This window comes from Pseudomonas endophytica (assembly GCF_001411475.1).
Lineage (GTDB): Bacteria > Pseudomonadota > Gammaproteobacteria > Pseudomonadales > Pseudomonadaceae > Aquipseudomonas > Aquipseudomonas endophytica.
Genome location: NZ_LLWH01000135.1, coordinates 1 through 47,567 on the forward strand (window position 1 = coordinate 1; position 47,567 = coordinate 47,567).

Sequence of the window (47,567 nt, forward strand, 5' to 3'; positions counted from 1 at the left end):
TACCGTGTTTAAGGCCCGAAAAAGTGCAGAAGCACGTACGCTGCTCGCCGCGCACCACGCCTTGACCATGGAGACCTGTACGCCATGAACTTTATCCAAGTACGTAATGTGAGCCACGGTTACACCGCCGGCGGTTTTTTCAGCAAACGGCATAAAGTGCAGGTTTTAAAGGGATTGGACCTCGACCTGCAAGCCGGTCAAAGCCTTGGCCTACTGGGCAGCAGCGGCAGCGGTAAAAGCACCCTCGCCCGCTTGCTGATGGGTCTGGAAACACCCGACCAAGGCAGCATCGAGTTTGAAGGTCAACCGTTGCAGGGCTTGAACCCGCTTTTTTTGCAGCGGGTACAAATGGTTTTTCAAGACGCCATCAGCGCCTTTAACCCCCTACGCAGCATCGGCTGGAGCATTGCCGAGCCACTGCGCCACCTGTCAGAGATGAGCAGCGACTCGATCAAAGCCCGAGTTGAGCAACTGTTGCAGCAGGTCAAACTCTCGCCCGGCGACATCGAAAAATTGCCCGCGCAACTCAGTGGCGGGCAACTGCAACGCGCCGGTATTGCCCGCGCGTTAGCGGTTAATCCGCAGATGATCATCCTCGACGAGGCCCTGTCCAACCTTGACCGGGTGTTGCAGGTACAAATCTTGGATTTACTGGCCGAGGTACGACGCGAGTCCGGCACCGGTTTTCTGCTAATCACCCATGATCTGAGCCTTGTAAGGCGTTTTTGCCAGCGCGTGGTGGTACTCGCTGAAGGCAAACTGGTCGAAGACCGAGCGGTTACCCCACTCTTACGCTTTGCTCATCCGGCGGCACTCACGCTGCAAGACGCGGTGTTACCCGCAATGCCCAAAAATCGGCAGGAACAAGGGGCGGCTTAGGGAAGACCCAAGGATGCAAATGTGAAATATTTGTAAACAGCAATGATTGCTATTAACCTAGGTGTAAAACTTTGTAACCAAGCCTTGGTTACGCCGTTCTTCATCTGGAGTATTTGCAGATCATGCGCACTATGTTCACCGTACCAACGTCAGCCCTGACGTTGGTTGCTTTGGGAATTTTTAACCACACGTACGCCGCCGAGAACACCCTCGATCTGCCTGCTACTGCCGTTAACGCGGCTGAATCAGAAGGCGGTAGTACCGAGGGTTATCAATCCAAACCCAGCGCCACTACCACACGCTTGAACCTCACCGCCCAACAAACCCCGCAAGGCATCACCAGCATCAAGCGCGAACAACTGGATGACTTCAAACTCAACAGCATTCGCAATGTGCTGGACAGCACCCCCGGTGTGAACGTGCAGAAAATAGAAACCGATCGCACCTACTTCACCGCACGCGGTTTTGACATCACTAATTTTCAGTACGACGGCATGGGCTTGCCGCTCAACGGTGGCACGTTGGTGGGTGATATCGACATGGCGCCTTACGAGCAGGTGGACATTCTGCACGGAGCCAACGGTTTGATGTCGGGCACCGGCAACCCTTCTGCTACGGTCAACTTCATCCGCAAACGCCCCACCTATGACCCTCAAGCCAACGTCAGCCTCAGTGGCGGCTCGTGGGACAAACGCCGGGTTGACCTCGACGTTTCCGGCCCTCTGAGTGAGTCGGGCAACGTGCGTGGACGCCTGATCTACGCCAACGAGACGGGCAATTCGTACCTAGACCGTTACTCGCGCGAAAAGAACATTTTCAGTGGCATGCTGGCCTTTGATCTGAGTGACAGTGACACGTTGACGGTGGGCTATGAAGACCAAAAGTCCAATGCCAACGGCGCCAGTTGGGGCGCATTGCCATTGACCGATGCCAACGGCAAGGCCATTCACTATCACAGTAAAAGCTCGAATATCGCGCAGCCTTGGGTGTATTGGGATGTGCACACCACCCGCACCTTCGCTGAGTGGGAACACCGCTTCCAAAATGACTGGACCTCGACGCTGACCCTGACCGCGATGGAGCACCGCGAAGACACCAACATGTTTTACATCTACGGTGACAGCGGGTCACCCACCGGCTATACCGGCGTGGCGTCTAAATACAAGGGCAAGATCCGCGAGCTGGATGGCGACTTGTCTTTCAGCGGCCCGTTCAACTTAGGCGGACGCGAGCATCAACTGACCGTTGGCGCTAACGTGGCGCGCTCAAAAACTCAAGAAGCCTCGCGGTTTGGCAGCGCGTCGTACTACACCCCGGTGGAGCTGCAAGATGCGTTGAACGGTTCGATACCCCGCCCTATTTATGACCTCGCTCCCGTTGACTCGACCTCGAACTTCACCGATCGCCAGAAAAGTATCTACGCTGGGGCGCGCTTTAACCTGACCGACGATCTGCACCTGATTACCGGGGCACGCATGCTCAGCGCCGACAGCGACGGCGAAAACTACGGCACAGGCCGCGACGTCAGCATTCACGGCAAGGTCACCCCGTACGCGGGTTTGGTTTACGACCTGACTGAGCAATACTCGCTGTATGCCAGCTACACCAAGATCTTCAGCCCGCAGTACTACTTAAACTCCCAAGGCAAGGTCATCGACCCGCTGGAAGGCAAGAGCTATGAAATGGGGATCAAAGGTCACCTGCTGGACAACACACTGGACGTCTCGGCGGCGGTCTTCCACACCAAGCAAGACAACGTGGCCACCTACGCGGGCTATGACGCGGCTTTGGGCGGGGACTTGTATGACGGCGAGTCATACAAAAGCAGCGGGGTTGAACTGCAAGCAACTGGCGAGCTAGCGCCGGGCCTGCAAGTCAGCGGCGGTTACACCTACGTGTACATCACCGATGCGGATAACGATCGCGGACGCACGTTCATCCCGCGCAATGCGCTGACCTCGTCCGTGACCTATAAACTGCCGTCGGCGCCAAAGGTTAAGGTTGGTGGCACGCTTAAATGGCAGAGCAAGATCGAAAACGATACCACCCCTGCCGCCAGCCAAGACGCATATGCCTTGGTGGGCCTGATGGCCAGCTACCAGATCGACAGTCACTGGAGCACCCAGTTGAACCTCGACAACCTGACCAATGAGAAGTACCTGCAAAGCGTGCGCTACGGTCAAAGCAACTTCGGCGACCCACGCAATGTGACGGCGTCTGTTAGCTGGAAGTTCTAACCACGGCTTGCGGGTTTGCCTAAGTTGGCAAGCCCGCTGCTACGCGAGACGACGGCTCAGGCTTTCGCTGCGTTGGGCACCATTCGGAACGCCACACCCAAGCGGTTGTAGGCGTTCATCAGACCGATGGCATAGGTCAATTCGGCCAACTCCTTGTCATTAAACTCAGCGCTGACAGCGTCATAGTCGGCTTGCGGAACCCCGGTTTGTGCCACCAGGGAGACACTCTCAGCCCATGCCAGTGCTGCCTGTTCGCGGGGTGTAAACAGCGCTGGTGCTTCTTGCCACACCGGAACCAACACCAAAGCCTCCACGCTCATGCCCTGTTTCAACAGATCCCGCGAATGCAGGTCAATGCAGTAAGCGCAGCCATTGATTTGCGACACACGCAAATACACCAGATCGATCAGCGACTTTGCCAGATCGCTGTTTTGCAGTGCCGCATGCACAGCTGCGAACGCTTTATAGGCTTCAGGGGATGCCTTGGAATAGTCGATACGGTTACTCATGACCAGCCTTGTTTTGAGGGTTTGAATGGCGGCATAGTGCTATTTCTTGGCCCTATTACAAAGGGCCATGATTTATCCTTTTGACTAGGCCATAACCCGTGTCTAACCCTGCAGGGAACACCCTACGTATCGCTACGGTGCGTTTATCTGCGCTTGATCCCACGTCTGGCGAGCCACTTTACCGACAGCTGTATTGGCGTATTCGTAAAGCGATTAACGCCGGTCTGCTTAAACCGGGCGATCGCGTTCCGGCGGCTCGCGCCTTGGCCAAAGAGCTGGGGCTGGCCCGTGGAACGATCGACAGCGCTTACTCATTGTTGATCTCAGAAGGCTATTTGCAGGCCAGCGGCCAAGCTGGAACCCGCGTGGCGCTCGGCCTCTCTGGCAAAACGACTTCACCTCCCGCCTGCGCCATGACCCAGACGGCTCCGTTAGTGGCGATTCGCCAACATTCAGCGGTGCTGCCTTTTCAAATGGGTGTGCCCGCATTGGATGTTTTCCCGAGAAAGGTCTGGGCGCAAATCAGCGCGCGTTGCGCACGCAGCACACAACCGCAACACATGGCCCACCCCTCGGTGTATGGCTTGCAAGCACTGCGCTCAGCCATTGCAACGTATCTGCAAGTTGCTCGCGGCATCAGTTGCTCGCCCGCCCAAGTCTTTGTGACAGGAGGCTATCGCGAGACGCTGGCGCTGATCGCTCAAGCCTTGCTTGCGCCCGGTGATCAGGTGCTGGTTGAAGACCCCTGCTATCCACCGACGCGAAGACTGCTGGAACATCTGCACATATCACCGATTGGCGTTGCGGTCGACCCAGACGGCCTGTGTGTTTCGCGAGCCATTGAGGCGGGACACAACGCACGCGCCGCCATCGTCACCCCCGCCCACCAAAGCCCGCTGTGTGTCTCACTGTCGTTGCCGCGTCGATTGGCGTTGCTGGAATGGGCCGAGCGACAACACGCGTGGATCGTAGAAGACGATTACGACGGCGAATATCGCTATGTCAGCCGCCCGCTCCCCGCACTCAAGAGCCTAGACCGCGAGGGCCGCGTGCTCTACAGCGGAACCTTCAGCAAAGTGCTGTTCCCCGGCATGCGACTTGCCTATTTGGTCGTCCCCGCCACACAGGTAGAGCGCTTCGAGCAGACGTGCCACACCTTTCAGGGTGGGTGCCCAGAATTGAATCAGGCCATCGTCGCAACGTTTATGGTCGAAGGCCATTTCGCACGTCATATCCAGCGCATGCGCAAGCTGTACAGCGAGCGTAGAACCATGGCGGTGAGTGGGCTTAAAAGCGTGCTAGGTGAGCGGGTTCGGATTGATGCTAACCCAGGCGGAATGCACCTAATCTTGCGCCTCGATGTGCATCAGTCCGATCGCGCTATGGTGCAGCGTATGCGCCAAGCGGGTTTGTTTGCCGAGGCGTTGAGCGAGTGGCAACAACGGGAAGAAAAACCCTCGGGTTTGCTCTTAGGCTTTGCCAACATCGACTCAGTAGCCACCGCTCAGGCGCTAGGCAGGCGCATTCTGGCGTTAATGTGAGAGGCGTGAAGCGGGGCTGCGATATCGAACCTCTCGGCCCTTAGCAGCCCCCGCTACTCATCCGTCACTACGACGAATGCTCCATGCCTTCAGAGCGCACACCCGGCAAGGTCAAGATCGTCTTTAACATGTCGAACGATTCATAGCGCGTGGTCTTTTTGAACTCGACGACGATGTTTTCTACCGAAACGTCCGGGCCTTCATAAATAATCACTTGCTTGACGCGGTCTGCCCGCTCGCCCAAGAGCTTGTCCAGCACCTCGCGTGTTACCACACCGGTTGGCGCAACTAGCCTGATGACATGGGTTTTCAAATAACTGCGGTACTTTCTTTCTAGCGGCGTCACTGTCATCAGAATGAACAAAATCAATACCGTGGCGGCGCCAGCAAGCCCGTAGAGCCCGCCGCCCACCGTCATGCCAATGGCGGCGACAACCCACAAACTGGATGCCGTGGTCAGCCCTTTAATCACGTCGCCGCGCATCATGATCGAGCCGGCACCTAGAAACCCAATACCGCTGACGATTTGCGCAGCAATACGAGAGGGGTCCAAGCGAGTCCCCGGCTGGGTCAGTGCCTGTTCAAAACCATAGGCCGACACGATCATGAACAAACAAGACCCCGCGGCAACCATCATATGAGTGCGTAAACCCGCCGTCCAAAACAGGTGCTCTCGCTGAAAACCGATCAAGCTGCCAAAAAACGCAGCCAACAGTAAACGTACACACATTTCCCACTCAGAAATCATGAAGAATCCTTAAACACCATGTGACAGATGCCGTCAGAAGCACTCGGCTAATTATTTTTTAACAGCTGAAATAGCGTTCAAGGCAATGGCGGCAAACCGTAGGCTTGCAAATCAAACGCTGGCAATTGACGAATAATCTGGTCTGCGTGGGTGTACTTGCTGTCGGGCATGGCCGCATCGGGCACCGCAATCGCTGTCATATTGGCGGCCTTTGCAGCGGTTACGCCAAAGGGCGAGTCTTCAAATACCAGACAGTCTTGCGGAGCAACCCCCAAGCGGCGCGCAGCAGTTAAGAAGATATCGGGGGCGGGCTTGGCTGCGCCCACTTCAGGGTCATCGGCCGTGACGATGGTATCGAACAGGGCAAACCAGTGGCGGTGTAAAGTCGTTTTGTGGTCAAAGCCACTGCTGGACGAACTGGTGCCCACTGCAATCGGAATATTGTGCGCTTTCAAATGTCGCACCAGCGCTTGCGCCCCTGGCATGGCCTGGGCTTTAGAAAAATGCTCCGCCATCAGCGGCTCGCGTTCTTGCAGAAACGCTTGCCAGGTAATGGGTAAATCCAGTGCCTTGACAATGTACTCGGCCAAATCTTGAGCGCCGCGCCCAATGATGTGCTGCTTGATGCCCCAGTCATACGTACGACCATAACGTTCGACGACGATCTGCGTGACTTCGGAATAAATACCTTCGGTATCGAGTAACAACCCGTCCATGTCAAAAATCACGGCCTTGATTGGGCTAACAGCATTACACGGTGTATTCATCACGTCAGATCCAAGGTGGAAGGCAAAAAGATGCTGGCACCTTAACTGCCCGCCTCGTCTAAATGCCAGTGAGCGAGTTAAAAGGATCGCCGGTATCTGCATGACGAGCCAGTTACGCGCTGGCACATTGAGTTACACATATGTGAGAATGATAGGAATTCCTATTAGCATCTTCCTCACCAACGGCTCAGCATGTCATTTCTTCCTACCGCTTACGCACCCACTTTGAATGAAGTGGTCCACGATCTGCTGGCCAGTTATTCCGAGCTGCGACGCTACTTGTGCAGCCGTTTAGGCAACCCTGATGATGCGGCAGATATCGCTCAGTCGAGCTTTGCGCAAGCCTATGCGTACGCATTGAACAGCACGGTGGCGAACCCGAGGGCGCTGTTATTCAAGGCGGCTCGTAATGCTTGCATTGATCAATACCGTCGTCACAGTTGTGAAGTCGCGGCGTTGGATGACTGGATGAGCCGGCTTGATGTCCTTAGCCCGACCGTGGAAGAGATCGTGATTGCCCGCGAGCAATTGCAGCAGTTGATCGAGCGCATTGAGCGCATGCCGCGCCTGCGCCGCGAGGTGTTTGTGCGGGTACGGCTGGAGGGTTACAGCCACCGGCAAGTGTGCGCCGAACTTGGGTTGTCGGCTAAGTCAGTGGAGCTGCACATTGCCCGAGCGGTGTTTGACCTGTCTGAACTGAGCGTGGCGTGCCGTCATGTCTGAACCGCTCTCTGCGCGCAAGGTGCAACAGGCACTGACGTACTTGGCCAAGCTTAATAGCGATGATCCATCGCGGGTCGAACAGGCTCGCGAGCAACTGGCGCGCTGGCGTAATCAAAGTCGCGAGCATGAAAGCGCTTGGCTGGAGGCCGAGCGGCGCTGGCAGATGATCCATCGCTTAACCCCGCAGTTGCGTGGCACCGTGCAATCACACCCGGTCAACCTAAGCCGCCGCCGTTTGTTGCGCCAAGGCACCGGGTTATTAGCGGTGATTGGCGCTTCGGGCTGGTTAAGTTGGCTGTGGCGCGAGACAGCTCCTTACGAACAATCGCTGTTGACTGAGCACGCCGAACCGGCCCGCCCTGTCACCCTGCCCGATGGCAGCCAGTTGCTGCTAGCTGCCGAGTCCAATGTGCACGTGACCTTCAGTCATGCTCAGCGTGAGGTGATGCTGCTGCATGGCAACGTGTACTTCGACGTGGCCCACGAAATGCTGCGTCGTTTTGTAATCAACACCCGGCTGGGTCAGGTCACGGTGCTAGGCACTGCGTTCAGTGTCAGTGATCGCGGCGGCTGCATTCAGGTGGCGGTAGCCCGTGGTCGAGTCCAAGTGCAAGGGCTTAGTGGAGAAGCAAAAATCCTCACGGCGGGCCAACACGTGAGCATCAACATGCGAGGCGAGGTCACCGCTTTCAACCCACATCGTCAAGTGAGCCCGGATATTGAAAACTGGCGAAACGGTTGGTGGTCGTACACCGATGCGCCGCTCTCAGAGGTACTCGCCGAGTACAACGCCTACGCGATACGGCCGGTGGAGATCAGCTCAGAAGCGGCAAGTTTGCGGCTGACTGGCAGCTTTCCTAGTGATCGACCAGACATGCTGCTGCATGCCCTGCCCCGGATCTTGCCGGTGCAACTGGTAAGTAAAGCCGGTGAAACTTACGTGCAATTACGTTGAAAAAGTTTGAGGGGTAAACGCGTCGAGGTCCGTCTTCATCCATAACCACACTCGAGTCAGGACTGACCATGTCGCATTACGCCTCACCTTATCGCGCCCCGCTGAGCCGCTTGGCGCTGGCTTGCTCTTTGCTATTAGGGGCCGGCAGCGCGCTCGCAGACAACACTACCCCGCTGAACTTGAACCTACCTTCGCAACCGCTTGAATCGGCGGTTCATACCCTGGCCCGTGAAGGAGGCGTTGCTATTGCGGCTGATAGCCAACTATTAGTCGGGCGCAGTACTCAGCCGCTGTCAGGCCAATACACCTTGCAGCAAGCGCTGCATCTTCTGTTAGCTAACACCGGGCTGGTGGCCCAGGAAGAAAACGGTGTGATCGTACTGCGCCAAGACAGCAGCGACGGCGCTCTGAATCTGGGGGAAACGCGAGTTACGGGTGCAGGTCTGGGCGCGAGTGATTTGCCTGAGGCTTACAGTGGCGATCAAGTGGCGACCGGGGCGCGTTTGGGGTTGCTCGGTGACACAAACATTATGGATACGCCGTTCAACATCACCGCCTATACCGCGCAAGCCATCGAAAACCAGCAGAGCGGCACCGTCGGAGCAGTACTGCGCAATGACCCCTCAGTGCGTTTCAGCACCGGTGAAGGCCATGCCTATGAGAACTTCATGATCCGTGGCTACTCGCTTGACTCCTCCGAACTCGCGCTTAACGGCCTGTACGGCATGGCACCTGATGGCCACGTGCCTACCGAGTTTTTGGATCGAGTTGAAGTCCTCAAGGGGCCTGGTGCTCTATTGTCGGGCATGGCCCCCAGTGGCGGAGTGGGCGGCGTGATTAATCTGGTGCCCAAACGCGCGCTAGAAGCACCCTTGACCCGCCTGACCACCAGCTATGTGTCGGACGGCTATTTTGCCGAGCATCTGGATTTTAGTCGGCGCTTGGGCGATGAACAACGCTTCGGCATTCGCTTCAATGGCGTGTATGGCGATGGCGATACCGGGGTCGACAATCAATCCAAAGAACGCACACTGGCCTCGCTAGCCGTGGACTATCGTGGCGATGGATGGAAGCTTGCACTAGACGCCTACGAGACTCACGAGCGCGCCATCAATGGCAGCCCGATGATGGTCGGTTTCAGCGACATTGGCCATGTGCTTAAGGCGCCTAAGGCCGATACCAACATCCTTGAAGGCATCACCGCCAAGCAGATCAGCAAGGCGGTTATCGTGCGCGGCGAGTATGAACTCAATGACGACTGGACCACATTCGCCAGCGTTGGCAGCTCCAAAAGTCGCTACAAGGGTTTCCTCAACGGTACGCGTCTGCGGGTTAACAATGACAAGGGCGACGCCACCGGCGAAACCTATAACCAGGCCGGTTATACCGACAGCACCGCTTATGAAGCAGGTGTTCGTGGACGCGTGAGCACTGGACCGGTGGACCACCAACTGGTGTTCTCCGCCAGCCTCTTGCACCAGAACATTGGCCGAGCGCCGACCGTCACCGGCGCGCGCTACCCGAGCAACATTTATCACCCGGGCAAGCCGATTATTGCCGGGAGTACGGGATCGAGCGTTAAAACCGGCGACAACACGCTCTCCAGCTTCGCGATTGCTGACACCTTGGCGTTCGCCGATGACAAAGTTTTGCTGACCCTCGGCGCTCGCTCGCAACGCGTCCGTCAGCAGATGAGTTCGCCCAAGTCTTATGACGAACACGCCATCACCCCAGCTGTTGGACTGGTGGTTAAACCCTGGGATGCACCCGTGTCGTTGTATGCCAACTATATCGAGGGGCTGACTCAAGGCAGTACGGTGGGTGATGTCACTGCAGCCAACTACGGCGACCAGTTCGCGCCCTACAAGGCCAAACAATTAGAAGCAGGCGTGAAATGGGACATGGGCACGTTTACTCATACATTAAGTGCCTTCCAAATTGAGAAGCCCAGCCTGATTCTCGACAAAGCCAGCAACCTGTACAGCGACGACGGCAAACAACGTAACCGCGGCGTGGAATGGAACATGTTCGGCTCGGTCATTCCTTCTGTGCGGCTACTGGGCGGGGTTACGTACACCCACGCGGAGTTGACCCGTACCGCTAACGGCGCCCTCGACGGCAATACAGCACGCGGCGTACCCAAATGGTCTGCCAACTTGGGTGCCGAGTGGGACACACCGTGGATAGAGGGTCTGACCCTAAACACACTGGTCATCCACAGCAGCTCGCAATACCTCAACGACGCCAACACGCTGAAGATCCCGCAGTGGACGCGTTACGACCTAGGCGCTCGCTACAGTACGCGCATCTTGAGCAAAGACGTGGTGCTGCGCGCTAGCCTAGAAAACGTTGAAAACCGCTCTTACTGGGCTGGTGTGTTCAACGATGGTTTTGCCACGGTGAGCGAGCCGCGAACCCTAAAACTCTCAACCAGTATCGACTTCTGAGGTCAGCATGAGCCGTTTTAATCGCTTGAGCCTTGGCTGCTTTTTTAGCGCCGTGGCCTGCGCGTCAGCCGTGGCAATCGAGCCACTGAGCCAAGGTCAGAGTGTGCGCGCCAACATTGATCAGGCGCAGCCACCCCGTTGGCGGATAACACTCAATGCAGGGGATTTGATCCAAGGCAAGGTCGTGGGTGATGTCAGCCTGCGCCTACTCAACGCACAGGCTCAACCTCTGCGTTTGTTGGTCGATGGTGCGGATCTGCCTCGTGACTTTATGTTTGTCGCCGCTCAAGACGGGCAGTACCTATTGCGCGCAGAGCCGCTGGCAAGCCGCCCTCAAGCTGAGTTCACACTGACCTTGAACCAGGTCTTGCCACTGAGCCAACAACACCCTTCGCCGCCGCCACTGCTTAGCCCAACACTGCGTCACTTGGCTGAGCAACTGGAACAGGGCGGTTCCTCACAAGCATTCTGGAAAGACCGAGAGCAACAAGGAACGCCGCTGGTCGAAGCCGTAAATGACAGCCCTAACGAGCGGTTAGTCACGTTTTTGTGGCGCGGTGCTCAGCGCAATGTGCGCTTGTTTGGCGCACCTTCTGGCGGCCATGATCTGTTGCAGCGCTTGGCCGAGAGTGACGTTTGGTACGCCAGCTACCGTGTGCCATCCAGCGCCCGTCTCAGCTATCAATTAGCCCCAGATGTGCCAGAAGCTGGGGATCGTCGGACCCTACTGGCGACGGCTCAGCGCGACCCACTTAATCCACACCGCTTTGGTAACCACAATTATGAGCCCAGCGTGACCCGCTCAATCATGGAGTTACCCGATGCTGCGCCTCAGCCGTGGTCGCGCAAGCGCGTGGACGTAGCGCTCGGCACGTTACAACGTGCGTCCCTGACCAGTAGCATTTTAGGCAACACCCGCGACGTATATGTCTACCGACCTGCGGGCTGGCAGAACACGGGCAACGACCGTGGCTTGCTGGTGCTGTTCGATGCTCACGCCTACACACGCCAAGTGCCCACACCGGCCATTCTGGATAACTTAATTGCCGATGGCCTCATCCCACCCACCGCGGCCTTGATCATAGCCAACCCAAGTGACGAAACCCGGCCCGTTGAGCTGCCTCCCAACCCGGAGTTCGCCCGTTTCATGGCTGAAGAATTGATGCCGTGGGCCGAACAACAAGGCTTGAGTGCCGAGGCCAAGCATACGGTTGTGGCGGGTTCCAGTTATGGCGGTTTGGCGTCAGCCTGGCTTGGGCTTAAACACCCAGAGCTGTTTGGCAATGTGCTGAGCTTATCCGGTTCGTATTGGTGGAGCCCGGCTGGCACTGAAGATCAGTGGCTCACTCGTCAATACGTCACTAGCCCTCGCCTGCCCTTGCGCTTCTACCTGCAAGCTGGGTTATTTGAAGGCAAGCCCGGCGCCTCCAGCGCTGGGATTTTGGACAGCAACCGGCAGTTGCGCAACGTCTTGCAGGCTAAAGGCTACTCGGTAGATCACGTCGAATACGCCAGTGGTCACGACTACCTGCAATGGCGCGGCTCACTGGCGTGTGGCTTGATCAGCCTGCTCGGCATTAGCTCGGATACGCCCAAAGCGTGCGTACCGATCGCGCTATAACCCTGCTGAGCAGACGGATGCACTAGCACTTCGCAGGTATCCGCCTGCACCACCGCTGAGCTATTAATCCGCTGAAGCTAAAGGATCCAACACTGCACCGACTCAAGGGTTCGACAGTTCATCGGGAGACGCTCTTATTACCTGTATTGCCCACCGGGCGCCTCTGCGAAAAGTGAATAAAAGCGCATACAATTGCCATCACCTTCGCATACAAGACAGTCCGGTCAATTCATGGCGCTCGACCCTTTCACTTTATTGACCCTGACCATTGCGCTAGCCGCGGCTGCCGCACTCTATCTGGCTATCGAATGGCGAAGCATCCGTGAGCCTTCACTAATGTATTGGAGCGCAGGCTTTGCAACCATTGCCGTGGGCTCAACCCTAGCGCTGTTGCGCAGTAAGGGGATGCTGTTTATCGGTATCTGGTTCGCCAATGGCTTACTGGTGGTAGCCCATTGGCTGTTTCTGCTTGGGGTTGCACGCTTTACCCAGACGCAATTGTCACGACGTTGGTATCTGGTCTTTGTTGTTTGGACGTTACTGTTGGTCATTCCGCATGACCCGTCATGGTCCAGGATTACCCTGCTGATTAACTCGCTATTAGTTGCCTCTTTATCGCTCAAGGCCAGCGGGCTGCTACGCCCGCACGGTAGCTCATTGAGCGTGGGGGCCGTGCAGTTGCGCTATGTGCTGCTAATCCACGGGCTGTTCTATTGCGTCAAGTCAGTCTTCGCGGTGCTACCGGGTGAGTTGATTGACCTTGCCGCGTTTCAAGGCCAGATCATTCAGATCTCGCTGGTTGAAGGGGCCATGGCAATTATGCTGATTGCATTGTCGATGACCGGAACTGAACGCTACCGACGCGAACAACAAATCGCACGTCTCGCCGCTCGCGACCCACTGACCGCCCTGTACAACCGTCGCGCCCTCGAAATGCGAGCGCCGCCCTTATTGAACAGTGTTTCGGCCGCTCAACCTGGCGCCTTACTGTTGATCGACATTGATAACTTCAAGCTGATTAACGATCTATTTGGGCACACGGCGGGCGATCGACTGCTGGTCACTCTAAGCGAAATGATTCGTGGGGTACTGCCCAAAGATGCGTTGGCTGCCCGGCTGGGAGGTGATGAATTCGTAATTCTGTTACGCAATGCCTCTAGCGAACGAATTGAGGCGCTGGCAAGCGCTCTGCGCGACCCGTTTTACCTCGCCACCTCACAAACATTCGTCACGCCACAAGCGGTAACCCTGAGCATCGGCGCCGAGCTGTTCGACCAGCGACCCGCCAGCCTAAGCCAGCTAATTGAGTTAGGCGACGCTGCGCTCTACGCGTCCAAGCGCGGAGGCCGTAACAGCTTGAAGTTGGTAGATCGGACGATCGCCAATCACTGATTTGGCGCTTTTACAGTGCCGCACTTCTCACCTGGAAGTCTTAGCACATGAACGCCCCCTTGCTCGGCAGTTGTGTGTGCGGCGCTGTTAACTACCGAAAGGCATCAGCAGCCATTCAGTGTCGCCTGTGGGCGCTCGCCCGCGAAGAAAAACGGTCGTAAGCGCACGCCCACGCTGTTACCCAAAAACGCAGCCACTAGCCACACCCACCCGTGCAGGCTGCCCGAAGCGATGCCACTGAAGTACGCACCAATGTTGCAGCCGTAGGCCAGTCGCGAGCCATAGCCGAGCAGTAAACCGCCAATCACGGCCGCCAACAGGGAGCGCCCGGGGATTTTAAGGCTTGGCGCAAATCGCCCGGCCAAGCCCGCAGCCAAGAGCGCACCGAGAATAATGCCCACGTCCATGACACTGGTGATGTCTTCCCAGACCGGTGCAGCTAGCGCTTTGGCATTACTGGGCACTTGCCAGAAACCCCAACCGCTGACGTCTACGCCCAGCCCGCTGATGACCTTGGCGCCCCAGAGGGCGAACGCCGAAGTAATGCCCCATGGGCGTCCGGCCAAGGCCAGCGTGGCGTAGTTGAGTAAGGCTAGGCCAATCGCTCCCCAAATCAATGGCCATGGCCCGCGAAGAAAGCGCCGCAGCCCGTGATGTTCAGTGCTCACGCCTTCTTCTAGCTGTCCATGACGGGCTTTTTCTAGGCGCACAGTGACCGCCGCAATGACCCCGAAAATGACTAGGTTTACGAGTAACGCAGGCACGACGCCGAAGCTTTTGACGATGGAAGTTGCCGGAAACGAAGGCAACGCAAACCACCAGTCGACATGCTGAGTGGCGATGACTGAGCCACTGATAAAGAACAACAACGTCACCAGCATTCGTGCGTTGCCTCCGCCCACGGTGAATAACGTCCCCGATGCGCAGCCGCCGCCTAATTGCATGCCGATGCCGAAAATAAACGCGCCGAACACCACAGAAATGCCCACCGGGGCAACTAGCCCGACCACTGGCTGACCGAACAGCGTGCCTGACCCTAAGGCCGGGAAAAACAGCAACACCGCCACTGCCAACATGACCATTTGCGCGCGCAGGCCAGCACCGCGTCGATCATTGATAAACACCCGCCAAGCCGAAGTAAAACCAAAGGCTGCGTGGTACAGCGTCACCCCTAAGGCGGCGCCCACGGCGAGCAATAACACTTGGCGAGTACCCACGGTGTTGTGCAGAAACACAGCGCCTTGCAACAACAAGATGCAAGCTATCAGGGGCGCATAGCTTTTGCGCTCTGGTGTCATAGATAGGGAACGGCTCATTAAGAATCTCAGTACGTTAGACGTGAAGAAGTGCGAAGGCGATCAGTATAAACCCCGAAGCTGTTTATGCAGCGTTGTGGATTTAGAGGCCTATAACGGCGTGCAATAAGAACCTCAGAACACAAAATAGACAGAAATCTCCCTAACTATCTTCTGGGCCATTCGTTTGAAGCACTAGACCACTTCAAAACTGACAAGGAGTCAGCTGCAATGCGTGCCCCCCTCACCCGTTCCATGACATTAGCTTTAGGCCTCATCAGCAGTTCGCATTTATTAGCAGACACTGAGGCCCTAGATGATGCTGAAACGAAACAGCCCGACATGGAACTCGCCAGCACCCGCATCAACGCCCAAGGGCTGGGTTCGACAACCGAAGACACCGGCTCGTATACCACCGGTTCGACCAGCACCGCGACCAAACTCAACTTGAGCATCCGCGAAACCCCGCAGTCGATTTCGGTGGTCACTCGCCAAGAGATGGATGACTTTGACCTCAATACCCTCACCGAAGCCATGCGCCACACCACAGGCATTGTGGTGCAGCACAGTGACTCGGATCGGGTCAGCTACTCGTCACGCGGCTATACCATCAATAACTTTCAAATTGACGGGATGCTTAACACCTTCAGTTTCATGAAGTCTGACGCTGACACCATCATCTACGACCGCATTGAGGTGGTGCGCGGTGCGACCGGCTTAACCACCGGCGCAGGCGACCCATCGGGCACTATCAACATGATCCGCAAGCGCCCAACCCACGAGCTTGCCGCCAAGGCTGGGGTCAGCGGCGGCAGCTATGACGACTATTACAGCTATGTCGATGTGGGCGGGCCGCTGGGCTTTGACGGCCGTTTACGCGGCCGTACCGTGCTGGCCTATCGCGACAGCAAATCGTTTCGCGATACTTACGCGCTCAAGCGGGAAGTGGCTTACGGTATTTTGGAAGCCGACCTCACCGACCACACTACCGTGGCCGTCGGTTATGACTATCAGGACAAGCAAGTGCGCGGCTCCTCTTGGGGCACAACGCCTTATTGGACGGGGACGGGTGACAAGGCCAATCTAGGACGTTCGACCAATTGGGCTACGTCTTGGAGTTCTTGGCCGTTAAAGGACAAAACCGCCTTTGCCACTCTCGATCAGCTGTTAGTCGATGACTGGCGCCTGAAGGCCGCTTATACCCACCGCACCAGTGAATCCGATGGCAAGGTGTATTACGCCGGTGGAGGCTTCCCGAATGCCGATGGGAGTGGCATGTCGGCCTTTAGCAGCCACTTTGCCGGCGACGAAAGCATGACTGCACTCGACATCAACGTCTCGGGCACTTACGCCCTGCTCGGACGTGATCACGAATTAATGGTCGGTTATGGTGAGGCCAAGTACGACAGCACTTCGCCCTTGTCGATTGACTTAAACCCTGACGACTACGGCACTATTGCCAACTGGAATGACTTGAGCGGGATTCCTAAATACCGCGACCTCGACACCGGCTTGGACAGCAGCCACAGCACCATCAAGCAAAAGTCCGGGTATCTGGCCACCCGCTTCAATCTGACAGATGAATGGCACGCTGTGCTCGGCACCCGCTATGGCAGCTGGAAAAGCACCAACACCAGCCGCGATTTCGATGACAGCGCAGCGGGAGGCATTAGCTACCAAAAGGTCACGCAAACCCACAACGACATGCTCACACCTTATGCGGGCTTGCTGTATGACTTTACTGAAGAGCTAACGGCCTACGTGAGCTACACCGACATCTTCAAGCCTTCTACCAACAAAGATGCTAGCGGCTCCTACCTCAAGCCAGTGGTCGGCAGTGTTTATGAAGTAGGGCTTAAAGGCAGTTTTCTGGAAGAACGCTTGAACTTGTCGAGCGCCGTGTTCTGGAGTAAGCAGGACAACGTGCCGGAAATCGACGACTCTGTGCCTCGCGGCCCTAATGGCGAGGAATATTACAAATCTGGCGGCAAGGGCAACAAAATCAAAGGCTTTGAAGTTGAGCTGGCCGGTGAGGTTATGCGCGGCTGGAACATGATGGCGGGCTATACCTACACCCACTCGCTAAACGCCGATGGTAAGCGCATTAACACCACAGCACCTTTGAACCTGGTCAAGGCGTCGACAAGCTACACACTGCCGGGTGAATGGCGAACGTTGACAGTAGGTGCGGCCGTCAATTGGCAGAGCGACATTTACCGCGTCAGCAATCGACCTAGCGGAGCTACAAACCAGAACGGGTATCCGATCACCTTCAAGGAAAACATCACCCAGAAGTCCTACACCCTTGTCGACCTGATGGCACGTTACGAATTTAACCCTCATGTCAAAGCGACTCTAAACGTCAAAAACGTGCTGGATCAGAAGTACTACGAAAACGTTGGCTTTTATAACGGCGTGTTCTGGGGCGAACCAAGAACCGTAAGCTTGGGCCTTGAATGGACGTTGTAAAGGGTATCTCAGGCGTCTCAACGAGGGGCCTTGAGACGCCCTAATACCGCCGTGCAAATGAACACAGGCGGCGACTTTTTTGATGCCGGGCTCGCCCGGAAAATCTAAAGATCGTCGCCGCTCCTCACCAATTCACGCGTTATGAAGCGTTAGCACCGGGTTAGTTCTCTTTGATCTGCGCCCACAACTGTGCCACTTCCTCAGCATTGCTCGCCTTGATTCGGGCCAAGTTAACGGGATACTCGACCCCTGGGTTCTCGACCCAGCGCGTGGCGGTAAATTGGCCGTTACTGGCCCGCAAAATGTAGCCCGTGTCATGGCACTGCTCGGAAGCCAAAAACAGAACGCCAGGAGTGATCCATTCAGGTTTGAGGTTTTCCGGTTCTTCGGTCACACCCCACATCCGGGTTTTGGCCACGGGTGAAACGGCGTTCACCCCTATCCCGTCGGCCATACCTTCCATGCTCAACGCGTTCATGATGCCCAGTTGCGCCATTTTGCCTGCCGCATACGCCACCAACCCCGGTTGGGCATATTGCTGATACATGGCCCGATCCGAGGAGGTTAATACCACTCGTGCCGCTGTCGATTGCTGCAGGTAGGTCCAAGCGTGTTTGCACAGCCACACGGGGGCATAGACACTCACATCCAGCGCACGCTCGATAAAGCTTGAGTCGGCTTCTTCAATCCGTTGGTAACCGACCCACCCCGCGTTGTGAATCACAATGTCCAGTTGCCCAAAGGCTTGGACAGCCGCCGCCACTAATTGCTGACATGCTTGCTCGCTGGCAAGATCAGCATGATGACCCATGGCGCTATAACCTTGGAATTGAAGGCTGCGCGCGGCTTCATGCGCAACCGAGCTGTCTGCGCCCTCACCCAGGTTGTTCGCCCCAATATCGCTGATCAGCACATTGGCTCCCAGCCTTGCCAGCTCGCGGGCGTAGCTCAAGCCTAGGCCTCGGCCTGCGCCCGTTACAATTGCGGTTTTGCCTGCAAAGTTCACTGGTATCTCCTCTTGTTGGTCGCCCTCACCTTAACAATCCGCAGATCATGTGTTTAATACCGTTTACACGCGCAATTGATACCCTGTGGCTATCAGACCACTGTCACTCACACGGCTCAGTTCAAAGGAAGGAGGCAGCAACATGATCGAGACGCGACTGCTTAGGCAGTTCATCGCCGTTGCTGAGGAGCTGAACTACCACAAGGCGGCGACTCGCCTGCACATGGCTCAACCTCCTCTGAGCCAAGCGATTAACCGACTGGAAGACAAATTGGGTTTCAGCCTGCTCACGCGCAGCCGCCGTGAAGTCAAACTGACACCTGCCGGCAGCGCTTTTCTGGAAGCGGCCTACAACACGCTCAAAACACTAGACTCGGGTGTTGAGCATGCGCGCCAAGTGTCCCAGGGCAGTGCTGGCAAACTCACTATCACCACCCTCTCCATCGCCTACTACACGCCGTTGCTCAATACCCTGCGACAGTTGCGCGAGGCGCTTCCCAAGGTCCAACTCAGCCTTAAGGAAATGCCCTCAGCCCAGCAGGTCCAAGCCATCATGTCGGCGCAGGCGGACCTCGCCTTTATGCGTAAACCGCCCGCTGATACGCCTAACATGGTGTTGCGATTGCTGCTTGAAGAGGCAATCGTCATGGCCTTACCCATGGATCACCCCAGAGCGCAGACAGAACATATCGACCTGCGGGACTTTGCCGGGGAAGACTTTGTGTTCACTCCCCACGCGCTGGGCAGCGGTTATCACCAACAACTCATTGCCTTATGCGAAGCGGCTGGTTTTTACCCCAACGTGGTGCAGGAAGCAGCGCAATTGCATACCGTAATCGGCCTAGTCGGATGCGGTTTCGGTGTGGCGCTGGTGCCGGCGTCGATTGCCAGTTCGTTTATGCAAGACAAGGTGGTGTTTCGCCACCTGTTGCCTGTGACGGAGTCGGGCAACCCCGCCATTGGCCTCTATGTAGGCTGGAACTCCCACAACGACTCTCCGCTGATACCGCGCTTTATATCGATGCTGGACATTCATCTTCGGCCTGAGCACTGACCCGCTCAGGCGTTAGACGAAAGTACCGATGAGCCCTGCGGCTCAACTGCTGCCTGCTCGCGGTAGCTCGCTGGGCTGAAGACCCGAGTCAGTATCAGCATCGACACTACCCCAACAATCAACACCCACCAAGCACTGATAAAGCTGCCCGTCATCTCACGCAGCCAGCCTGTCAGCCAGGGAGAGATGGCGTTAATCAAAAAGCCGATGCCTTGCACAAACGCTGCCAACTGCCCGGCAGCGCGCGGTTCTCGGCAATGGTCGAGGGTCAAAATCAAGCTCAATGCAAAACAAGCACCCAGCCCGAAGCCAATCAAAGCGACCCAGACATGCGGCGCCTCCAGAGGCCACATCACCAACCCTAAAAAACCAAGCGCTTGGGCTGTGAGACTGACGGCCAACAAGGGGCGCCGGTCGGTGCCTCGTTGCGCCAAGGCAGGCATGACCAACGCGGCCACGACCTGAAAGATCGTCATAAACGCCAGCAGCGAACCACTTTGCGTGGCGCTCCAGTCCATTTGTAAGTAATAGGCAGGCAGCCAAGCCACCATGCTCATGTAGCCGCAGTTCACCAGCCCAAAGTACAACGCCAATAGCCACGCCCTGCGGTTGCGCCATGGATGAGCAGACACGCCGTGAGTGCGCGGCGTAAACCCGGCGAAAGGTAACAGCCACCACATCAGCAGCGCCGCCAGCGCTGGCAACAACCAAACCCCGAGCCCGGCCTGCCAATGGCTAAAGTGCCCGGCCACCACTGGGCTGAGTAAAGCAGCCAGACCACCACCGCCCATCAGCGAGGCTGAATAAACGCCCAGCGCCAATGCCACCTGTTGCTTGAACTGACGCTTGATCAACGCAGGAACCAGCGCCTGAATCAACGCCACACCTGCACCACCCAATAAAGCAGTGATCAGTAACACCTCAGCCTGCTGCCCCATCAGGCGCCACAAACACGCCCCGAGAATCATCAGTAAGCCCATGGCCACGCCCCGCCGCTCACCCAAGCGAGCCTCAATGCGGACACCGAGCAAGGCCACGAGGCCCATGCAAATCACCGGTAGGCTGGTCAGCCAAGCGCTGCTTTGAAAACTCATGCCAGTATCGCCACGAATCTCCATCAGCAGTGGGCTGATAGAACTCAAAATCGGCCGTAAATTAAGCCCCAAGGCGATGATCAACGCCCAACTGGCCAGGCTGCGCAAACGGGTTCTAGCAGGCTGCATGACGTGCCTGCCAGTCACCGTAGATCTCAGCCATCGCTGGCTGTGGCAGATGCCGTACATTAAGCGTCTGTTTGTCTAGGGGCAGCGCCAGTTGCTGGTAGACCGCAGCCGTAGACAAGCCAAAGCGCTCACCCACTTCATTCGCCGCGCCATACACCGCTCCCGAGACACCACACAAGTGCATCGCTGCTAAACACATAGGGCACGGCTGGCCACTGGCATAGATCACGCATCCTTCTAGCCGCGCGCCCAACTGTTGGCTGGCTCTGCGAATGGTCAGCAGCTCGGCATGATCTGTCGGGTCTTGACTGAGATGGATTTCATTGACTGCCTCGGCAACAACTTGGCCGTCTTTGACCAAAATTGCGCCAAACGGACGACCACCAGCGGCTACGTTTTCACCCGCCAGTTCGACTGCGCGTTGCAGAAATTGTTGATCGATATGCATGAAAAATCCCCCAGGGTTATTTACTTAGCGCCAGCGTCACTGAGCAATTTGACGACGGCGGTCTGGCCATGCTTTTTCGCTTGGTACAAAGGGCTACGGCCCTCGCTGTCCGGCAGGTTCAGGTCTGCGCCAGCTTTAATAAGCTGAGTGACAATCTGCTGATGAGCCGGACCACCATCGGACAGCACAATGGCTTCCATCAAGCAGGTCCAGCCCAGTCGATTGACGTGGTCCAGGTCAACACCGGCGTCGATTAACAGGCGTACCGTTTCCACATGGCCGCGCTCACACGCCGGGATCAACGCGGTGCCCCCATAGCGGTTGGTGCTCTTGAGGTCTGCACCATGGGCCAACGTCAGCTTAAGAATGTCGTTGTAGCCGCTGGCGCCAGCCAACAAATAAGCGCTGTCTTGCATCTGGTTTTTCTGGTTAACGTCGGCACCAGCATCTATCAGTGCCCGTGCGATCTCAACGTTGTTGCGATGGGTTGCCAACAGCAACGCACTGCTACCTTCTGCTGCTTGTGCGTTGAGGTCTGCGCCCTCGGTGATCAACTGCTGCACTTTAGTCAGCTCGCCATCACGTACCGCGTTAAAAAGATTTTGTTCGCTTGCCATTACTCCTCCCATCATTAACAGCCCGACCGCTAAAAGGCCGGATTTAAACGTCAGGCGACTCATGGTCATGTCTCTCTGCGCATTCAATGAAGGTCGAGTATGGCCATTTGAGCAGGTATTCTGAAATTAAATATAATCATGCTATCCAGTGGCTATATGAATGGTTATGCCTATGTTCGATCCCGTGTTGTTACGCAGCTTTATCGCCGTAGTGGACTGCGCCAATTTCACCCGCGCAGCCCAACGGCTGCATTTGACTCAGTCTACGGTCAGTCAGCAGATCCGCCGTTTGGAAGACAGCCTAGGCTGTAAGTTGCTCGACCGCGACCAGCGCCAGATCGTGGCTACCGCTGAGGGCGAGCGGCTGCTGGCGTACGCACGGCGCATTCTGACGCTCCATGAAGAAGCCCGAGAGGTCTTGTTTAACCAGCAAAGTGAAGGGGTATTGCGCTTAGGCGTGCCTGAAGATTTTGCCGCCGAACGCATGATGCCGATGCTGTCGCGTTTTGGGCTAGAGCATCCACGAGTGCGGCTAGAAGTGACTAGCGGCTTGGGCCCAGAGCTGTCGCGGCTCTTTCGCCGGGGGGAGTTTGACCTATTGCTGGTTAAGCAAATGGGCCAAAACGATGATTGCCTGGCGTGCTGGCCTGAACCCTTGTGCTGGGTAGACAGCCGCTCGCAGCCTGCATTGGGTCGAGATCCGTTGCCTCTGGTGGCCTTTCCAGTCGGTGGTTTATACCGCAATGAAATGCTTCATCACTTGGAGATGGGCGGTTGGCAATGGCGTATCAGTTATTCAAGTGCGAGCCTGGCCAGTGTTTGTTCGGCTGTGGCGGCCGGTTTGGGTGTCAGCTTGTTACCGTTGCGCGTTGTGGCCGCAGAGCATCAGGTGCTTGACGCCAGTAGCGGGCTACCGGATATCCAAGGCGTGTATTTAGCACTCTACGCGCAAAGTGAGCTGAGCCACGTGGGCAAGTTGCTGCAAAATCAACTGCTCAGCCTGTGCGAAGCCCTTGCCTAGACTGACAATGAACCGCAGGCAGCACTCAGTGTTCAAGTGCTGTCTGCACAGCAACAGCTGCAGTCTTTGATGCACGCCATCACTTGGCCGCTGCGCACTCTGGCTGCGGCACATTGCACATCACACGACCATCGCGAACCGTAACGCTCAGCTCTCCCCGCCAAAACTCGGCGAGAAAAATATCTTCTGCTCTGAGCCCTAAGTCGTTGATTTCCCGTTCCAGCCATTCGGGGTCATGCCCAATAGACGTCAACTGATCGAGCCGGGGTTCGCTGTTATACATGACAATTACCGACGGCATGTCGCGTTCATCACAGATCACCGTCAGCTCACCCCCCGGCTCAATTTGCGCGTAATAAACCTGCTGAAAAGAACACGCGCCCTGGGCGTGTAACTGTGAGGCGACGCGTAATATGTCGATCTTGTGTTTATTATTGACAAGGTTCTCAATGATAAACCTCCCATCCTTAATAATCGGAATAGGGCTACCAATCGTAAAACCACGCAAGAGCTGAATATGTTTAGTAGCGGTATTAAGCACATAGATCAACAACACCCCAATGAGCAAGACCAGCAAGTACTGCTTAAAGGGAATCGTATCGCTATAAATAACACCCCCGATAATCCCACCCAATATAAAATTGCCGATCAAATCAATCGCCGTCATCTGTGACAGCTGTGTTCGGCCGGACAAGTACAGGTGAGTTGCAATAATCACAAACCCGGCCACAAACTTCGCCAATACCCACGCGTAATACTCCATATCACTCCCTCTTCATGCCCTATCCATACGCCTACTTACCTAAATGCCTAACAGCAATACCCCCCGAACAGACAGGATCTGCGTACATCGGATAGCAGATCGCCGCCGATACGGATCAGCGTAGCAGGTTTAAAACCAGAGGGAGAACAGAAGAGTAGAGCCGTCTTTACGCCAACAACACAGTGCTCAGCAAACCAAAAGATCGTCCATCTTGGCCACGTTAATACCCTTGAGATTGCTGAGCGTTCTGACACACAGTGAGTTGCTCATTAATATTGCCGTACAGCGTGCGAGTCTCTAATGACTGCACCGTTTGAGTCTCGGCATAATCTATTTGAATTGCATCAAGTTTGGCTTTGCTGACAGTCATTTGTACAATGCAGCGGTTCACGTTATCCGACATTAAAAGCTGCGTATAAGACGTTTCAATGGGTGCAATACTTCGCGCCGCAACAAGCTGTTTAATAGCGTCGATCTTTTCTTGTGCCACGGTATTCTTATCAGCCTCGCAGCCCGTCAGTACTAACACCATGACAACACCTACAACAGAATGCTTGATCACTTTTAGACCCCTGACGCTATTAAGGGAACCGATCTTCATCATGTGTACCGCTTATCAGGACATCCTCGTTAACCGCCGTAGCCTCTGTGACCGCACATGGATCGCACCGACAACGGACATCGAGGAATGCGTCCTCAGGTTTAATGCCTCAACATAAAGCACTTGGATGACACTATTAATGCGTGAAGCGTGTGACTTATCTATCGAAGCCTCTGTACGCAAAGACCCCGCCTAAGCGCAGAGCCTTTGAGTCAAATGCAAATACTGCGCCATGGCACCGCCAATCTGAAACCCGGCGGCTATTACGCAACGTTTTAAATCAGCTTTCAACCACTGCGCTTGGGGCCTCAGCAGCTTCAGTTGCCAACTTCACACGATCAGCTTTGCTGATGTAAGTGGACTTTTTTTTCGGTGCCAATTTGGCACTGGCCTTCTTTGCATGGGCTTTGAGTAGCTGTTGTATTTTTTTACGGCGATTCATCTTCGGACACTCAGTTTGTAAGCATTTGAATCATATCAGTTTGAAGCCGCAAGCCGGTTAAAGGCTCGTTGTGTGCCGCTAACCGGGTGAGCCAAATCTACTCTTGGTGTGTCCAAACCGCCAGTTCATAGCCATCAGGATCGACAAAGTGAAAGCGCCGTCCTCCGGGAAACGAAAACGTTTCACGGCTGATCACAGCGCCTAAGTCTTTGAGACCTTTTTGGGTCACCTCAAGCTCATCCGCATAGATAATGACCAGAGGGCCGCCGGGTTGTACGGGCTCTCCAGTCGTGAAGCCACCCGTCAAACGGCCGTCCGTGAACTCTGTGTAGGCAGGGCCGTAATCAACAAATGTCCAGCCAAATGCACTCCCATAGAAGGCTTTGCTGCGTTCAATATTGCTCACATTAAACTCAAGATTGTCGATCTGCCGGTCTTTACGACTTGCGCTCATAAAACTCCCTCACTGTCATTTGAAATGACTACCAATGTGCCGTGTCTGAACCCAGTTCATGTGCCGGTAAGGTCCACTGCGCCTCACAACCCTTGATTCGGATTGGCCAAGCAAGACGTCGTGCCTCGCCCCACGCAGTGTGCTCCAGAGCGGATGCTGTATCAGCCTGCGCCTCAACCGCGAATACGGGGCAACGGCCCTGCAAACCAGAGTCCAGCAATAACTGCGCCGTGCGCGCCAATGACAGCCGGGCGTGTAGCGCGGTACTGGAATGCCAGCGCTCGGTGATGCCGACAATGGCGGCGGCAGCCATTAGATAACCGGTTGCGTGGTCCAGCGCTTGAACCGCAAGCGGCACAGGCTGCTGCGCATGCGCTTGCTGCATCCCGGTGTGCGCAATACCGCTGCTCATCTGCACCAAGCTGTCAAAGCCGCGCCGATTACGCCAAGGCCCCGTCCAACCATAAGCATTGAGGCTGATATCAATTAAGTGCGGATTGATTTGCTGCCTGACTGCACTGCCCAAACCCAGGTTTTGCAGAGCATCGGCGCGGTACCCATGGACAATGACATCGGCTGAAGCCAGCAACTGCTTGAACGTTTGCAGAGCAGCCGGATCACGCAAGTTCATGCGCACTAGACGCTTACCCAGTGTGACTTCTGGCACAACACCGGGCTCGTTCCAGTCTGGCGAGTCGATACGCAGCACCTGTGCGCCATAGGCCGCCAGACAACGTGTGGCAATAGGCCCGGCCAATACTCGGGTCAAATCCAGCACCTTGATCCCGGCAAGCGGACGAGCTGGATCAACGGCGTGGGGCGAGACGTTGACGCTCGCTCGTCTGTCTATATGGATCAACGGCTCGTCAGCGACAGCACGCCCTTGCGGATGCTGCGACCACTGTTCTGGCGAGCGCATCTGTGCGGCGCACCCTGCGGCCTCTACGATTGTAGATTCAAGCGCGAGCTTGTCCCACAGGGCAACAGCCTTCGCCATGCTGGGTTTATCAGCGTGCGCCCCCAAAATACGTTCGGCGGCTAAACGATGATGAGGCGCATTGGTGTGCAAACGGATCCAGCCATCCTTAGTCCTGTAGTCGCCAGCTACAGCATCCCAAAGACTCGGCACCTGCCAGCCTGATGGGCGTAAAGAGCTGCTGAACCAGAACGAGGCCAATCGACGGTCAACCTCTACGGTTTCGATTGACTTGCCGCTGCTCAACGCCCGCAGCTTGGCGATTGATAACGCTACGGCGGCCATTGAAGCGCTGGCCAGTTCAGTCACACGATAAGCCGAGGGTAATGCGCCTTCAGTGGTCAGCGTGACCCGCTGACACTCATCGACATCACCGCCAAGAGCGGTCCATACAGCATGAAATATCGCGGGCTGGGTCATGGGCTCTGCACTCACGTTACGTTGGAGTCAGCGACTATAAGCGGGTCAAGATTAAGATCAACCTTGATCTGAATTAAACGCCATGGGCCAAGCGCGTCGATGGCCCTCTGTGAGAAAATCGCCATTTTTGCGCAGCGCGTGCGTTAGATGATGAGTCTTGAGTACCGCATGAGCTGCTGATAAGGAACGGCCGTTGAACCCACACACATTATCCCTGCGCCTAGAGCGCGTGGCAGCACAGGTGCCTGCCGGAGCGCGGCTGGCGGATATTGGCTCAGACCATGCCTATTTGCCGGTGGCGCTCATGCGCCGTGATGCGATCTCGACGGCAGTGGCAGGCGAAGTCGCCTTGACGCCCTTTCACGCCGCGCAGCGCACGGTGCGCGATAACCAACTGCAATCGCAGATTAGCGTCCGCCAGGCGAATGGCCTGGCAGCCATTAACGCCAGTGACAAGATCACGGCTATCAGTCTGTGCGGGATGGGTGGCGAAACCATTCGCGACATTCTTGACCGTGGTCAAGCACACCTGAGCGGTCAAGAGCGTTTGATCTTGCAGCCCAATGGCGGCGAACAACCCCTGCGTCAATGGCTGATGGAAAACCATTACCGCATCCTCTTTGAAGAGGTCCTGCGCGAGAACCGCTTCTTCTACGAAATCATCGTTGCCGAGCGTACCGGACCCGTCACCTACAGCGCCGAAGAGCTGTACTTCGGCCCGTTGCTATTACAGAGCCGCAGCCCCATGTTCTTGGCCAAATGGCAACGTTTGCTCAGGGAGCGACAAAAAACCTTGAGCCAACTGACCGGAGCACGACAGGCCGTGCCCGAGCAAAAAGTCCAAGACGTCGCTCGACAAATACGCTTGATCACCGAGCTGCTGGCTTAAGGACTCGTCATTTCTTCAGTCCAGATCAGAAGCCTGGTGGCGTTCCGGAACTTGGCTGGCCTCATCGCCCCACGTCCGGTTAACCCTTAACCCACGAATCACGGCCGGGCGATTAGCAATGTCTTCAGCCCAACGTTGCACATGGGTGTATTCGTGGGCTGACAGAAACTCAGCGGCCGAGTACACCGTGTTGCGCACCACTTGCCCGTACCAAGACCAGATCGCGATGTCGGCGATGGTGTAGGTGTCACCGGCCAAATAAGCGCTTTGCGCTAAACGGCGGTCCAGTACATCCAGCTGCCGTTTAGCTTCCATGGTGAAGCGGTTGATCGGGTACTCAAGCTTTTGCGGCGCGTACACATAGAAATGCCCGAAACCGCCGCCCAAAAAGGGTGCCGCGCCCATCTGCCAGAACAGCCAGTTAAGGGTTTCGGTGCGCCCCGCCCGATCGGTCGGGAGTAAAGCCCCGAATTTTTCGGCGAGATACAGCAGGATTGAGCCCGACTCAAACACCCGGATAGCCGGCTCTTCACTGCGGTCCAGTAGCGCTGGAATCTTGGAATTGGGGTTGATATCAACAAAACCACTGGAAAACTGATCCCCTTCGCCGATACGAATCAGCCAAGCATCGTACTCAGCGCCGGTGTGCCCCAGCGCCAGCAACTCTTCCAGCATGATGGTGACCTTCACCCCATTGGGCGTGGCCAGCGAATACAGCTGCAAGGGTTGCTTGCCGACCGGCAGTTCTTTGGCATGGGTAGGCCCAGCTACAGGGCGATTGATACTTGCAAAATGGCCGCCAGAAGGCGCGTCGTTTGTCCAGACTTTAGGCGGAACGTAGGCTGAGTTGCTCAAGAGACGGACCTCATCGGTTGTGTATTGAGATAACCAGAACCCAGATGAACGTTGGGCTCGTTGCCCACAGCACACCACAGTCAGGCACTGAATGCCACCCTGCTCCCATAGACCAACCCTGATTAATGCGTTGCCTACTGCAAAGCGCTCACTCGATTGATGGACGAGCATTAGGGTCTGCAATCAAGCTCTTTTCTAAGCGAATGTCGCCTTCTGGCAAACGCTCCACCGGCGTCCAGCCGAGCGCCCGATAGAAGCCATAGGCGCGACTGGCTTCAGCGGTTTCCAGCCATATCGTTGGGTAACGTTCAAATAGAAACGTCTGCGCCTTGTCCATCAGTTGACGCCCCAGCCCGCGCCCTTCGTATTCGGGTAATACGAAGGCGGCAAAGACACACCCCTCTTGCAGATCCGCCATCGAAAAACCTGCGCGAACACCCTCGACTTCGGCGATCCAAATACAAGGCGCTTGTGCAATCGCTTCACGTATAGCATCGGGGGTGATACCCATTCCAGTGAGTTGCTCGCGTGACAGGTGGTTTTCTTTAACACGGGTTCGAATATCAAAAATGCTGTCGATATCATCGAACTGGGCGACTCTTAGGCTTATTTGCATCACGTCTCTCTCCTTTTTTAAACGTCTATGATCCACTCGGCCTAACATGGCTAACTCAAGTGCCGGCGTCATTTACCTACAGCAATCGCCTCGATGGATCTGTGTAGCGTTCTCTTCTTGCCGTTCATTTCCAGGAGAAAACATGCTCACTTCCAACTCGACTTACTCTTCTACCGAGGCTCAGCAATTGCTGAGTTTGCAACAATTAGTTGACTATCAGAAGGCGTTAAAACAACTGCTCGATGAGTTGCCTAAAGCTGACAAGACGCTGCTGAACTTGCTTGAGGCTGAGGTTCAGCACGCATTCCCCAAACATCCCTTACCCATCGCCCTCGACGCGGTGCATTACGAAGAAAGCATTCACCTAACTCTCCCTGTCGGCTCAACCCTGGTCGAGTTGCCTCGCCCCGCCACCCCCAACCTACTCACCAGCCTTTTCAACAACAAACCTTGGGGGGCAGAACACTTCGACGCCCCCAACCGCGTCTATCGCTATGTCACAAAAACCATTTATGACGATGTGAATCCAGCCAATCCTACCCTAAAGCGCACCGTCCATCTTACAACCGTCAGCACACCCGCCTTCGAGCAGTTCATGGATGACTTAATCCGCAGGCCAGATCTCGTCTTTGTGCAGCAAGTGGACAGCTTCTGGGATGAGGTTTTTGCTCCAAACCACTCACTCACACGTTCCCAGTGGCTGGCGGAGCATTTTGGCAAGGCTCTGCAAGCAGAGGCTACTTTACGCGTCGCTGATAAAACCCTCGATGCGCAGAGCAAAGCCCTGCTCAACATAATCATCGACGCGCCCTCAGAGCAAAATCGCGCACACCTGCCTATCCATCAAAGACCCGCCGCTTTTTCTGTGTCCCTCAAAGGTCAAAAACAGGCAACAGATATGCCTTTGGCCGGGGTCTTCATTGTTTCAAGCAAAACCCCTACGGGTGATGTGAGTGCGAAAACCGACTTGGGCAGCGTTGTACTTTTTACACCCGACAAGGGCATTGATGCCTACACCTCATTGCAATCGCTTGATCGAGCGTTGCGCACACGTTTCACTGATTCGCAAGCGCACGATGGGCTACTGAGAACAATTAGTTGGCAAGATCAGTCCCGCGCTCAGGATTATCAGAAAAAAAATCCGGATTTTAGCTACAGACTCATTCAGGGTTCTCTCTTCGAAGATAGCGTGCAGGCTCTGCTAACCCTGCAAAAACAGGACATCGAACAGGGATGGCGTCAATTGCCCCGGCATGAGGTCAGCCTCAAAGAGGTTAACGAGCTGTTCAACCGTTTGGCGCATATTGGCTCACTTCTGGATATCAGCAGACGGCTGCTCGATCGCAGCAGACGTTACGTCAAAGCCAATATGCCCGCGTGGTACCAGACCGCGAGCATCGAGAGCAGGCAAGCGCTGGACAGCTTGATTAAAGCCGAACAGCTTTCAAATAAGGCACTCGCCAAGCTGTTCAAAACCGTCAATCTTCCCTCCCTGAAGATGTTCGCCCGTGATGAACTGACTCGACAATTGGCCGCCGATTATCCGGGCAGAGTCATTGATCCTGACATCGTGAAAGTCGACATAATCCACAGCCTCAATCCTGCCAGCCTCGGAGGCGGTATTGGGCCTGATCACGTCCCCCCCACTGACGAGCCAACCACACGACCAAGCCAAACAATCACCTTGTCACTGACCGAACTAGCATTGCGTAACATCGACCCATGGAGTTTCAGCTTTTACAAGGTTTTCACCGGCGAAAGAACCGAAATATCTGCCAGCTTTAAAGAAGCTTCAGGGCAGTTAACGGTGTTCAATGAACGCTACCTTAAGTCGCTTGTTCAACGATCAGACGTGAGCACGGGTTACGACCAACTGCTGCAAAAGCAGTTACTCACCAACGGCTCAGCCTTGCGTAAAGCATGGGCTGAAGCAAACCGCGCCAGTATGAGGAGTTCCGCACTGATAGCGCGCCTAGACACCGGGAGTTTGCTACCACACCCCGAGCAACGTGGCTATCAATGGCTCCAGGCTATTAACGAGGCCGACACCCTGAGCAATCCCAAGACCGTTGGGGGACACAAAATCGTCGCGAGCTCGTTAGTGATTGCCAATTCCGCCCAAACCCGAAACGGCTATGACCTTAATGATGTACTCATGATCAGCGTCGAAGAACGCCATCCCATTTCCAATGTCATCCTCTACACCCCGGCAGCTCCCGACGATCAACCCTTCAGGGAGTTTCCTAACCTCCAAGCAATGCAGCACTTTCTCAAACAACAGTGGGCCGAATCCACTGACTGGCGACGCTATGTGACTCAACGCCTTACCAAAGCCGGGCAGACGGCACTGACTGAACGCACCAAGTTAGTTCGCGAACTGATTTTTCATGCAAGAAGCAGGGTCACTAATCCATTTGAAACCATCTTTTACTTCGCTATAAACGCGCCCCTTCACGAGACCTTGTACGAACAAAAAGTCTCAACACTGCGGTACAACGCAGATCATGACTCAACCAGCAACGCTGAGGTCGCAGAACAATCACTCTGGAACAAAATCATGTTCGGCAGCGATCTGGCGTTTGACCTGATTCCGTTTTTGCCTATCGCGACCACATTCAAAACCATACGCAGCATCAACAAGGTATTTTTGCTACTCAAACAAGTGGGCAATTCAAAATCTACTGCCAAAGCGTTGTGGTCTATCACCGGCGCCCGCCATCGCCCTCGGTTGGCGCCTAGGCTCGGAGTTCTCCCGCCAGTGCGGCCAGCCCCTGATTTGTCTGGCCTTGAGGTGCAGGTACGCGAAACAGATCTAACACCGATCAACAGCAATCTGCTGCAAAGCAAGCGCAGTGCGCAGCAATACGTCTTGATCCGCGGCAAGTACTATCTGACTGATGTAGCTCAGGGCAATCGCTTTATTTACCCGCCCGCCCCAACCCTGCAAAGCCTGCGTTACCCACTGGTTAGAGACTCAGAGCAGGGACTCTGGCGCGCAGCCCCCCCGCCAAGACTTCGAGGAGGTATGGACCCAATAGAAAAAGGCCCGTCAGAGACCACCTACCAAGACTATGAACTGTCGGTAGCTGATCGTGCAGCACTGCCTACGCTTAACTTGGCCCCCCCTGGCACCTTCAATCTGGATACACTTAACCCGAGCCTAGGTCAGGATACTTGGGCCGCTAGGCTTCACCTTTTCGCTATTCAGACACGACTGCGTCGACATGCTAGGCAGTACTTCAAAACGTTTACAGCACCTCGCGCGCCCCTCATCTTGCCAGCTCGAGATCTACTGCCTGAACCCATGTTCAGTCACTTATTCAACCAGCGTAAGGGCTTGGTGTTTGGAGAAGGCCACGAAAGCAGCCTGACACGGCGTTTTTTAATCGACAACATGCAAGCCCTACAGCGCCAGGGAGTACAGCGACTTTACATGGAGTTCTTCAGTACAGACCTTCATCAAAATGCTTTGGACATCTTCAACGGATCATTGACAACCCCGATGCCAGCAATCCTGAGAGAGCACCTGCGCTGGTTGGAAGTTCACTTTAAGCTAACAAATCCCTATACCTACACCCAGTTGGTAGAGACGGCACACGCTCAAGGAATACGGGTGATGGCGCTAGATGCGACGGTCAGTTCACAGCACAAAACGGGTGATCTCACCCGACCTGGAGCGGCATCGACCCTGTCCGACCAACTTGACCGGGTCATACTGTTCAATTTCTTCGGCTTTAAGAAAATAACCTACGATCAAGTGATCTTCGGTCCACACCGCTGGATCGCGCTTGTGGGACTAGGCCATTGCAGCACAGTCCAAAGTATCCCTGGGTTGGCAGACCTGACGGGGGGGATTAGCCTGCGGGTAGCAAATCGACTCCCTACGCTCCCCCTACGGATCAACCGTGACTCGGGCATCACCATTCCATCACCCGACGATACTCATCCATTGCGCACCACGTGTGACCTCTTGGTTTGCACTCCTGCCTTGAAAAGTAGCTTCCCTGTGGAAGCGCGCGTCCACAGCCCCGCTATGTTCCTGACGACGCACTCGCCCTCAGGCGAGGTTGATGTGTATTACATGAACGCGCAGCATCAGCGTGTCACTGTGCCGGTGATGACAGACGGCTCGCAAATATACCTCGAACACATCGCGTTTGGCGCCGTACACAACCGGCGGTTTATTGACCTGTCCGCTTTGGTCGACGCATTGGTCGATGAACTGCACATGATTGAGGTATGAACCTCGCCAAAACGATCCGGCATGAATGGACGTTTCTCAAGTGGGTAACTGCCCGTCTTGGCGGGCAGTTTTTGAAGTTTTCGCCGATGTGCAGCGCGGATCAGTAGTTGCCGACCGGCCAATTGGTATAGTCCTTCGCACCCAGCCTTGATCGGGAGAGTCTGGTTCACCCAGAAAAAGCGCTGTACCGTAGCGACTTGCCCGTGACCGATAGCGTGCGCCAATGGTCGCCGCACCTAACACTACGCATCATCAACACCTCATCAATTTGCTATGGACTCACCCGATGCTCGCTAGCGCAACTACCCTCTCCGAGCCCAGCCGCTGCAAGCGGCTGAAGGCCGCCAGCACCCGCGACCATGACAGTGTCGATGAGTTGGTCATGGCCGCACGTCCGTTCGACGACCGCGAACGCTATGGCCTATTTTTGCAGGTACAACATCGCTTTCACGGCAGCTTGTTGGCACTTTACCGCGACGAGCAGCTCAATCAGCGCCTGCCAGGGCTGGTTCAGTTGTCGCGCTTTGAGGCGGTCGAGACGGACATGCGCGCCCTCGACTTGGCGCTGCCGCCAATGCCTAAGCAGATCAGCGTCAGCCCGGCCCAAGCCCTAGGTTGGTTGTATTGCAGTGAAGGCTCGAATCTCGGCGCGGCGTTTTTATTTAAGCAAACCCAGCGCTTGGGCCTAGAGGGCGATCAGGGCGCCCAGCACCTAGCGCCTCACCCGGATGGCCGTGCATTGCACTGGCGCGAGTTCGTGGCCAAGGTCGACGGGCTGACGCTGGATGCTGATGAAGAAGCAGAAGCCATTGCAGGCGCGATTGCTGCTTTTGATAGCTATCGCACTATTCTGCGTGAGGTATTTCCGGATTAAGGGTGAGCGTGTGCAGGGTTGTAGGGCGAACCCTGCCAGCCCTTTTAAATATCAAAAGATCGCGAGCACGCTCGCTTCTACAGGTGTTTGATCTGCATTTGCGCTCCTACGACAGCGGGTTGCAAAACGGTGGCATAGGCTACGACTCATTTAGGTTAGGTAGCACGCTGAATGCATCTCGGTGGATTCGCCATTGCCCGTTCATGTCCCGTGTCCATACGAGTATGTAGCTGCCACTGGCCAAGCACTGCGGCGCTCCGTCTTTAGATGCTTTGGACATGCTGTAGCTTCCATTCTCAAGCACGGCTCCGTTCAACGTCTCTACGTGTACCGTCTTAAAGGTCGCTTGATTGATACCCAGTGCAAACAAACGTTCTATATACGGCCTTATATTTTCCAAGCCGACCAATATCGACTCATTCCCTGCCAGTAAACAGGCGTCTAGCGTATAAAGTTTCAAAACCTCGTCAACACGGCCTGTTTCAATAGCCGTAGCCATTTGGTTAATTGCGCATTGAATATCGTCAAATAAAGCCATGCGTTTTTCCTTATAAAAGCTAACTGACACGGTAGAGGGTTTCGCACAGGCGTACACACGGGAGCAACGCGTGCGATTCAAACAGCAACATAAAGTGCGAAGTCGTTTCAAGTTCGTAGTGTTTAAACGCACTGCATTGGGTCAGCCATTCGGCGTTGTAATGTTTTTCGACAGCACCCGCCAGACTATCATCCATCAATATATAGGGCGCACAGGCACCCTGCATGGCACCGCTGCGATTAATAAAGAGGAAGCCATTGAGATCGTTGGGCGCGGGTAAAGGCTGGTTATACCCCTCACACACTAAACTGTTAAGCAACTGACGATCTTGAATGACTCTGAACATGAATTGTTCACGACTAAGCTTCAAACCTCGTTGATGCCCTAGCTCCATCAGACGCTCCATAAACGTGTCGATACTGTTATAGCCCATGACGTCATCACGATGAATAAATACCACCGGCGAGTCTTGACCTGTATCCCAACTGTCTGACAACAGTGAAAAATTAAGGGTACGCAGCAATAAAGACTGAAGGCCCACGAGGCTGCTGTCATGGGCCTGCGCCCACTGCTGGACACAGGCCATGTCGGTCGGATCAATCAATACCAGCGATTGGACTTTGCGTCCTAGTGCTAATAACTGGCGAGCCACTTCGTACGCCAATGTACAGCCCATCGAGTACCCGCCAAGGTCATAAGGTCCGTGGGGGTCGATACTGATGATCAGTGCCGTGTAGTAGCAAGCCCGTGCTTCTAGCCCCCATAACCAATACTGGGCTATATCAATAGTCGGCGGCTTGATCGCATAGAAGGGTCTTTGACTGACGTCTGCAAAACGCTGGTATTGTCCGACAGAGCTACCGCCTGCCGCAGCATGAATCCAGAAAATCGGCTGCCCTGATCCTGTCTGATTCATAGGGACTATTTCGGTGGGTAGAGGCCTATGAATGGCTGCCGATTGTCCACAGTGACTTTTCGTTTCATTGATCGAGTACATTGAACCCCCCCGCAGGCTTATAAAACTTAAGTGAAGGCCAGTCACATTAATAACGGTTCACCAGGCCCTTCCACACGGTGTCCAAACTACTTTTCAATACCTGCGCACCACCCAAGAAGATATAAAGTGGATCGTCGGTATTATTAAGTTGATAGGCCTCGACGCTCTGGCTAGACGGTACGTTGAATATTAAAAACTCAAGCTGCCTAGCTAAATTATTGAGTGTGGAATAGTCGTCCAGAACCGAAACAGTTAACGAGAGTGCAAACTGCTTATTAAGGGTTTTTAATAAACTGAGCCTGAGAATCGAGTCCATGCCGTAACGTGCAAAGTCAGCGTCATTACTCAGTTGCTCGTCAGTTAACGCCAATGTCTGTTTGAAGGCTGCACGCACATGTTCCACCACGGTCGACTGACGCTTGGGCGCTAACACCAAATCTGATACGTGCTGCGGCCAATACCTTTCAGTTGCAAACGGATAACCCGGCAGCCGAACCCTACGCCTAGACGCTTGATCAAATAAACGATCCCAGTCCAGTTCAACACCCTGCTCATACAGGTGGCCCAAATGACTTAACGCCTGCTTCAAGTCAACGGAGGAAGAATCGTGCTGACAGGCTTCTAGCAAAGCCTCTGTAGAACGTTCTGCGGTCAATGTCGCTACCGGTACAGGTGACTGAACAAGCCACTGGCGCATCTGCTCGCACAGTTGGCTTGGGTCGCGGGCAACGAAAGCAGACCGATGCAGATGATGGCGTCTTCCCATCAACAAGGTGAAACTCATGGCTGCCATTTCTACAGGCTCGGTGCTGCACCATTGGATCAACTGTTTGATCTGTGTCCGTAACTGCTCAGGGGTACGCGCTGACACGGCAATCAAGTGCACATCACGGGCTGACTTGCAGGCCGCTTGCTCAGGCGCTTGGGCAATCACCAGATGAGCATTGGTCCCACTGAAACCGAAAGAGCTGACTGCAGCCATTCGCTGATGCCCCTTTGCAACGGCCCACTCCGCCACTCGGGTCGGTACATAAAAAGGGCTGCCAGCGAAATCTATGTGCGGGTTGGCCTTATGAAAATGCAGTGACGGCGGGATCTTCCGGTGCTCTAACGACAACAAAACCTTGATCACACCCGCAATTCCCGCCGCGGTGGCCGCGTGGCCAATATTGCTTTTTATTGAGCCCAAGGCGCACGTCGCCGTACTGTGCAAAACCCCAAATACCTCGGTCAATGCCTTGAACTCAATAGGGTCACCCAGCACCGTACCAGTGCCGTGGGCTTCGACCATTTGAATCCCTGCCGGGTTAATGCCGAACCGGGTGTAGACCTCGCTAGCAAGCCGCGACTGGGCCAACCCGCTCGGGGCCGTAATGCCATTGCTAGCGCCGTCATAATTGATTCCAGAACCGCGAATCACCCCATACACACTGTCGCCATCTGCCAGTGCACGGGACAACGGCTTCAACACAACCGCCGCAGCCCCTTCGCCGGGGACAAATCCGTCTGCTTGCTCATCAAAGACACTGCAACGACCTGTGTTGGACAACATCGACGCGCGATTGGCTTGGCTGTAGAGGCGTTCAGTGCACTGCACATACACCCCGCCTGCAATGGCCATCTCGACTTCCTGGGTACGCAGGGCCTGACACGCCTGATGAACAGCCACCAGCGAGCTGGAGCAGGCGGTATCTGTAGCAATCGCCGGGCCTTGCCAATTCATATGAAACGCGACGCGAGCAGGAATCACCGAGGCTGAGTTGCCCCAAAACGCCTGTGCCACAGGCTGATCGCCTAGCAGGTCTAAATAATCCCCAGCGCTACACCCGACATACACGCCGCAACGCGCGCCTTCACTGGCCTGCCCCGCGTAACCGGCATCTTCCAGGGCGTGCCAAGCTTGTTCTAAAAACAGCCGTTGCTGCGGGTCCATGACACTCGCTTCAAGACTCGAAATATCGAAAAACAAGGGATCGAAACATTGAATGTCCGGCATCAGTGCGCCGTTTCGACAAGACGTCCCGTCGATTGAAGGGGTCAATGGCCAGCGCGTGACAGGCTTTACCAGATCCTCCCCCTGCTCCAGTGCATGCCATAGCGCTTGAATATTTTGTGCACTCGCAAATCGTGCGCTCATGCCGATGATTGCAATGGGCTCGCTCGCGCTCTGTGGCGCGCAAACTGCTGCCTCGATGAAGCGCAGGGCTTCAGGAATGGTCACCACAACCTTGCCCAGGTGTACGCGATTTTCTAACCAGAGGTAAGCGTCCTTCACGCGGTCAAAGGTGAAGTAGGTACCCGGGAGCGCGCTGATCGCCTGTTCTTGGATCAACTGTAGCAACCGGTGCATGTGCTCCTGTAATACCTGCGGTCGTTGTAGTCCAAGCTTGCGCATATCAACGCTGTGCATCGACTGATTACTCGCCAGACCTGACAAGTCAATGCTGCGGGCAGACTTCAAGGCCGTCATCGCAATCTCGACGTAGCGGCCTCCTGGGCTCAGACAGGCCAGCCCTTTTTGCAGAGCATTGCCGTCGAGTGTGTTGATTACCACATCGACGCCTTGCCCTTGGGTGAGTCGCTCAATCGCCAGCTGAAAATCTTCTTGCTGATGGTTAATCAAGTAGTGAACGTCCAGAGACGCCAAATAATCTAGTTTGGCTTGAGAGCCAGCAGTGGCGTAAACCTCAAGCCCCAGATGCTTAGCCAATTGAACAGCAATTAAACCGACGCCACCCGTAGCGGTTTGAATCAGAATCCGCTCCCCGGCTTTGACCCCAGCCTTGGCAAAACACTCCAGCACCGTCAACGCCGCCGACGGCAACGCGCAAAACTGCTCCAGCTCAAGGGTGTCTGGGCAAGTAAAAACCAGATCTTGGGCGCACGTCACGACCGTGGCATGTGCCCCTAATGCATGACCGGCCAGCGCCACCACCCGAGCGCCAACGCTAACGTCTGTCACTTCATGACCCACGGCGGTCACAACACCGCTGGCTTCGTAACCCGGCGTAAACGGGTAGGCAGGCTGGGTCGGGTACAGCCCTTTAACGCACAGTAGGTCACCAAAATTAAGAGAAAAAGCGTGAACGGCAATCCGTACCTCCCTCGGCCCCAAGGCCGGTACAGGCTCCTCAACCCACTGCAATTCATCAATTGAGCCTGGACGCTGCAATAAAAGGCGCCGATACGTCGACGTACTGTGCAACTTGTCGGGAGAGGTTAACGGTTCATCGCCGGGCGCGATGGCCAGTGGCGCACTGTACGGCGCAGTGCCCCCTACACCGATAGGTGCATATGTGGTTTGGATATGGGCACATAAGCGCTCAAGGGTCGGGTAGTCGTACACGATGGTTGCGGGTAAACGCAGATTCAGTTGCTGATTAATGACATTGACCAAGGCCACGCTGCTGATGGAATCCACGCCTAGGCTGACAAAAGCGAGGTCATCCTGTAGCTGATTATCGCTAACGCCCAACGCTTGCCTAACGCACGCCCGCAGGGTCTGTATCAGCAACGTTGGTTGCGGTTTTTCAACAGCGGCGGAAACGGGCTGCGCGGGCACGCACGCACGCTCGAAGCAGATAACGCCATCACTGAAGCTTTCAATCACGCACTGCCCCAGATCCGCGCCAGAGCTTTGACTGACGTGTACCGATTCAAAACCAGCATCGGCCAGCACCTCTTTCCAAGTGCTAATGCTCAACACCGGGGTGTCGACAACGCGCAACGGCGTGTCCTGGGCCAGCCACCACCCGTCTAACAGGCCGAACACCACATGCTGGAACAGATTGATCTCGTGCAGCTCATTGAGCAGCAACAACCCGTGACCTTTGAGCAATGACTTGGTATTGCTCAAGGTTTTGCGAATATCCGGGGTGGCATGCAAGACGTTTGTCGCCACAACTATGTCGTAATCGCCGGGGCTGAATCCCTGACTCACTGGCGAATGCGCAATGTCCAATAAGCGGGTGCGCAGCCAAGGGGTTTGGTCGGCAAAACGGGCTTGCGCTTGAGCCAGAAACACCCCGGCTACATCCGTGTACTCATACACCTCAATAGTGGATGCATAGGCTTTAAGCGCGTTAAGCAGGTGAGCGCTGGTACCGCCCGTCCCTGCGCCGATTTCCAAAATCCGCAGTTGTGCACCTGCGTCCAGCGCCAGCCTCGCCTTAACATAGGCCAGCAACCGCTCCCCCAAAAGCTCGTTGAAATAAGCGGCAACTGGATGGCTGCTGTACAACGCCTCGACCCGATCCAGCGCACCTTGTGGGAACAGCACACAGGTGGTAGCTAGGTCATCGCGCAGAATATCCGGTAAGGCTTGCACTATTTCATTGGCTAAACGGGCCTGCGGCCCGTTAAGCGGATGCTCGGCCTGGGTTTGGCAATAGGCCATCCATTGCGGCAAAAGCGTTTCCCAAGACGGGAGGTTTTCATCTAAACACGCCCCCGCATCCGCCAGCCTGCGAACACTGGCCTCCCACCAAGCTTGGTGTTTGGCGCTGACGCTAGGTTGGCGGGCCATGCGTACCCGAAGTATCGCAATCAATTGGCGCTCAAACTCACATTGGACCCGTTCAAGGTCCGCCGCTGGCAGTGCAGGTGAACTGGGCGGGACAATGACAACCGGTAAAGATTTGGCCGCGGCGCATTGCACGTGAGGATTAAGCCCCAAGCCTTCTGGCAGTGGTCTGGAACCGGTGTACACGTAGGCCGCCTGGCTCAGCGCGGAACCCAGCAATTTGTCCAGTGCTGCCATCGCAGGGCCTGGTGGTATCGACTCCAAACCTACCTGGGCCATGCGGTTGTTATAGACAGGGCTTGCCACCGCTCCGACGCTGCCCCAATAGCCCCACTGCATGACCTTGACCGGATAAGGCCGTCGTTGAGCCAGCTCACGAGCCAAGGCGTCGCAGAAGCAGCAACCGGCGGCATAATTGCTTTGCCCCGGCGCCTTCCAGAAACTTTGCAATGAGCCAAAAAACAGCACGAAGTCCAACGAGTGATGGCCAAACACCTCATCAGCAACCTGCGTCGTCTGCGCTTTGGAGGCTAAAGCAGTCTCAAAGGTCAGCTCGTCCATGCCCGCCAAGCTACGATCCGCCAACACGAACGCACTATTTACAACTCCGTTGATCGCGCCAAACCTTCGAATTATCTCGATCTGAGCAAGCTCCATAGCATCACGGTCAGCGGCGTCGACTTGCAGGTACAGGGGCGATGGCCCGAACTGTCCGAGCCGTAAGCACTGCTGAGAAATAGCGTCATTTTGCGCTCGTCTTCCGAGCCAGATTACCTGCGCTTGGCACTGACGGATCACGTGTTCACTCCAGACCACACCCAACCCACCGGCCCCGCCGATTACCACATACACGCCGCCCTGGCGATACAGGTCACGCGGCGCCGCAGGCAAAGCACAAGGCACTAACTGTTGTTGGTACCAACAGCCGTCGCGCCAATAGCGAGCGTTGCCATGGGGATCCACTGGCTGAGCCAACAACACGTCAAGCTCAGGGGTAGATGTCTGAGGCAGGTCCAGCAAGGTGATCTGCCATTGGCTGTACTCCTTGGCCAAGGAGCCGATCAACCCATGCACGCTAGCGTGTTCAGGATCAACGGTTTGCCCGGCGCCCATGCCGTGGGCCTGCCGAGTCACCACCGTCAACTTTATTGAACGTTGCCCATAACCCGCGGCCAGCAACGCCTTGATCAAACGAAACCCACTGAAGGCCACTTGAGCCTGCCCCTTGGGCACGTGCCAGACGATATGCGCCCAGTCGGGCACTTGGCTCAGACGTTGTTGCACTGTCTCGTGGCTGCCAACCATAAAGTCATCGTCCACCGTCAACACCCGCTGCGAGGGTTCGACCTTATCGAAAGAGCCCTCGGCGATACGACACCAAATAGCTGTCAGGGTCATCTCGCTCGCCCCATCGCTGTCTTCAGGTTGGGCGTGAACCGCAGGCGGCGATACGACGCGTATTTTTGGGCTAAAACCACTAAAGCGCAGAACCACCCGCCCTTGTGCATCAGCGATATCAATGTTGAATGAGGGTGTTAGGTCGGGGGAGTCAACAGTACGCCGGGCGACTACCCAGGCCTGACGCGGTATCACGGCCCATTGTTCAAGGCGCTGCAATACAAAGGGCATGGCAATCGCCTGCTCATCATTGAGCTGGGCGCAGACTTGAAGTGCGCTGTCTAAGGCACCGGGCGGCAGACCGGACCCGGGTTCGTCGGCCAGTTCCAACATCCCTACGGCCAGATTGTGACCTGTTGAGAGATGACGAATCAGGCGAAAAGTCGCGCCGTAATCAAGCCCGGCTGCTGTGAAGGCGGCATAACAATCGTCACCGAGCATAGGCTTCGTACACTGCGCTTGAAGGCTGCTCAGATCGTGACGAGGGGCCGCACCCAACTCTGCCGTGCCAAGGCTGGCCCAGCCTTGGCTGTAAACCTCAGGGGCTGAGGTGTCTGCGCTGTGAATCTCAAAGGCGATCCGACCGTCTGCTTCTTTGCTCAGCGTGATCCAGACCTCATGTTCAGCCTCAACCACCAGTGGCCGTAACCACGTCACCTGCTCGAAGCGCAGAAACCCATCGCTGTTTAGCCAGCTCGTGATGGCCAATCGCGCCCACTCAAGATGCCCGACCCCGGGCAATAGGCGCTGGCCCAAGACCCGGTGATCTCGCAATACGGGCTCAGCCCCCGTAAAGGTCACACCATAGCGCTGATAGGCGGTAGTCGAGAGGTCGCGCTGAAGCCACGGGTGTGCAGGCGCCGTCGGCGCAGCAGCGCCAGTGATCGCCCAAAAATGTTCGCGCTCGAACGGATAGGTCGGTAGATGAAGGCGCACAGGCGGTTGAGCGCCAAACCAGGTCGCCCATGCCAAGTCATACCCTTGCAGATACACCTTGGCCAAGGTCTCAAGTGTCGCGCCGAGCGCATCCAACGTGTAACCGCTCGCGGTGTCTGCAAGCAGTGCATGCGCTAAGGTCGCTTGCGCCGCATCGGGGGCAAATGCGCTTGGTACGCATCCATAACCCAAAGTGTGTGCAGGAGCATCGGCGTCAATCAAGGACTGCAACCCGGCGATGGCATCTTCGTGGTCTTTTACAACGATGGCATAGCGGTGTTTGAAATGATGCCGCCCACTGAGCAGCGTGTGACTCATGGCGTGCAAGTTGTAGTGAGCACAATCGCTGCCGCGCAACAGGTCAACCAACGCTTGCGCCTGACGCTTGAGGGCACCAGTGGTTTTGGCAGATAACACCAGTAATGCGTAGCTAACATCTGGCGTGTCGTAAGGCGCTCGCGTGCCTTCAATCCCACGCAAAACCACGTGGGCATTGGTTCCACTCATGCCAAATGAACTCACAGCGCCCAGTCGAGCCGCCCCTGCTTTCACAGGCCAAGGCCGAGCCACCGTGTTCACATAGAAAGGGCTATTGGGCCAACAGATAAACGTACTTAAAGGTTCTGCGCCTAGGCTGGGGGCGAGGGTTTGATGCTCCAGCGACAGGACTAGGTTCACCAAACTCACTAAGCCGGACGCTGCCAAGGTATGGCCGACATTCGGTTTATTAGAGGTGATCGCGCAAAATTGTTGACGCGTAACGCTCGAAGCAAAGGCGTCGCACAGGGCATTGATTTCAACGGGGTCGCCCAACGGGGTTCCAGTGCCGTGGGTAACGATATAGTCGAGCGCTTGCGGATCGACCTGATAACGCCCATAAACGTCGCGTAGCAACTGACTTTGAGCGGTCCCGCTGGGCGCTGTGATCCCTTGGGTCTTGCCGTCATAGTTGATCGCACTGCCCACAATCACTGCGCGAATCGGGTCGCCCTCGGCTAGAGCGTCCGCCAAGCGTTTAATGACGACCGCCACGGCCGCCTCTCCCGGAACCATCCCTGCACTGCTCTCACCAAACGCACGGCAAACCCCCTCTTTGTCCAGCATCCCCGCGGCAGACATTTGGTCGTACAGTCCGCAGCCAGATAGCAGGTTCACCCCAGCCACAATAGCCGTGTCGCAGCCACCGCTTTTCAAGCTCTCGCAGGCTTGATGCAGCGCCACTAGGCTGGATGAGCAGGCGGTATTAATTGCCAACGCACCGCCGTCCAAGTTCAGGTGGTAAGCCAATCGCGAAGCCAAAATAGCTTCGTGGTTGGCGGTCAGCGTATTTTTATCTGCAATTAGATGGCCGTAGTCCCCGGCCTCAACACCGACATACAGACTGACCGTCTGCTGCTGTAAATGAGCCTGACCATAGGCGGCATCTTCGAGTGCACGCCACGTTTCCTGTAGCAGTAGGCGCTGGCGCGGATCAATGACTGCGGCTTCGTTAGGTGAAATCTCAAAAAACAGCGGGTCAAACTCATCGACACCCGGCATGGCGGCCAACCATCGTGGTGGCGCTGTGTCAGCCTGGGCTAATCGGTCGCTGGGAAACGGCGCGAGCGCAGAGCGCCCGTCGCGCAATAAGGCCCACAACTCATCAACCGAGCGCGCACCGGCAAATCGGCCACTCATGCCAATGATCGCGAGGGGTTCATGGCGGTTGCTAGGCGCTGTTTGAAGAGCGTTTTTGTCTACCGCAACAACGCTTTCAACGTTAAAAAATCTACCCAGCGGCTGAGTAAAAAACTGCAACAAGTACTGTGCAAATTGAGTCAGGCTGGTATGGCTAAAAAACAATGAAGGCGATAAAGACAGCCCATAGCGCTCACTCAGTTCACGCGCATACGTCATCAACAGAATCGAATCAAAGCCGTACTCAGTAAGGTTGGCATTAGGGTCTAGGTCTTGAGCGGGCAGCTTCAACAACAGGCTGGCTTGCTGGATCAAGTCCGTGAGGGCTCGCTGCTCTAGGTTCACATGCCCAGCTTCATCGCTCGCGCTATTGCAGGTTTGCTGCGCCGTTGTTGCGGGCTCCAGCCCCAACATCCGAGCTACGCAACCCTCACTCACATTAGCGTACACAACCTGTGACAACTCGCTGTTCAGCACCTGCTCAACGGTGGCCATGCCGACTTCAGCGCTGATCGAGTTCATACCCATTTGCTGCATGAAAGACTTATAGGGTTTAGAGGCTCCACCTCCCGTTTCGCCCCAATGCCCCCAATGCAAGACCTTCACTGCAAAACCAGCACGCTGGAGCTGGTGCGCGCAAGCGTCGGCAAAACAGCACCCGGCGGCATAGTTAGCGGCCCCTCCGGTCTTCAGAAAACTGTTGATGGATGAGAAAAACAACACAAAATCCAGTGCCCGCCCTTTTAGAACGGTCTGTAGATGCTGTGCCGTCAACTTGGCATTCAAGCCACGAATAAACGTGCTTTCGTCCATGTTGGCTAAAGGGCTGTCCGCCAGTTCCATGGCGCTGTGCACCACACCATGGATTGGGCCAAAACGCTGACTAGTCTGGGCTAACGCTCGCTCAAGCGCCTGCACATCATTGGCATCGGCTTGAAGGTAATAAGGCGCAGGACCCAAGCCCGCCAAGCGTTGCCGCTGCTGGGTTAGGTGCGCATCTTCGACGCGGCGCCCCAACCAAATCACTTGCGCCTTAAAATGCACAATCAGGTATTCACTTAACGCTCTGCCAAGCCCACCGGCTCCGCCAATTAATAGATAAACGCCACCGTGACGAAAGGTTGAAACCTCAGAGGCTGGTAATTGGCAAGGGATTAAACGCTGCCGGTACCAAGTACCTTTGCGCCAAAGCCGAGTGTTGCCTTGCGGGTCAGTTGGGCAATAGGCCAACTCCCGGTAGACGACGGCAGCATCAGCGGGCAGATCCAGCGCGCGCACTTGCCAATGCGGATATTCCTTGGCCACCGAGCCCATTAAACCCAGCACGCTGGCGTGATGCGGATTAACTCGCTCGTCCCTATGCAGGGCTTGCCCCTCTATAGTGAATACGGTCAGTTTTAACCCTTGCCGATCATAGCCCAACGCCAACAGCGCCTTTACTAGCCTGAAGCCCATGACGGAGACCGACATTTCTGTTGGCGGTACGTGCCAGAGCAGGTGCGCCGAAGTTGATGCTGACTGCAAATGGTTGATCAACTTATCGGTTGAGTCAGTAGCGTTGAACTGAATGTCGAAACAGTTTTCTAGGCTATCTCGTTCACGCGCTATTGCTCGTGACGGTACGAGGTCGATCTCGGCTTCAGAGGTTGTGTCATCGCGTTCCCACGTGGGCGTTAACACCAGAACGTCTTGTGCTAAAGACGTCGCACCAAGCACGAAGTCCGGTAGCCAGTAATGATCTCTAGCAAAGGGATAGGTAGGTAGAAGCAGACGCCGAGGACGGTTATCGGCATACAGACGCTCCCACTGCACGGGCTCGCCTCGTACCCAGCCTTCGACCATCAGAGCCAGCGTTTGCGGTTGATGCACTGTGAGCGCGGGGTGGGCTGGATCAATAACGCCTTGGAAAACAGTATTCAAGGCGGGCTGCTGCGCTAAATAGATTTGCAGGGTATGCACAACCTCAGCCACTGAACCTGCGACAAAACCCAAGCGCTGAGCCATGGCGTCGCGTCCGATCTGAAGGGTATAGGCCAAGGCATTAAGCTCAACGTCCTGTGCACCCAAAAAACGGATTAACTGCTCGGCACGCTCACGCAACTGCAGCGCAGTCCGCGCCGACAGTACCAGCGCCACCGGCCCGGGGGAGGCTTGCGGGGCAGCAGGTGGCGCTTCATAGGCTTCCAAGATGACATGCGCATTGGTGCCGCTAAAACCAAAGGAACTGACACCTGCGCGCCTTGCTCCCGCAGGCCAAGGCCGAGTCTTGCTAACAACCTCCACGGCCAGCTCTGACCACGGGATAAGCGGGTTGGGCTGATTGAAGTGCAACTGTCCAGGAATCAAGGAATGCTGCAAGCTCAGCACCGTTTTGATCACACCGGCAAGACCCGCGCATGCCTCAAGATGGCCCAAGGTACTTTTGACTGACCCCAACAATAACGGTTGGTCCGCCGTACGAAGCTTGCCCAGCGCCGCATAGGCTGCTTGAACCTCAATCGGGTCACCCAGTTGGGTACCGGTTCCGTGGGTCTCTAAATAGCGGATGGACAGCGCCTCAACCTTTGCCTGTTTGAGTGCAGCCTCAATCACAGCCTGCTGTGCCTTGGGGTTGGGTGCGGTCAGGCTGGCGCTGGTGCCATCCTGATTAATAGCACTGCCAAGAATCACGGCCAAGATCGGATCGCCGTCAGCTTGGGCGTCTGCCAGCCGCTTCAGCACTAAGGCTGCGCAGCCTTCAGCGCGAACATAGCCGTCAGCCTGCTGATCAAAACTGTGACAGCGGCCGCTGGGTGACAACATGCCTGCCCGGTCAAACGCTTCGAAATGTCTATCATCCAGCAACACATTAGCGCCAGCCGCCAACGCCAGTCGGCACTCGCCCTGCTGCAGGCTGCGGCAAGCCAAATGCACCGCTACTAGCGACGAACTACACGCGGTGTCCACGGTGAAGGTCGGGCCTTGCCAGTCGAGAAAATACGCCAACCGCCCCGCTGCCACTGAACAGGCACTGCCCGTCGCAAATTGCGCCTCAACCTCCCGACTATCGCCCTGCCCCAATAACGCCGCATATTCACTGCCCATCAACCCGACGAAGACACCGTGGTCACCGCCTCTAAGCGCTGAAGGGGCAATTCCCGCATGCTCCAGTGCCTGCCAGCTAATCTCCATCAGAAGCCGTTGCTGGGGGTCAAGCCATTCGACCTCGCGGGGTGAAAGACGAAAAAAACCGGCATCAAAAGCGGCAATATCTTCAAGCAATCCGGCCTGCCAACGAAAAGCGCCAGCCCCCGCTACGCGCAATGCTTGTCTGGCCTGTGAAGCCGGTCCAACGGTGTCTACCCCGTCGATCAAGGCTTGCCACAATTGATCCGGAGAATGCAGGGCTCCCGGAAAACGGCACGCCATGCCCAC

The 47,567-nt window shown here is 55.8% G+C and carries 32 protein-coding genes; 14 read left to right on the forward strand and 18 right to left on the reverse strand.

Annotated elements, in window-relative coordinates:
• Positions 1-84 precede the first annotated feature (84 nt).
• Both nikE and AQS70_RS09820 read left to right on the forward strand, forming a co-directional pair.
• Positions 85-879, forward strand: coding sequence for a nickel import ATP-binding protein NikE (gene nikE, locus AQS70_RS09815; protein WP_055102604.1), 795 nt, complete (start codon positions 85-87; stop codon positions 877-879).
• A gap of 122 nt (positions 880-1,001) precedes the next feature.
• The gene (locus AQS70_RS09820) at positions 1,002-3,116 is read left to right on the forward strand and encodes a TonB-dependent siderophore receptor (RefSeq protein WP_055102605.1); all 2,115 of its coding nucleotides are present in this window, start codon (positions 1,002-1,004) and stop codon (positions 3,114-3,116) included.
• A gap of 56 nt (positions 3,117-3,172) precedes the next feature.
• Here the strand turns inward: AQS70_RS09820 and AQS70_RS09825 are convergent, their stop codons facing one another.
• Positions 3,173-3,625 (reverse strand): carboxymuconolactone decarboxylase family protein, encoded by a 453-nt coding sequence (locus AQS70_RS09825; RefSeq protein WP_055102606.1) that lies wholly within the window; start codon positions 3,623-3,625, stop codon positions 3,173-3,175.
• Between the two features lie 98 nt (positions 3,626-3,723).
• Here AQS70_RS09825 and pdxR point away from each other — a divergent pair, with 98 nt between their 5' ends.
• Positions 3,724-5,166, forward strand: coding sequence for a MocR-like pyridoxine biosynthesis transcription factor PdxR (gene pdxR / locus AQS70_RS09830; protein WP_420912346.1), 1,443 nt, complete (start codon positions 3,724-3,726; stop codon positions 5,164-5,166).
• 67 nt (positions 5,167-5,233) lie between these two features.
• On the opposite strand, the gene AQS70_RS09835 is transcribed toward pdxR, so the two are convergent.
• The gene (locus AQS70_RS09835) at positions 5,234-5,914 is read right to left on the reverse strand and encodes an MgtC/SapB family protein (protein ID WP_055102607.1); all 681 of its coding nucleotides are present in this window, start codon (positions 5,912-5,914) and stop codon (positions 5,234-5,236) included.
• Between the two features lie 77 nt (positions 5,915-5,991).
• The gene (locus AQS70_RS09840; RefSeq protein WP_055102608.1) at positions 5,992-6,681 is read right to left on the reverse strand and encodes an HAD-IA family hydrolase; all 690 of its coding nucleotides are present in this window, start codon (positions 6,679-6,681) and stop codon (positions 5,992-5,994) included.
• 192 nt (positions 6,682-6,873) lie between these two features.
• On the opposite strand from AQS70_RS09840, the gene AQS70_RS09845 reads away from it, so the two are divergent.
• The 5 genes from AQS70_RS09845 (at position 6,874) to AQS70_RS09865 (ending at position 13,819) form a co-directional block, all read left to right on the forward strand.
• Complete coding sequence (locus AQS70_RS09845) at positions 6,874-7,404, forward strand: RNA polymerase sigma factor (RefSeq protein WP_055102609.1); 531 nt, start codon at positions 6,874-6,876, stop codon at positions 7,402-7,404.
• Positions 7,397-8,359 (forward strand): FecR family protein, encoded by a 963-nt coding sequence (locus tag AQS70_RS09850; RefSeq protein ID WP_055102610.1) that lies wholly within the window; start codon positions 7,397-7,399, stop codon positions 8,357-8,359. Before AQS70_RS09845 ends, AQS70_RS09850 begins: the two co-directional genes overlap by 8 nt.
• 68 nt (positions 8,360-8,427) lie before the next feature.
• Positions 8,428-10,806 (forward strand): TonB-dependent receptor, encoded by a 2,379-nt coding sequence (locus tag AQS70_RS09855; RefSeq protein ID WP_055102611.1) that lies wholly within the window; start codon positions 8,428-8,430, stop codon positions 10,804-10,806.
• A 7-nt stretch (positions 10,807-10,813) separates the two neighbouring features.
• Positions 10,814-12,427 (forward strand): alpha/beta hydrolase, encoded by a 1,614-nt coding sequence (locus tag AQS70_RS09860; RefSeq protein ID WP_082428074.1) that lies wholly within the window; start codon positions 10,814-10,816, stop codon positions 12,425-12,427.
• Positions 12,428-12,658: 231 nt separating this feature from the next.
• Positions 12,659-13,819, forward strand: a complete 1,161-nt coding sequence (locus tag AQS70_RS09865; RefSeq protein WP_055102612.1) for a GGDEF domain-containing protein — start codon at positions 12,659-12,661, stop codon at positions 13,817-13,819.
• 104 nt (positions 13,820-13,923) lie between these two features.
• On the opposite strand, the gene AQS70_RS09870 is transcribed toward AQS70_RS09865, so the two are convergent.
• A complete protein-coding gene (locus AQS70_RS09870) occupies positions 13,924-15,135 on the reverse strand; it encodes a YeeE/YedE family protein (RefSeq protein WP_055102613.1) in 1,212 nt (403 codons plus the stop codon).
• Positions 15,136-15,345: 210 nt separating this feature from the next.
• Between AQS70_RS09870 and AQS70_RS09875 the strand changes: the two genes are divergently transcribed.
• Positions 15,346-17,583 carry a TonB-dependent siderophore receptor gene (locus AQS70_RS09875; protein ID WP_055102614.1) on the forward strand — a complete coding sequence of 746 codons (2,238 nt, stop codon included), beginning with the start codon at positions 15,346-15,348 and terminating at the stop codon, positions 17,581-17,583.
• 160 nt (positions 17,584-17,743) lie between these two features.
• On the opposite strand, the gene AQS70_RS09880 is transcribed toward AQS70_RS09875, so the two are convergent.
• Positions 17,744-18,589, reverse strand: coding sequence for an SDR family NAD(P)-dependent oxidoreductase (locus tag AQS70_RS09880; protein ID WP_055102615.1), 846 nt, complete (start codon positions 18,587-18,589; stop codon positions 17,744-17,746).
• A 142-nt stretch (positions 18,590-18,731) separates the two neighbouring features.
• Here AQS70_RS09880 and AQS70_RS09885 point away from each other — a divergent pair, with 142 nt between their 5' ends.
• Complete coding sequence (locus tag AQS70_RS09885; protein ID WP_055102616.1) at positions 18,732-19,643, forward strand: LysR family transcriptional regulator; 912 nt, start codon at positions 18,732-18,734, stop codon at positions 19,641-19,643.
• A 5-nt stretch (positions 19,644-19,648) separates the two neighbouring features.
• On the opposite strand, the gene AQS70_RS09890 is transcribed toward AQS70_RS09885, so the two are convergent.
• The 3 genes from AQS70_RS09890 to AQS70_RS09900 are packed head-to-tail and all read right to left on the reverse strand — an operon-like array spanning position 19,649 to position 21,994.
• Positions 19,649-20,866 (reverse strand): CynX/NimT family MFS transporter, encoded by a 1,218-nt coding sequence (locus tag AQS70_RS09890; RefSeq protein ID WP_055102617.1) that lies wholly within the window; start codon positions 20,864-20,866, stop codon positions 19,649-19,651.
• Entirely contained in the window at positions 20,853-21,314 is a 462-nt protein-coding gene (locus tag AQS70_RS09895; RefSeq protein WP_055102618.1) for a nucleoside deaminase, read from the reverse strand. The genes AQS70_RS09890 and AQS70_RS09895 overlap by 14 nt, the downstream gene beginning before the upstream one ends.
• Positions 21,315-21,334: 20 nt before the next feature.
• Positions 21,335-21,994: an ankyrin repeat domain-containing protein gene (locus tag AQS70_RS09900; protein WP_156355103.1), complete on the reverse strand. Its 660-nt coding sequence runs from the start codon at positions 21,992-21,994 to the stop codon at positions 21,335-21,337.
• A 109-nt stretch (positions 21,995-22,103) separates the two neighbouring features.
• Between AQS70_RS09900 and AQS70_RS09905 the strand changes: the two genes are divergently transcribed.
• Positions 22,104-22,952 carry a LysR family transcriptional regulator gene (locus AQS70_RS09905; protein WP_055102634.1) on the forward strand — a complete coding sequence of 283 codons (849 nt, stop codon included), beginning with the start codon at positions 22,104-22,106 and terminating at the stop codon, positions 22,950-22,952.
• A gap of 79 nt (positions 22,953-23,031) precedes the next feature.
• On the opposite strand, the gene AQS70_RS09910 is transcribed toward AQS70_RS09905, so the two are convergent.
• The 5 genes from AQS70_RS09910 to AQS70_RS09925 form a co-directional block, all read right to left on the reverse strand.
• The gene (locus tag AQS70_RS09910) at positions 23,032-23,715 is read right to left on the reverse strand and encodes a DUF421 domain-containing protein (protein WP_055102620.1); all 684 of its coding nucleotides are present in this window, start codon (positions 23,713-23,715) and stop codon (positions 23,032-23,034) included.
• Between the two features lie 220 nt (positions 23,716-23,935).
• Positions 23,936-24,319, reverse strand: a complete 384-nt coding sequence (locus AQS70_RS09915; protein ID WP_055102621.1) for a hypothetical protein — start codon at positions 24,317-24,319, stop codon at positions 23,936-23,938.
• A 277-nt stretch (positions 24,320-24,596) separates the two neighbouring features.
• Positions 24,597-24,758: a DUF2986 domain-containing protein gene (locus tag AQS70_RS23260; protein ID WP_082428075.1), complete on the reverse strand. Its 162-nt coding sequence runs from the start codon at positions 24,756-24,758 to the stop codon at positions 24,597-24,599.
• 97 nt (positions 24,759-24,855) lie between these two features.
• Positions 24,856-25,212: a VOC family protein gene (locus AQS70_RS09920; RefSeq protein WP_055102622.1), complete on the reverse strand. Its 357-nt coding sequence runs from the start codon at positions 25,210-25,212 to the stop codon at positions 24,856-24,858.
• Positions 25,213-25,240: 28 nt separating this feature from the next.
• Positions 25,241-26,608, reverse strand: a complete 1,368-nt coding sequence (locus tag AQS70_RS09925) for a CoA transferase (protein WP_055102623.1) — start codon at positions 26,606-26,608, stop codon at positions 25,241-25,243.
• 193 nt (positions 26,609-26,801) lie between these two features.
• Here AQS70_RS09925 and AQS70_RS09930 point away from each other — a divergent pair, with 193 nt between their 5' ends.
• Positions 26,802-27,497, forward strand: a complete 696-nt coding sequence (locus AQS70_RS09930) for a tRNA (adenine(22)-N(1))-methyltransferase (protein ID WP_055102624.1) — start codon at positions 26,802-26,804, stop codon at positions 27,495-27,497.
• A gap of 15 nt (positions 27,498-27,512) precedes the next feature.
• Here AQS70_RS09930 and yghU read toward each other — a convergent pair whose 3' ends face one another.
• Together yghU and AQS70_RS09940 are read right to left on the reverse strand one after the other, a co-directional pair.
• Positions 27,513-28,352: a glutathione-dependent disulfide-bond oxidoreductase gene (yghU, locus tag AQS70_RS09935; protein WP_055102625.1), complete on the reverse strand. Its 840-nt coding sequence runs from the start codon at positions 28,350-28,352 to the stop codon at positions 27,513-27,515.
• Between the two features lie 148 nt (positions 28,353-28,500).
• Entirely contained in the window at positions 28,501-28,968 is a 468-nt protein-coding gene (locus AQS70_RS09940; protein WP_055102626.1) for a GNAT family N-acetyltransferase, read from the reverse strand.
• A 142-nt stretch (positions 28,969-29,110) separates the two neighbouring features.
• Between AQS70_RS09940 and AQS70_RS09945 the strand changes: the two genes are divergently transcribed.
• Both AQS70_RS09945 and AQS70_RS09950 read left to right on the forward strand, forming a co-directional pair.
• Complete coding sequence (locus AQS70_RS09945; RefSeq protein ID WP_055102627.1) at positions 29,111-33,211, forward strand: membrane-targeted effector domain-containing toxin; 4,101 nt, start codon at positions 29,111-29,113, stop codon at positions 33,209-33,211.
• Positions 33,212-33,497: 286 nt separating this feature from the next.
• Entirely contained in the window at positions 33,498-34,085 is a 588-nt protein-coding gene (locus tag AQS70_RS09950) for a biliverdin-producing heme oxygenase (RefSeq protein WP_055102628.1), read from the forward strand.
• A 139-nt stretch (positions 34,086-34,224) separates the two neighbouring features.
• Here AQS70_RS09950 and AQS70_RS09955 read toward each other — a convergent pair whose 3' ends face one another.
• From AQS70_RS09955 to AQS70_RS09965, 3 genes are all read right to left on the reverse strand, one after another.
• A complete protein-coding gene (locus tag AQS70_RS09955) occupies positions 34,225-34,623 on the reverse strand; it encodes a YybH family protein (RefSeq protein WP_055102629.1) in 399 nt (132 codons plus the stop codon).
• Positions 34,624-34,642: 19 nt separating this feature from the next.
• Positions 34,643-35,539 (reverse strand): thioesterase domain-containing protein, encoded by an 897-nt coding sequence (locus AQS70_RS09960; RefSeq protein WP_162233892.1) that lies wholly within the window; start codon positions 35,537-35,539, stop codon positions 34,643-34,645.
• A gap of 127 nt (positions 35,540-35,666) precedes the next feature.
• On the reverse strand, positions 35,667-47,561 hold the full coding sequence (locus AQS70_RS09965; protein ID WP_055102631.1) for an SDR family NAD(P)-dependent oxidoreductase: 11,895 nt from the start codon (positions 47,559-47,561) through the stop codon (positions 35,667-35,669).
• Positions 47,562-47,567 lie beyond the last annotated feature (6 nt).

Excerpts from the sequence above, each read along its gene's own strand:
- AQS70_RS09900 (WP_156355103.1), bottom strand. The coding sequence starts at position 21,994 with ATGAGTCGCCTGACGTTTAAATCCGGCCTTTTAGCGGTCGGGCTGTTA.
- AQS70_RS09910 (WP_055102620.1), bottom strand. The coding sequence starts at position 23,715 with ATGGAGTATTACGCGTGGGTATTGGCGAAGTTTGTGGCCGGGTTTGTG.
- AQS70_RS09850 (WP_055102610.1), top strand. The coding sequence starts at position 7,397 with ATGTCTGAACCGCTCTCTGCGCGCAAGGTGCAACAGGCACTGACGTAC.
- AQS70_RS09840 (WP_055102608.1), bottom strand. The coding sequence starts at position 6,681 with ATGAATACACCGTGTAATGCTGTTAGCCCAATCAAGGCCGTGATTTTT.
- AQS70_RS09875 (WP_055102614.1), top strand. The coding sequence starts at position 15,346 with ATGCGTGCCCCCCTCACCCGTTCCATGACATTAGCTTTAGGCCTCATC.
- AQS70_RS09940 (WP_055102626.1), bottom strand. The coding sequence starts at position 28,968 with ATGCAAATAAGCCTAAGAGTCGCCCAGTTCGATGATATCGACAGCATT.
- AQS70_RS09965 (WP_055102631.1), bottom strand. The coding sequence starts at position 47,561 with ATGGCGTGCCGTTTTCCGGGAGCCCTGCATTCTCCGGATCAATTGTGG.
- AQS70_RS09955 (WP_055102629.1), bottom strand. The coding sequence starts at position 34,623 with ATGGCTTTATTTGACGATATTCAATGCGCAATTAACCAAATGGCTACG.
- AQS70_RS09835 (WP_055102607.1), bottom strand. The coding sequence starts at position 5,914 with ATGATTTCTGAGTGGGAAATGTGTGTACGTTTACTGTTGGCTGCGTTT.
- AQS70_RS09845 (WP_055102609.1), top strand. The coding sequence starts at position 6,874 with ATGTCATTTCTTCCTACCGCTTACGCACCCACTTTGAATGAAGTGGTC.
- AQS70_RS09890 (WP_055102617.1), bottom strand. The coding sequence starts at position 20,866 with ATGCAGCCTGCTAGAACCCGTTTGCGCAGCCTGGCCAGTTGGGCGTTG.
- AQS70_RS09895 (WP_055102618.1), bottom strand. The coding sequence starts at position 21,314 with ATGCATATCGATCAACAATTTCTGCAACGCGCAGTCGAACTGGCGGGT.
- AQS70_RS23260 (WP_082428075.1), bottom strand. The coding sequence starts at position 24,758 with ATGAATCGCCGTAAAAAAATACAACAGCTACTCAAAGCCCATGCAAAG.
- AQS70_RS09870 (WP_055102613.1), bottom strand. The coding sequence starts at position 15,135 with ATGAGCCGTTCCCTATCTATGACACCAGAGCGCAAAAGCTATGCGCCC.
- AQS70_RS09960 (WP_162233892.1), bottom strand. The coding sequence starts at position 35,539 with ATGAATCAGACAGGATCAGGGCAGCCGATTTTCTGGATTCATGCTGCG.
- AQS70_RS09945 (WP_055102627.1), top strand. The coding sequence starts at position 29,111 with ATGCTCACTTCCAACTCGACTTACTCTTCTACCGAGGCTCAGCAATTG.
- AQS70_RS09865 (WP_055102612.1), top strand. The coding sequence starts at position 12,659 with ATGGCGCTCGACCCTTTCACTTTATTGACCCTGACCATTGCGCTAGCC.
- AQS70_RS09950 (WP_055102628.1), top strand. The coding sequence starts at position 33,498 with ATGCTCGCTAGCGCAACTACCCTCTCCGAGCCCAGCCGCTGCAAGCGG.
- AQS70_RS09915 (WP_055102621.1), bottom strand. The coding sequence starts at position 24,319 with ATGATGAAGATCGGTTCCCTTAATAGCGTCAGGGGTCTAAAAGTGATC.
- AQS70_RS09855 (WP_055102611.1), top strand. The coding sequence starts at position 8,428 with ATGTCGCATTACGCCTCACCTTATCGCGCCCCGCTGAGCCGCTTGGCG.
- AQS70_RS09825 (WP_055102606.1), bottom strand. The coding sequence starts at position 3,625 with ATGAGTAACCGTATCGACTATTCCAAGGCATCCCCTGAAGCCTATAAA.
- AQS70_RS09920 (WP_055102622.1), bottom strand. The coding sequence starts at position 25,212 with ATGAGCGCAAGTCGTAAAGACCGGCAGATCGACAATCTTGAGTTTAAT.
- AQS70_RS09885 (WP_055102616.1), top strand. The coding sequence starts at position 18,732 with ATGATCGAGACGCGACTGCTTAGGCAGTTCATCGCCGTTGCTGAGGAG.
- AQS70_RS09905 (WP_055102634.1), top strand. The coding sequence starts at position 22,104 with ATGTTCGATCCCGTGTTGTTACGCAGCTTTATCGCCGTAGTGGACTGC.
- nikE (WP_055102604.1), top strand. The coding sequence starts at position 85 with ATGAACTTTATCCAAGTACGTAATGTGAGCCACGGTTACACCGCCGGC.
- AQS70_RS09925 (WP_055102623.1), bottom strand. The coding sequence starts at position 26,608 with ATGACCCAGCCCGCGATATTTCATGCTGTATGGACCGCTCTTGGCGGT.
- AQS70_RS09860 (WP_082428074.1), top strand. The coding sequence starts at position 10,814 with ATGAGCCGTTTTAATCGCTTGAGCCTTGGCTGCTTTTTTAGCGCCGTG.
- AQS70_RS09820 (WP_055102605.1), top strand. The coding sequence starts at position 1,002 with ATGCGCACTATGTTCACCGTACCAACGTCAGCCCTGACGTTGGTTGCT.